The sequence below is a fragment of the Sulfurovum sp. genome (genome assembly GCA_020525365.1).
Classification (GTDB): Bacteria; Campylobacterota; Campylobacteria; order Campylobacterales; family Sulfurovaceae; genus Sulfurovum.
On record JAIZOF010000001.1, the window covers coordinates 447,066 to 504,736 of the forward strand.

Consider the following 57,671-nt stretch of genomic DNA (forward strand, 5'->3'; position numbering starts at 1 on the left):
TACTACGCACTTTTAAAAATAGAGGCAATTAACTACTTGCCGCCAGATAAATCTAAGCAGCGTCCACTCTTTGATAATCTCACACCACTTTATGCCTCTGAGCAGTTAAGGATGGAGTATCATCCTATGAAGATGACTGGACGTGTACTTGATCTCTTTGCACCTATTGGCAAAGGACAACGTGCACTCATTGTTGCACCACCACGTACTGGTAAAACTGAACTACTTAAAGAGCTTGCACATGGTGTAACCCATAACAATCCTGATGCTTCACTTATGGTATTGCTTGTTGATGAACGTCCTGAAGAGGTAACTGATATGCAACGCTCAGTTAAAGGAGAAGTGTATGCTTCGACTTTCGATCTTCCTGCACAAAATCATGTTAGAACAGCTGAGATGGTTATTGAAAAAGCCAAAAGGCGTGTTGAGATGGGTAAAGATGTTATTATTTTACTTGATTCCATTACCCGTTTGGCACGTGCTTACAACACAGTAACACCAAGTTCTGGGAAAGTACTCTCTGGTGGTGTTGATGCCAATGCTCTACACAAGCCCAAGCGTTTTTTTGGTGCAGCACGTAATATTGAAGAAGGTGGAAGTCTTACTATCATTGCCACTGCACTTATTGAAACTGGAAGTCGCATGGATGAGGTAATTTTTGAAGAATTTAAAGGAACGGGGAACTCAGAGGTAGTTCTTAGTCGTTATGTGGCAGAACGCCGTATCTATCCTGCTATTGATGTGACTAAGTCTGGTACTCGTAAAGAGGAGCTTATGGTTGATCCTGAAACCCTTCAAAAAGTTTGGGCACTTCGAAATGCAATGCAGAATATGGAAGAAGTTGAAGGACTTAAATTCCTTTACTCTAAGATGATGAAGACTAAAAGCAATAAAGAGTTTTTGATAATGATGAATGAATAGTATAGTGAAAGGAAAAATCACTTTTGCTAAGTGGAGGAGTGAGGAGTGAGGAGTGAGGAGCTAAGGGTTGGAGTTTTTGACTCTGGTTTGGGTGGCTTAACGGTAGTTAAGGCTATTCAAGAACTTATTAAGGGTGCCAAACTCTTTTATATTGCCGATACGATACATGCTCCCTATGGTGAAAAAACAGAGGAAGAGATACGACAATATACTATTGATATTACTGACTTTCTTATTGAGCATCATCAGATTGATGTGTTGGTGGTTGCCTGCAATACCGCAACTTCCGCAGCTATAGAAGTGCTTCGTAAGTGCTATACAGATTTTATTATTATTGGTACAGAACCTGCAGTTAAACCTGCAATCGAACAGACTAAAACAGGAAAAATTGGCATATTAGCAACACCAGCAACGCTCAAAGGTGATAAGTACCGGAAGCTTGTTGATAATCTTTTCTTGCAGAAAGATATTACCCTTTTTGAGCAAGCATGCCCTGGGCTTGTGAAACAGATTGAGGCAGGAAAAATAGACCATCCGAAGACTCAAAAGATGTTAGAGTCATGGTTGCGCCCAATGCGTGATGAAGATGTAGATACAATTGTCTTAGGATGTACACACTACCCACTTGTAGGAGATATGATTGTTAAGATTATGGGAAATCAGCCAAACCTTATTCATACAGGAGAGCCGATAGCAAGGCGATTGCTTTCCTTGTTGGTACAACAAGGGTATAAGAATAAAGGAGATTTTGATGTAAAGCTCTACACGACTGGGAAGATAGATCGTAGTGTTGTCTCAACACTGCTTGGATTCTCGTCACATATCACATCTATTTGTATCTAGTATAGCAATACTGGGTTATTAAAAATATCTGCATTAACTTGAAAAAACTATCATGTATACAATACCATGATTAGAATAGCCCAATTGCCTCTTTGACTACCTCTATTTTTTTATTGGCAATTTCACTAGCTTTTTTTGCCCCCATGGTAAGAATATCATGTACTTCATCCATATGTTTTAGATAGTAGGCACGTTTTTCACGTGCTTCTTCCAGCTCTTCCCAGATTAGATCTTTGAGATATTTTTTGAAGTGACCATATCCCTCTTTACCACTTCTGTAGCGTGCTTGAAGTTCCTTTTTTTCTTCTCCATCAAGGAAGAGGGTAGCAAGGTTGTAAATATGACAGTTCTCCCATTCCAATGGTTCGCCCAATGGCATAGAAGAGGAGATAATTTTTTTACAACGATTTTGTAATAGCTTTTCATCCATAAAAAGGTCGATAGCATTACCATAGCTCTTGCTCATTTTTTGCCCATCAATACCAGGAATGGTTGCAACTTCTTTTTGTACCATATGTTCCGGAAGTATAAAAATATCTCCATATTCGTTATTGAATTTTATGGCAATATCGCGTGTTATCTCCACATGCTGGATTTGATCTTTTCCTACGGGAACCTTCTTGGTGTCATAAAGTAAAATATCTGCTGCCATTAACACAGGGTAACTAAAGAGTGCGTGTGATGCAGGAATACCTTTGGAGACCTTATCCTTGTAGCTATGAGCACGTTCAAGTAGACCCATAGGAGTAAACTTTGAGAGAATCCAGTAGAGTTCAAGAACCTGTGGCACATGACTTTGTACCCAAAAAGTGGTTTTTTCAGGATCAATGCCTACAGAGAGGTAATCTACCGCTGCATCAAGTGTATACTGTCCAAGTATTTCAGCATCCTTGGAGGTAGTCAGCGAATGATAATTGGCAATAAAAGTGAAGAGCTCATGCTCTTTTTGTAGTTCAATCATTGGTTTCATTGCACCAAAGTAATTACCAATATGAAGTTTCCCTGAAGCCTGTATTCCTGTGAGTACTCGCATATTACTCCCTAATTAAAATTTTCAAAATTATAGCAGGAAATTGGTATATTTTTCTATATCCTCTTTTGTTTAGTTATGCTACTATCTATTTTAACTAAATAGATTGTGCTGAAGTAAAATTGCTATATAATCATATTTCTTTCTTTTACAAAAAGGAGTTTATAATGAAAAACCAAATAGCAGGATTGTTGCTTCTAGTAACCACTCTTTTTATATATATTGGGTGTGCAAATAGTTCAGAAAAAAATTTACCTTTTTCAGTAGATGATGCTATTGCATCTGAAAGGTCTACACTCAACCAAGAGCTTACCAATACATTGTCATATATGGGGAATGAAGAGCGTCTAGCTTATGATGTTTACAACAAACTTTATGAAAAATATGGCATAAGACAGTTTACTAACATTGCCAATAACTCAGAGTACAAACATATTGAAGCTGTTCAGGGTTTAGTCAAGAAATATTTTTCAAATAGTCAGCCAAACTTTACTAATGTTGATGCCCCACCACTTAACTACAAAAATACGGCTATTGAAGATATGGAGGCTGGGGTTTATGATATTGCTGATATTCAATATCTTTATGACTTGCTTATCTCGAAGGGTTCAGCTTCTGAAATTGATGCACTGAAGGTAGGGTGCATAGTAGAAGTTGTTGATATTAATGATTTGGATAATTTTATAAAAGTTGCAGAAAACATAAATGCTTCTGATATTGTAGCAGTTTTTAATTTTTTGCGTAACGGTAGCTACCATCATTACTGGGCATTTGACCGCGGGTTAAAGGATAAAGGAGTACCCAATGGTTGCTGTTCTCTTGGTGTAGTAGATGATGTAAACTATTGCCACCCTGAATATCCTAATTCTTCTAATGAAAATAAAAACAGTCATAAAGAAGGCAGAAGAGGCAACAGAAGAGGCAATAGAAGAGGCAATTAAAGCCTCTTTTTTTATTCTCTTGCTATATTATTATGGTAAGCTTACGATCCGTACCTTTTGAAATTCTTATTCTTATTGGCATATAAATAATATTTTGCTTATACTTCTTCTTCCAAACTTAAAGTATTACTCTTGACTCTTGTCTACTGGTTTACTCAAACATATGCACTATTCCTCTTCTAGTCTTTCTCCACGCTTGCGTGCTACAATATCTAAGGGTACACCTTCAAAGTCATATTTACTTCTAATATAGTTAGCAAGATAGCGCTTATAGCTAAAGTGTAACCCATCAGGACGATTGGTGATAAGCGCAATCTTTGGTGGTTTTGTCTCATATTGTGTTGCGAACTTTATCTTAACCACTGCACCATTATAGCTTGGCACATGATGGCGATTCATTGCTTCACGTAGGGTGTCGTTAAGTTTTGAAGTTGAGATACGCTGTTTGTATCGCTCATAGATAGCTATAGTTTGATCAAGTATTTTATGAACCCGCATACCAGTTTTTGCAGAGATAGTAATGAGTGGTGCATAGTGAAGAAATTTTAGTTCATCACGGATATTATTGACCACTTCTTCATAGGTTTTTTCTTCACGTATATCCCATTTATTAATAACAATAAGTGCACCTAGACGGTATTTTTCTATAAGTCCTGCAATACGTTCGTCTAGTTCTAGTACTCCTTCGGTTGCATCGATTACCAATAGAGCAATGTCAGCTTTTTCAAGCATTGCTTCAGTGCGCCCAAGTGCATACTTTTCAATACCTACAATTTTCCCACGTCGGCGTATACCCGCTGTGTCAACAAAGGTGATTTTGTAGCTATTATACTCAATACTTTCATTAATAGGGTCAATGGTTGTTCCTGCTATACTGGAGACCACAGAGCGCTCTTCACCGAGTAGCGCGTTAAGTAATGAGCTTTTACCGGTATTGACTCGTCCGATGATAGCGATACTAATCTCTTTATCTTCTTCTCTCTCTTCTTTGGTAAAATAGATATCTGAGATACACTTCTCAAAAGGATCCTTCTCCTCAGTTGCCTCAAGATGAAGTTCAGGTTTCTCTTCATGTTGAGGAATATAATTTTCCAACCAGTTATAAAAATTATTAAAATAACGATTATGACTAACAGACATAGGGAAAGTAGCATCTGCACCAAACTCTAAAAATTCCCAGTAACGTTCTTCTTCTTTGTCATTGTCAATTTTGTTAACTATAAGTGCTAGTGGTTTGTGCAGTTTCTGAAGATTGTAGAAGAGCTTTTTATCTTCTTCATTTGGAATACTCTTACCATCGACCATGTAAATGATTACATCAGACTCTTTTGCTGCTTTTAATGAGAAATCAGCAACCTTGGAGAAGAGTTCAGAAGTGTAGTCTATCCCTCCTGTATCAAGTACTTCAAAGTTACGATTATCTGAGATAGTTACAATACGTTTTTTAATATCGCGAGTTGTGCCACTTACATCAGAGGTGATAGCATCACGCTGACGTGCAAGACGATTAAAAAGAGAAGATTTTCCTACATTGGGTCGTCCAAGTATGGCAACTTTTTTAAGTGGTTGTTTTTGCATATAGATAATTCTTTCAAATCTTCTTCAAATTATTGGAAGAGATATTAAAATTTTTTTATGGTTAATAAATCCATTATGATATCCACTTTCTGTAACAAAGTATTAAACTTTTCTCAAAATATATGGGTGGAAAAATCTATGATTTCTTGTGACAGTGTAGCATAGGTTTGATTATCTTCCTCCTATCATGGGTCTTTTAATTAAATGGTAAAAAATTTTAGTCAAAGATCTACTATTTATATTAAGTTATTTAAAGATTTTTTTCACAATAATATAAAAGTATTGATGTTGATTAATGAGTATTTTAACTCTGCCTTGCTACAATGCACTATGCATACTAAAGTTTATAATTTAGAAAATAATAGATTTTGCTAAAGGATAATATTTGCGATACCTTCTATTTCTATTTATTGCATTAAGTCTCCATGCAAAATTTGATGCAACATTGACTATTGAAAAAGATGTAGAGCATAGAACTAAAATAGCGTTAGAAGATAGTTCTGTGCTTCCAAATAAGCAACTCTTTAAAATGCTTGTCTCTGACTTGAAAATCTCTGGTCATTTTTTAGTAGATGAAATAGTCTATCAGGGAAGCTTTAAGGGAAATGTAATTAATCCTGCACTTAAATCACAGGAATATGTACTCAAGTATACGATGCAGGAAGGATCAGGGGTTAGGCTTTCTGTAAGACTTCTTAAAGCATCAACAGGTAGAGAGATTTTTAAGAAAAGCTATACGATTTCATTGTCTTCCAAGATGCCTTTTCTTGCGCATAAAGCAGTTTGGGATATTAATAATATACTAAAATATCCAAATATAGACTGGATTAATCGTTATGTAGTTTTTGCTCAATATACGACTTCCAAACATAGTAAAATTATATTGGCAGATTATACATTTACTTACAAGAAGCCAATTATTAGTGGTGGACTAAATCTTTTTCCAAGATGGGCAGATAAAAATCAGAGAAGTTTCTATTATACTTCATTGCGAGGAACAATACCAACTCTCTATCGCTTAAATATTTATACTGGAGCAAAAACAAAAATTGCTTCATCTGAGGGCATGATAGTCTGTTCAGATGTGAGCAAAAATACAAAAAAAATACTTTTAACTATGGCACCATCAGGGCAGCCTGATATCTATGAGCTCAATCTTTTAACTGGCAGAAAGATACGCATAACTCGCTTTAATGGTATCGATGTTAATGGTAAGTATATTAATGATGAGCGTCGTATAGTTTTTGTATCTAATCGTCTAGGATATGCCAATATCTTTAGGAAAGATATTCATGGCTCTGCTATTTCTCAGATAGTGTACCATGGACGAAATAATGATACTGTTGACGCATATGGTAGTCGTATTGTTTATGCAAGTAGAGAGAGTAATAATGTGTTTAGAGGTAATACATTCAATATCTATCTAGCATCAATGAACGATGCTACAACTAGACCATTAACAGTATTAGGCAGTAATCAGTTTCCTCATTTTTCATCTAATGGAAGTATTGTGCAATATATTAAACAGACGCAGAATGGTTTCTCTGTAGGATATATCAATCTTCAGAGTAAACAAAGCTTACTTATTCCCCTTGGCGGACATAAAATACAGGCACTGGATTGGTAAACAAAATAAAGAATAAACAAAGTAAAGGATAAATAAAATGATAAAATGTAATAGAAAATGTTTAACTATTATAACATTGCTCATCTTCTTTTTGGCAGGATGTACTAAAGATCCTGAGCTTCAAGGAGGTGACAATGAAAGTAATGTATATAATGCTGATACAATAAATATCGACGAGAGTGGATATAGTAGCAAACCCTATAATAGTAGTGGTAATAGTTTTCAGAGTCTCTATTTTAATTTTGACTCTTATGTCATCAATGGGAAAATGGATAATGTAATTACTAAAAATGTTACCATAATACGAGAAGCAAATGGTAAAAAGATTAAAATTGAAGGGAACTGTGATGAGTTTGGTACTGACGAGTATAACTACGCATTAGGACTTAAACGTGCCAAAGTAGTTAAAGATGCACTTATTGCTCAGGGCATATCTGCCTCACAGATACTTATGGTTAGTTATGGAGAAAGCAATCCTGCGTGCACAGAACAGACAAATGCATGTTATGCCCAAAATCGTAGAGTTGATTTTCGTTTTGTGAAGTAGTGTAGTATGATGCCTCTAAAACTTCTTTTATTTTTTAGCATGATACTATCATCAGAGCTATTTGCTATTTTCGGAAGTGATTTAGCAGAACAGAACCATCAGAGGATTCTTGCTATGCAACGTATTATTGCGGAGCAGAATGAGCGTATTGATGGGCTAATTTCACTTATCGAAGGGTTGAATTCTCAGATAGCTAAGAGGAAAGTGGTAAAAAAACAGATACCACAACATGGGGAGAGTGATGAGACACTGAAGCTGATTAAAGATCTTGGAAACATGATTGATGAAATCAATAACAATTACGTAAGCAAGTCAGATCTTGAGAAGATAGTTAATTTAGGAAAGTTTACCATAAGGAAAAAGAAGAAAATAGCTACATCACAAAAGGATTTTAACAGAAGGCCTGCTTCAGCTCTCTATAGTGAAGGAGTGAGGCTTTTTGTCAAAAAGCGATACGATGAAGCTAGACGCCATTTTTACTTAACGGTAAAAAAAGGCTACAAATCTGCTGCCTCTAATTATTATCTAGGGGAGATTGCTTATTATACCAAACAGTACAGTAGTGCAATTTTCTACTATAAGAAAAGTGCGAGTTTACACGATAAAGCAGGATATATGGATGTCCTGTTGCTTCATACGGCTATCTCATTAGATAAAACAGGAGAAAAAGAGCAGGCACGTATTTTTTATGAGAATGTGATTGAGAATTACCCAGGTAGAAAATCTACTACTATAGCAAAGAAAAGGCTAATGAAGATTTAGAAAAAAGCCCCCATTTTTTTTATGTATTGTGTAGTAGACTACAAATACACTAATACATGGGATTGCTATTATGAAAGATCACATGCTTTCTGGTAAGCCTTCTCTATAGCCCCCATACACGAAGCACGCACATTTCCTTTTTCTAGCATGCCGTACCCTGCAGCCGTTGTACCTCCTGGTGACATAACACTATCCTTCAGAAGTGCAGGGTGCATTTTTGTTATAAGTTTTCCAAATCCAGCAAAAAGTCCTTGCATTACTTTTATGGCATCTTCACGCTTGAGTCCCTGATTAACTGCACCATCAGTAAATGCTTCAGCAATAAGTGCTAAATAGGCAGGACCAGAACCTGAAAGTGCTGTTGCAATATTGATCTCTTTTTCGCTCTCTAGCCATAAAACTTCTCCCATGCTACGCATCAGTTTTTCTGCCTCTTTGCGATGATATATGTCACCAGTGAGTGTGGTCATAGATGCTCCTTCACTAGCAGCAAGATTGGGCATGGCGCGGATAACCGATTTGCTTTTAATCTCTTTTTTGAGTTTATCTATAGAGGTACCAGCAAGTACAGAAAGAAGAAGTTTTGCCTCTCCTTTTAGTAACTTTGATACATTTTCAAGATTACCTGGCTTAATACAGAGAAGAATGGTCTTGTCGGTAATATTGAATTCCTCAAGTAGGAATTTTTTAATCTTTGTTCCTAGCGCAGTCTCAAATGCATTGAGTCTCTCCATGTTGCGTCCAACCACTTCGATACTGTATTGCTCTTTTAGCCCTTTGGCAATACTTAATGCCATAGCACCATTTCCTATAAATGTGATGGTTTGCATAAAATCTCACTTTTGATAAAATTATATGAAAGATTATAGCACAGATTGTTGAGGAAGGTGGGTAAATCTGTTATAATGACGCCACTACTATTGTTTGAGGATAATAAGATGGAAAATTTTTTACAGCAGGCTAAAGCATCAACACGTATATTGGCAACACTGAGTGGAAAAGAGAAGAATCATATTCTTAAAAATATGGCACAGGCACTACGTGATCAGGAATCTGAAATACTCAAAGCCAATAAGCTTGATATGACACAAGCCCATGTAAATGGGCTCTCTTCCGCGCTTCAAGATAGACTTTTTCTTGATGAAAAACGTCTTGAGGCAATAGCAGCAGCCATTGAAGAGATTGCCACACTAAAAGAACCTGTAGGTCGAGTACTTGATGGTTGGTTTGCTGATGCGGGGTTTAAGATAGAAAAAGTAACAGTACCTATTGGTGTTGTTGGTGTTATTTATGAGTCTCGTCCTAACGTAACTGCCGATGTAGGTGCACTCTGTTTTAAGAGTGGTAATGTTGCTATTTTAAAGGGAGGAAAAGAGGCAGAGAATTCTAACCATGCTATTGCCAGTGTGCTTCAGGGAGTCCTAGAAAAAAATGGACTACCCAAAGCTGCTATTGCGCTTTTGCCCGATAGCTCCAGAGAGGGGGTAGCAAAGCTTATTAAACAGGATAAATATGTTGACCTGATTATTCCTAGAGGAGGAGAATCTCTTATTCGTTATGTGAGCGAGAATGCAACTGTGCCCGTAGTCAAACATGACAAAGGACTTTGCCACACCTATATAGACAAAGATGCCGATATAGATAAGGCACTTAAGATTATTGTCAATGCTAAATGTCGTCGTACAGGAATTTGTGGCGCAGTAGAAACATTACTGATTGATGCACAAGTTGCCCAAGAGGTGGTTCCAAAAATTGTTGAAACCTTCAGTCCTCATGAAACAATCTTAAGAGGATGCGAAAAGACATGTAAAATTATGAATATGGAAGTAGCAACACAGAAAGATTGGGAGACAGAGTATCTTGATAATATCTTAAGTATTAAGGTTGTTGATGGTGTTCATGGTGCAATCTTGCATATTGAAACATATGGATCACAACACTCTGAAGCAATTATTACTGAGAACTATAGGATAGCTGAAAAATTTCTTAATGAAGTGGATGCAGCTTGTGTATACTTGAATGCTTCGACACAGTTTACAGATGGTGGCGAGTTTGGTTTTGGAGCAGAAGTGGGTATTAGTACCAACAAACTTCATGCGAGAGGACCAATGGGTGTGAGTGAATTGACTACTTATAAGTACAAGATTTATGGATATGGCGAAACACGTTAAGTTTTGTTAGATAGAATACCGTAAACTCAATAAATTAGGAAATATAATGGCAATCAAAAAAGAAAATAGTGTTGTAGGCATCGAGTACGAAGTAAAAGAGGCAGGCACTACAGAGGTTGTAGATACAAACAAGGGCGCACAGCCACTTGAATTTGTTACAGGAAAAGGACAAATTGTCCCAGGTCTTGAAAAAGTACTTATTGGTATGCAAGAGGGTGAAAACACAGATATTCTTGTTAAGGCAGCAGATGCATATGGTGAAGTAATGTCTGAAGCGATACAGGTGCTTCCTTCCGAGCAGTTTGAAGGTGTGGAACTCAAAGAAGGCATGACACTCTACGGACAGGGCGAGGATGGACAGACTGTACAGGTGACTGTCAAGTCATTTAATGATAAAGAGGTTACTGTAGACTTTAACCATCCATTAGCAGGTAAAGATTTGATGTTCTCAGTTACAATTCTTTCTGCAAGAGAAGCAACAGCAGAAGAGGCAGCCACAGGACAAGTGGGTGGCGGAAGCTGTGGCTCAGGATGTGGTTGTCATTAATCATATTTTTATAACCCTCTTTGGTAGAAGACCGTATTGTTTAAATACTAATATGGTCTCACAGTATTCAGTTCATAAGCCTGCATATGAGCTTTTCTACTCCTTTTTATCTACATTTTGCTACCCTTACAAAAATCAATAGAATCGGATAATTATGCTAATAGATGGACACGGTAGAACCGTTAATTATTTAAGAGTGTCAGTGACTGAACGTTGTAATTTTAGGTGTCAGTATTGTATGCCAGAGAAACCTTTTTCATGGGTACCCAAAGAGAATCTTCTTAGTTTTGAGGAACTTTTTTTATTTATTAAAGTAGCAATGGATGAGGGAATAAGCAAGATTCGTATTACTGGCGGAGAGCCATTGTTACGTGAAGATCTTGATGTCTTTATTAAAATGATTAATACCCATAATCCAGATGTTGATCTTGCTATGACAACCAATGGTTTTCTTTTGCCAGAAGCAGCACAAAGGCTTAAAGATGCGGGGCTAAAGAGACTCAATATCTCTTTGGACTCATTGAAGACTGACACAGCAAAAAAAATTGCTCAAAAAGATGTACTCTCTCATGTACTTCTAGGAATCAATAAAGCACTAGAAGTGGGCTTGAAGATTAAGATAAATATGGTGCCACTTAAAGGAATGAATGATGATGAGATAGTGGATATTCTTGATTACTGCCGTAAGCATAATATGAAAGTACGTTTTATTGAGTATATGGAGAACCGCTATGCCGATGAGAGTCTCAAGGGAATGCATGGAAAAGAGATTTTAAAGAAGATTAAAGAGAAATATACTATTCGTGCACTTGGACGTGAAGGGGCGAGCCCATCATTTAATTATGTGATTGAAGAGAATGGTTACGAGTTTGGATTGATTGACCCACATAAGCATGATTTTTGTGAAAGTTGTAATCGTATTAGATTAACAGCAGAAGGGTATCTTATACCATGTCTCTATTTTGATGAAGCAATGAGTATTGCTAATGCAATTAAAAAAGGTAATATTGAGAGTGCATCACAAATACTTTCGCAAGTTCTCAAAGACAAACCTAAAGAGAACCGGTGGACAGAAAATAAGTTAGAGGAAGTACAAGAGGTTTCTTCACGTGCTTTTTATGAGACAGGAGGATAATTGTGTATTTATGTAACCAAATTGAGAGGAAAGGGTTAAGCATAAAAAGTGAATGCATACAGATTTTTATCAATCAATATACCACAAAACAAAAGGTCACTTTTTGTTTTACCTAACTGAACAATTTTTTTCTATCCAAGGTGAAGGTAAGTATGCAGGTGTGCCTTCTTATTTTCTTCGTACTGGTGGGTGCAATCTCTCTTGTAAAGGCTTTGGGGCAAAATATGAGATTGATGGTGAGGTACGTTTGGGATGTGATACCTATTTTTCTGTTGATAGTACTTTTGCTAAACAGTGGCAGAAGATAGAGAAGAGTAGTATACTCATAGATAAACTTCAAAAGGAGTTTAAAACCATAGGGTACACACCCGATGTAGTGATTACTGGTGGTGAACCGTTAATATATCATAGTGATATGGCTTTTTATGAAACAATTGAATGGTTAATACAAAAAAAGACACGTATTACTTTTGAGACCAATGGTACCATTGAGATAGACTTTGAAAAGTACCCTGCCTATAAGTTCTGTGTCTTTGCTCTTTCACTTAAGCTTACCAATTCTGGTGAGCCAAAAGAGAAACGTATATGTTTGCAGGCACTTAGAAATATATATGTTCATGCCCAAGAATCTTTCTTGAAATTCACTATTGATGCAAAGCTTGTTAGAATGACTGCATTCGATGAGATTGATAAGATACGTGATATCCTTCCTGAACTTGATATTTTTTGTATGCCTGTAGGTGAGAGTAGAGATGTTATTTGGCAAAATGATAAAGAGGTATTTGAGTTTTGCATGAAGCATAATTTCCACTATAGTGATAGATTACATATTAGAGTATTTGATACGACACAAGGTGTATAATATTGTATTGGCTATCTTGCCTTATACCTTAAGCTAGCTTGGTTACAATCGGGTTTGAAAATAGAGTAAGAGGTAATAATGCTTATACGAAAACTTTTTAAGTTTGAGAATGCACATATTGTTAGAGGATGTTCTACCCGTCGCTGTAGTGAAAATATTCATGGACATTCCTATAAAATAGAAGTACTATTAGAATCAAATTATCTTGATCATGGGCAGATGGTCTATGATTTTGGATTAATGAAACTCTATATTAAAGAGCTTATTGATGCATTTGATCATAGTATTACGCTTTGGAATGGTGATGACTCTATGTATCTTAAGGCGATGAAAAAATACTCCAGCCGTTGGATAGAGCTACCAGTTTCCCCTTCTGCAGAGCAGTTCTCTCGTGTGATATACTTAATGGTTGAGCGGATTTTGGTATGTACGCAGATGCGTAACGGGGAACAGGAAGTAAAAGTCCATAGTATTATTGTTCATGAAACCGATACCGGGTATGCACAAGCGTTTGAAAAAGATGCTTATAGTGATTTAATGGGTACAATAGAACTCAATCAGATTATCTTTTCCGAACAAATTAAATGCGAATGGACAGACAGTAACCTGTGGACAAAACTATTGAAGAGAGAATCGATAATGAATCCAGATAAAGTTTAATTGACAAGTAAAATTCAATAAGGAGATAAGATAACAAGAAGCAGTTATTGGACAGCAGTGATGTGTGAAAGATGATGATCTTTCAGGTCTTTTATTAAAAAGTGATATTTGGTATTAGCCATTTATCTCTCTATATTATAAACGGTAAGGTAAATTCATGATAGCAGAAATTGTAGTTTCACATAGTATTTTAATAAAGGTCTTTTTGGGCTTTTTGGTTGTAGGATTTTTTATTCCTTTTGTAACGAAAAAAAACTCAGCAGGGTTCAAAAAAGCAAGTTTTATTTATACAATGATTTTTCAGGCAATTGTAACAATGATTGCTTTTACAGGGATTCTTTTGTTTGTTATGGGTAATTTTGATATATCATTAAGTGTAATAATGATGACTATTATTTGGGTACTGTTAATGTTTGTTGAGATTAAGAAGTATAAACTAATTAAAATGACCAATATTGATAATGAAGAGATACATATACTTTTAAAAAGTGCTTTTTTGAAAGTATCTTCTGTACAAGTGATTTTAGTAATAGCAATGGTTGCGCTCAAGATAATGGAAGTCAAAGGTGTTGTATCTTTATCATAAAGAGGCAAGTGCTTCTACTTTGACATTAACAGGAGATAGTCACCGCTATATTTTTAAAGTTAGGCGTCATAAATCTGGTGAAATACTCCATCTTCGAAATCTTGAAGATGGATACCTCTATACCTATGAGGTGGTTTCTATCGACAAGAATTCAGCATTTCTCTCTTTGAAAAGACAGGAGATATTTGAAGTTAAGGCATCTCGTACGTTGCATATTGGCTGGTGTATTATTGACCCCAAGAATATCGAAAAAGTACTTCCCTCTCTTAATGAAATAGGGGTAGAAAAGATTACTTTTATTTATTGCAAGCGTTCCCAAAAAAGCTTTAAACCTGACTTTGAACGTTTTAAAAAGATACTTCTTAACTCTTCACAGCAGTGCGGTCGTAGTGTTATGATGAAGCTAGAGATGGTTGAGAGTCTTGAAGTATTTTTGAAGACATATCCTAAAAGCTATCTACTTAATTTCTCAGAACATACTTTTAATACAGAAGCAGAGTCTATTTCAACCATTGTTGTTGGATGTGAGGGTGGGTTTTCAGAAGAAGAGCTGACATACTTTCACTCAAATAAAATTATTGGATTTAAGACACCATTAGTACTGAAAAGTGAAAGTGCTATTTGTGCTATTGCTGCAAAACTTATAGTGTGATTATGGTAAAATATCTTTAAAAAGGTACTCCATTATGCCACAATTACTTTTAGAGGCAAAAGGAATTTCTCATCGTTTTGATACCTTGTTGTTTGAAGAGGTAAATTTTTCTCTTGCAGCAACACAAAGTATGGCAATTATCGGACGTAGTGGTTCGGGAAAATCAACATTGTTGCACATCTGCTCAACTTTTATTCGACCCGATTATGGAAAAATCTCTCTTTTGAATAGAGAACTTTATATGCAAACTACCCATACCATTGAAAATATGCGTCGCTATGAGATAGGTATCATTTTTCAGTTTCATCATCTTTTCAAGGGAATGAATGCCATAGAGAATATTGAGATTGCAACTATTCTTGCTAAAGAGAAGATTGACCCTGTATTGTTGGAACAACTTGAGATTACTGATGTGATAACACAAAAGGTTGGTGAGCTTTCAGGAGGACAACAACAGCGTGTCTCTATTGCTAGAGTCTTGAGTAAAAAACCACGTATTATTTTTGCAGATGAACCCACAGGGAATCTTGATGATGAAACCGCAACACTGGTAATGGATGTGCTTATAGATTATACAAAACATAATAATGCATCATTGTTGCTTGTAACGCACGACCATCTATTGGCAAATCGGTGTAATCAAATATATCGATTGCACAATCAGTCACTTCATGCAGTTTGAACTAAATAGTACACACTCTAATTAGATATTTTAAAGCAAGCAAGAAAAGTATTGGCATTGTTCTGAGATTATGGCTTATATGTTGCAAGATATTACCCCATAAAAGGAGCAATACTGAAAAGGCTATAATATAAAAATATTATACTAGACACTATCGTACTTGTGCAATCAGTATGCCTTCAAGTAGCTTGTCAATATCACCATCTAAAACGGCATCAACATTAGTAAATGCCTGTCCACTTCGAGTGTCTTTAACTTGTTGGTAGGGTTGAAGAACATAGGAACGGATTTGATGCCCCCAGCCAATGTCACTCTTTTCTACCCCATCTATTTTTGCTTGCTTCTTCTCCATTTCATATTCATAAAGACGCGATTTAAGCATTTTTATTGCTGATGCCTTGTTTTTGTGCTGACTTCGATCATTTTGACATTGCACTACAATTCCAGTAGGAATATGGGTAATACGGATAGCAGAATCAGTGGTATTGACATGCTGTCCACCCGCGCCACTGGAGCGATAGGTGTCGATACGAATATCTTTTTCTTCTATTTTAATATCAATATCATCATCGATTTCAGGTGAAACCATTACAGAAGTAAAGGAGGTATGGCGTTTAGCGTTAGAATCAAATGGACTAATACGTACTAGACGATGGATGCCATTTTCAACTTTGAGATAACCATAAGCATTTTCTCCTTTAATAATAAAACTCACATCTTTAATGCCTGCCTCTTCACCAGGCTGATAGTCAAGTACTTCAGTTTTGAAATTGTGACGTTCTGCCCAGCGCAGATACATACGATAGAGTATACTTGCCCAATCTTGACTCTCGGTACCACCAGCCCCTGGATGAATAGAGATAATAGCATTGCTACTATCATGCTCCCCACTTAGCATCATTTGTACTTCGAGTATCTTAATGTGTGATTCAAGATTCTCAGCATCTTCTAAGAGCACCTCAAGTGTCTCTTCATCTTTTTCTGACTTTGCCAATTCAAAGTACTCCTGTGCATCAACAAGAGTATCGTTAGCGGTATTATAGGTCTTGAGTATACGTTCAGTTTTGGTCTTTTCCTGTGAGATTTTTCCTGCCTTGGAAGCATTGTTCCAGAAGTCAGGATCTTGCTGCATTTGTTCTATTTCAGTGAGACGCTTTTGGAGTTCATCAGGTTTAACAATATTAGTAATATTCTCCATTTTAGTTTTAAGTAATTTGAGTAGTTCGCTGTATTCGTAAGTATCCATGATGAAAAAAATCCTTTTTCGGGTTAACAATATTAGAATCATTAATCATTAATTATTTACTAATAAGATATGATTTTACCAAAAAATAACAAAGCAGAGGGTTAGAGATGATTATTGCGCGAACAATTGAAGCATTACAGAAAGCAAAATCTAGTATGCATGGTACTATTGGGTTTGTACCAACAATGGGAGCACTGCATCAGGGTCACCTGTCACTTATTCAACGTGCACGTAAAGAGAATGATGTAGTGATTGTTTCAGTCTTTGTTAATCCGACACAGTTTTTAAAAGGAGAAGACTTTGATACCTATCCCCGCAAAGAAGAGACTGATACTAAGATATGTGAATTAGCAGGAGTAGATATTCTTTTTATGCCAACAATTGATCAAATGTATACAATAGACGAACCCTACATTGGGGCACCAGCAATACTTGGATATATCTTAGAGGGGGAGAAGCGTCCAGGACATTTTGATGGAATGCTTCAAGTAGTAATGAAATTACTCAATCTCTCTTCAGCAACCCATGCCTACTTTGGTAAAAAGGATGCCCAGCAATTAGCACTTATTACTCAGATGGTGAGGCATTATTTTATGTCTGTACAGATTGTTCCATGTGAGATTATACGGGATGAGAAAGGGCTAGCATTGAGCTCTCGTAATACCTATATGAGTACAGAAGAGAAAAAACGGGCTTTGATGTTATCATGTTCTCTCAATCGAGCAACTAAAATGGTGATGTCCAAAGAGCTTGATGTTGAAATAATTAAAACTCAGATGCTAAAAGTACTTGCAGGAACTGACAAGATTGAATATGTTACTATTGTTGATCGGGAATTTCATACATTGAAAAAAATAGAGATTGGTAATACCATTATTTTAGTTGCTGCTTGGATTGGAAAACTGAGACTTATTGATAATATTTGGATATGACCTCAAGAGATATATAATAAATTATTTCCTATTTCCTAAAACATATTTGCTGCTTCTTCTGCCATATCAATAATAGATGTTTTATGTGGTTTGAGCTTTATTTTTTTTGGAATTAGAATAGTCTTTTGTGGTTTGGGTTTAAAGATTTTAGGCAAAGTCTTCTCCTTTGGTAATGGAGGAAGGATTGGTTCAGAAACTTTAATATAGGACCCTCTGTCTTCATATAGTGGAGTGTCTTGTTTTGCTTCTATCTCTGCAGTCGAATCTGGTTTTAGATACCCTTGATCGACTAAAATACGTACTACATTTTTAAAGGTTGGTACTGCCGATTGAGAAGCAAAATATTTATAGCGACCTTTAGCACGAATAACCAATATGCCTATTGTGTATTTGTGTCCCTTCTTGTCGTTTGCAAAACCATAAAAGCTACTGTGATACTCATGTGTATAGTGTCCATGTTTAGCAATATGTGATGTTCCAGTCTTTCCTCCAATTTCTAGACCAAGGTATTGGGTTTTAAGCCCTGTTCCACGCTTAACAACCTCCTTGAGAATTTCATGAATCTGTTGTGCTGTTTTTTTACTTATAGGATGAAGGTTTCCTTCTGATGGAGAAAGGATAAAGTGTCTTCCTATGCTATCTTGAAGATAGTTTACAATGCGAGGAGTCACCGCTATACCACCATTATTGAAAGCAGAGTAAGCTTTCCAAAGTTGTGCAAAAGTGACTAGCATACCATAGCCGTAGGCACTATTGGCACGGTGCATTTTATTGTTGAGAAGGTGTAGCGATTTGATACGACCTGAAAGTTCACGAGAGAGGTCTATACCTGATGGTCTAGAGAAGCCAAATGCAAGGAGTCCGTCTCGAAACTCTTTACCTGTTAGCCTCCAAGATATCTGTGAAATTCCAACATTAGAAGAGTGTACAATAATATCAGTAGCGGTTAAAGAATCAAACTTCTCATCATCAGTAACGGTATATTGTTTACCTATTTTCATGCGCCCATTGTAAGTTTTAAACCATGTTTGTGGAGTGACTACTTTGTGATCAATGGCAACCGCAAGTGTAATAGGCTTGAGTACCGAACCTGCTTCATAAGGATATTCAGTAAATTTCAAATTAAGTTTTGGGATATCTTTTTGTGTAATATGGTCTGGGTCATAGCGTTCAGTTGTCGCAAGTGAAAGTACCTTTCCGGTACGGCTCTCCATAACCCCTATGAGTATCTCCTCTGCATCAATACGTTTTTTCATGGTATCAATCATTTTTTCGATATGGCGTTGAAATGCAAGAGATATATTGAGGTGAAGATCCATCCCATTTACACGTTTTTGCTTGATACTATTTTTATCATAAATAATATTTCCACCTACATCACGTTTTCCTCTAAGATAGCCATCCTTTTTAGATATGATATATTTTTCATATTTACGTTCAAGTCCCTTTTTTCCTTGAGGACGTGTATAGTGCTCATCATTTTTTTTATGAACATAGCCAAGAACAGGGCTGAGAGTATCATGCAGTGGGAATTGACGACTCTCCCCTATTTCAATAATATCTAGACCATAAAGTACCTCGATGCCTGAATGTATTTTAACTGAACGGAAAATTTTGAGCCGACGAAATTTATAAGCAAGAGATTTAAGTTGCATAGCCTGTTTAGCATTGAGGGTTTTAGAGAGGACAATATTGCCTTTGATTTGTCTGCCTTTTTGGTCCTTGAAACGTTTGCGAATCTCATTTTTTGGAATACCACTATAGATACTAAAAAGAGTAATAAATATCTCTTTTTTCTTGGGGTCAATACTCTCCCCACGTATAACAGCTTGATAGGTTTTGTAGGAGTGACTTAAAGTATAATTGTCTGCAGAGATAATGGATCCTCTAAAAGAGCGATTATGGATTGTAGTATGTTGACTAGGAATATGGCGATCAGATAAGATTATATTGAAAACTGAAAAAAGAAGGAAAACCATAGCAAGTGTGATGAGCATGAAGAGCCATGTAATCTTATTGGTGCGTTGTTGCATTGCTGTATTTTTGATCTCTTGGTTCATCTTTTCCTCATTTGAGTAGAATTTTATCGAAGTTATCTATTAAATTTGATAAAATACACTCAATTGATATTCTATACTATGGACACAAAATGATTGATAAACCCTTACTTATTGCTGTTGTCATGCTTTTAACGCTCTCACTTGTGATGGACTACTCTCTTTCTGTCTATACGGTACAGCATTTTGGTTATGGTGACTTTCATTTTTTAATGAGGCAAGGAGCGGCAGTTTTTCTTAGCCTTACAGTAATAGTTTTTTTGAGTAAATTTAATCCAGATACATGGTTTGTATGGATTGGCTGGGCACTTTTTATTGTATTTTTCCTTTTGATGGCGATAATGCAGGCTCTTCCTGCATCACTAGTAAGTGAAGTGGGGGGAGCCAAACGTTGGATACATATAGGATCAATATCCATTGCACCTGTTGAATTTTTTAAAGTCGGTTTTATTTTTTTTCTCTCTTGGAGTTTTACTCGCAAATTCAAACAAAAAGAGAAGATGGGTTTTCAGGAAGAGATAATGATGTTCGCACCTTATCTGTTTGTTTTCTTTTTTGCGGTAGTACTTATTGCAATTTTTCAAAAGGATCTTGGTCAGGTCATTGTATTGGGTGCAGCTCTCTTAACACTTTTTCTTTTTGTAGGCAGCTCCTATAAGTTTTTTTTCATGCTGCTCTCTTCAGCTTTTTTGGGAGCTGTGGCACTGATTTTTCTTGCACCACACCGTATGGCACGTATCAAAAGCTGGTGGATAGGAGTACAAGATACAATACTTTCTCTTTTTCCTTTTGAATCGATACAGAATCTCAGAGTAGAATCAAATGTCAAAGAGCCTTGGCAGATCTCTAATTCCCTCAATGCAATTCATAATGGGGGTCTTTGGGGACAGGGGCTTGGAAATGGTCAATTTAAGCTAGGGTATCTTTCCGAGGTACATACAGACTTTATTTTGGCAGGCATAACAGAGGAGTTTGGGTTTCTTGGTATGAGTGTTGTAGTGCTGACTATACTTTTTATAATTTTTCGGATTTTTAAGATTGCTTCAAGGGTTAAAAATCCTATGTACTATCTCTTTTGTATAGGAATAGGCTTGCTTATTACTTTTGCATTTCTTCTTAATGCATACGGTATTGCAGGAATCACCCCTATAAAAGGGATTGCAGTACCTTTCTTGAGTTATGGAGGTTCACATATACTGGCAACCTCTATTGCTATTGGGATAGTGCTAATGATTTCAAAAAAAATACCACGTGATATGCATGGTAATATGTTATAGTTTTTAGGAAGACAAGTATGAGTATAGTGATGACAGGTGGCGGTACTGGTGGACATTTGGCAATTGTTCAGGCGGTTAAAGAGCAGCTTGCTGACAATATTAGAAAGGGTATTCAGTATGAGGTGCCTCAGGGAGACAAAGCGCTTTTCTCTCCTTTTTCTCCACTTATTTATATTGGCTCTACTAAAGGACAGGATAAGCAGTGGTTTGAAGATGATGAAGACTTTGATATTAAATATTTTTTTGAAACAGAAGGAGTGGTTAATCAAAGGGGCATTAGAAAACTGAAATCACTTTGGAAAATGTTTCATGCTGTATATCAGGCACGAAGACTACTTAAAAAACATGATGTTAAAGTAGTTTTTTCTGTAGGTGGATTTTCTGCTGCAGCAACAGCAATAGCAGCAAAAACACTACGTATTCCATTGGTAATCCATGAACAGAATGCAGCACTTGGATCCCTAAACAGATTACTCAAGCCCTATGCCAATGTGTTTATCTCCTCCTATCTTAAGGAGAGTCCTATTAAAGCTTATCCAGTCAAAAAGGTATTTTTTGATAATGCCCGTATTAGGAAGACAATTAAAACAATTATTTTTCTTGGTGGCTCACAGGGAGCACGTGCTATTAATACACTAGCACTCTCTATTGCTCCTGAACTTAAAAAACACAATATAAAGATTATCCATCAAGCAGGAGTAAATCATATTGATTCTATTCAGAATGCGTATGTTGATCTTGATATTGAAGCAGAAGTTTTTGGATTTACAACCAAACTTTCTGACTATATGAAAGAGGCAGATTTTGCCATTGCAAGAGCTGGAGCTTCAACACTTTGGGAGTTGGTATCAACCGCATTACCGACACTTTTTATTCCTTACCCTTATGCTGTCAGTGATCATCAGTATCACAATGCAAAGTTCCTTGTAGAGAAAAAACTTGCTTGGATGATGCGTGAGAATGAGATAAGCAAAGAGAAGATACTTTCACTACTTCATGAAAATATTTCAGATAGAAGTAAAGAGTTAATGAAGATTGTTGAGTGTAATGGAAGCCAAAAGATTGCCACATTGCTACAAACATATACTACAAGATAAAGTAATATAATTTTTTACCACCCACACCTCTTTTTATGTTTTCTTCACCTCTAAGTAACCACAATTTGGTTAAAATATCCTAATTTTGTATACAGGATACTTTTCCATGGATATTAGAAAAACTTTTTTAGATTACTTTGAGAGTAAAGGGCATCAGGTTGTAGAGAGTTCTCCTTTGGTCCCTGATGACCCAACACTTCTCTTTGTCAATGCAGGAATGGTACAGTTTAAGAATATTTTCACTGGTGAAGCACCCATTCCTGATTTTCCACGTGCCACCTCTTCACAGACTTGTATTAGGGCAGGTGGAAAACACAATGATCTTGATAATGTCGGTTATACTGCACGTCATCATACCTTCTTTGAAATGTTAGGAAATTTTAGTTTTGGTAATTACTTTAAAAAAGAGGCAATTGCTTATGCATGGGAGTTTATAACAGGAAAAGAGTACCTTGCATTGCCTATTGAAAAAATTTGGGTAACCGTTCATGACAGTGATGATGAAGCATATGAGATATGGAAAGAGCATATTGCCAAAGAGCATATTGTCCGTTTTGGTAACAAGGATAATTTTTGGCAAATGGGTGATACCGGTCCATGTGGTCCGTGTTCCGAAATATTCTATGATCAAGGAGAAGAGCACTTTAGTTCTCCTGAAGATGTAATGGGTGGAGAAGGTGACCGTTTTCTTGAGATATGGAATCTTGTCTTTATGCAATATGAGCGTGATGAGAAAGGGAAACTACATCCATTGCCAAGACCAAGTATTGATACTGGAATGGGATTGGAGCGCGTGGTTGCTATTAAGGAGGGGGTGACTAATAACTATCACTCATCTCTTTTTAAACCATTGCTTGACGCTATTGGTGATTTAATAGGAGAACCTTACAACTATGAGTTATCAAATTCAGCAAGTTACCGTGTCATTGCTGACCATCTTCGCTCGGTTAGTTTTTTGCTTGCACAGGGTATAAATTTTGACAAAGAGGGACGCGGGTATGTGCTTCGTCGTGTCATGCGACGTGCTATTCGTCATGGATATCTTCTGGGATTACGTAAGCCATTCATGTATAAGCTTGTCGATACACTTATTGAAGTAATAGGTGGACATTATGCCTATCTTAAGACCAAAAAGGAGGCTATTGAGACCTCAATGAAACTTGAAGAAGAGCACTTTTTTGATACCATTGAAGCAGGAATTAAACTCTTTAATCAAGAACTTAAGAAAACTACCAACACTTTCAGTGGCGAAGTAGCATTTAAGCTTTATGATACCTTTGGTTTTCCGCTTGACTTAACAAAAGATATGCTTAGAGAAAAGGGGATTATGCTTGATATCAATACCTTTAATGCGAAGATGGAAGCACAGAAATTGCAATCTAAAGTGAATTGGAAAGGTACCGGTGATGTAGCAACAATAGGTGATTTCAAGCAGATTAAGGAGAAATTTGGTGTTAATGAATTTGTTGGTTATGAAAAAACTGCAATAGCTACAAAAATACTTGTGCTACTCGATAAAAATTTCAAACAGGTTAATACCCTTGATGGTAAAGGTTGGGTAATGCTGGAACAAACACCATTCTATGCAGAGTCTGGTGGTCAGGTTGGTGACCATGGGGTCATTAATGTAGTAAACAGTAATGAGCAGGTAGCAGTGAAAGATACCAAGAAGTTTTTAGACATAAATTTCTCTGAAGTGGAAGGGAAACTTTCTGTGGAAGATGAGGTACTCGCTACCATTGATCAATCTCGTGTAGAGGTTGAAAAACACCATTCGGCAACACATTTGTTGCATGCAGCACTTAGAGTGGTATTGGGAGATCATATTTCGCAGGCAGGATCTTTTAATGATGACAAACGTCTACGTTTTGATTTTTCTCATCCTAAAGCAGTGACAGTTGAGGAGCTACAGAAAGTAGAAGATTGGGTTAATAGCAAAATACAATGTGCCATCCCCCGTAAAACAGAAATTATGAATATTGATGAAGCAAAAAACTCCAATGCATTGGCACTTTTTGGAGAGAAGTATGGAGAGAAAGTACGTGTAGTTAGTATGGGTGATGCCTCTATAGAACTATGTGGAGGGACACACGTCAATAACACTTCCCATATTGGGCTTTTCATGATTACCAAAGAGAGTGGCGTAAGTGCAGGAGTTAGGCGTATCGAGGCAATTTGTGGTTATGCAGCAATTCAAAAGGTTAAAGAGCTTCGTGTAGAGATTGCAGAGATTAAGAAGGCAGTGAAGAATCAACAACCAATTATTGGTATTAGTAAACTTAAAGAGGAGATTAAGACACTTAAAGGTGAGCTCAAGGCGGCACTTAGTTCTTCTAAAAAAGCATTAATACCAGTTGAGTTGAATGGCATCAATACCATTGTTGATGAGGTAGAAACAGGAGATATCAAGGAGATGATTGATGAAGCTAAGAACAAGTATGACAATATTGCCATTATGCTTTTTCAGAAAAAAGGTGAGAAGGTATTGCTTGCAGCAGGCTCCAAAGAGACATCAGTGAAGGCAGGTGATTGGATCAAGTCTATAGCGCCAGTTGTTGGCGGCGGCGGTGGTGGTCGTTCTGACTTTGCACAGGCGGGTGGAAAGAAACCTGAAAATATTACTAAAGCAATCAAAGAGGCGAAAACCTATCTAGCTGAATTACTTGAGAGTGGAAATGAATGAATCATACGACTGTTTTTTACATATTCTCTCTGCATTTGTCTGGGTAGGTGGAATGATTACTATCCGTGTGGCAGCACATCCAGTCATTTTGCGTGGACTGTAATCAATGATTGTTCTCTGTTCTCAGTCTGAGTCGCGTGCACTACTTTTGCAAGAAGCAGGTATTGATTTCATACAGAAACCCACTGATTTTGATGAAAATCAAATTAAAACTACTGTAGCCAAAGACTTCGTTTATGCTGCGAGCAAAGGGAAACTGGAAATGGCAGAACGTCTCTATGGGCTTGATGTACCACTACTAACAGCAGACAGCATTATTGCCACTCAAAGTGGAGAAATACTTCGTAAACCCAAAAATAGTGAAGATGCTAGAAGAGTCCTTCTCAAACAGAGTGCTGCATCTATCAGTATCATCTCTTCTGTACACTACAAGACGAAAACCATGCTTTTTATCAATATTTCTGCTGCCCACTACTGTTTTGCTTCGTTTGACAAAGATGATCTTGAAGCCTATATTCAAAGTGGTGAGTGGCAAGGGAAGGCTGGTGGTTGCATGGTTGAAGGATTCTGTAAGAAATATATTACTGAAACAAATGGTCATGAGAGTACGGCAAGAGGGCTTCAGGTTGAGGTATTGAAACCATGGCTTAACTTTGGTAAAAGTATCTCAAACAATGCGAAGGAAAACTATGTACGAAAAAGAACTTGAAGCATTGAAAAAGGCAGGACGTTTTAGGGAAAGAATACTCTACTCTGATATGTTAGATGATTTTGCTTCCAATGATTACCTTGGACTGTCTAAACGTAAAAAATCTTTCAAAAGAGCAGTCAAAATGGTGAAAGAATATAGCACCTTTTCGCCACGTGCAAGCCAGTTGGTTAATGGTTATCATTCTATTCACTACTTACTTGAATTAGAGATGGCAAAGATAAATGGATTTGAAAAAGGAATGATTATTGGTAGTGGATTTTTGGCAAATCTTGCACTTATTGAAGCACTTGTACGTAAAGGAGATATGCTTTTTCTTGATGAAGCATATCATGCTTCTGGCCAACTTGCTGCGCAGTTGCATCCTGGACAGGTGGTGACTTTTAAGCACAACGATGTAGAAAATCTCAAAGAAAAACTACTAAAGCATACTGCAAAACGTCGTATTATTGCTGTTGAGGGGGTCTACTCAATGGAAGGAGATCTTTGTGTACGTGAGATCTTTGAAGTAGCAGAAGAGTTTGAAGCCTTGCTGATTGTCGATGAAGCCCATAGTTCAGGTATATTGGGAGAAAATTTATTGGGAATATTTGAACACTATGGTATTATCCCTAATGAGCATCATATTAAAATGGGAACTTTAGGAAAAGCTTATGGTAGCTATGGCGCTTATATCCTTGCCTCTAAGACAATCATCAGTTTTTTGGAGAACCGTGCTAAATCGGTTATTTACACTACTGCCCCTTCGGTTTTTGATACAGCATTAGCTTATGTTAACATGCAACATATCCAGAAAAATGTTAAAAAGTTCCATAAGAAAATATTTGAACGACAAGCAATTGTCAAGCAAGAGAGTGGTGCAGTATGCGAGAGTCTCATTTTTCCCATTGAGGTTCCTGACAATGCATTTGCACTTTTTATGCAAAAAGGATTAATGAAACAGAACTATCTTGTAGGCGCTATCCGCCAGCCAACAGTCACCAAGCCAATCTTACGTATTATCCTCAATATTACAGAATCTACAAAGAAGCTTCATCATCTATTGAAGCTCATTAGAATTAACTTGGTACAATAGGTTTAAAAAAGAAAGGGTTGCGTGTTTGGCTTAATCAAAGGATCCATTATTTTGCTAATGATTTTTGCTGCAGCATTTACTGCAGCTTTTATCTATGCGTATGAAGAAGTCTCGCTTGATGCAGACAAGCTAATCAATTACAGACCAGAGATATCTTCAGTCGTACTTGATAGAAATGGTAAAAAGCTTGCTTATATCTTTAAAAAACACCATCGTCTTTATGCCCGTTACGATGAGCTTCCTAGTTATTTTATTGAGGGGCTTGTTGCAATGGAAGATACCAAGTTCTTTGAGCATAATGGTATTGACATGGATGCAATCCTGCGTGCACTTATCAAAGATATTCAGGTAGGGAATTTTGCTGAAGGAGGGAGCACGCTCACACAGCAGCTTATCAAAAACAAAATTCTTACCAATGAAAAAAAACTGGCACGAAAAATCAGAGAAGTGATACTCGCAATTAAAATAGAGCATGTATTAAGTAAAGAGGATATCATTGAGCGTTATTTAAATGAAATATCCTATGGGAATAACTATTTTGGGGTGAAGACTGCCGCAGATGGATACTTTCATAAGGAATTAGATGAACTAACCCTTAAGGAGATAGCTATTTTGATAGCACTCCCTAATGCACCAAGCTACTATAACCCACTTAAGCACTATAAGCGTGTACTCAATCGTGCTAACAATGTACTTTATCGTATGAAGGGTCTGGGATGGATTTCAGACAAGAAATATCTTGAGGCAGTTAAGGAATCTCCAAAGGTCTATAAAACTTCTCTAAGACAGAATATTGCACCCTATGTGGTAGATGAAGTAGTTAGGCGTTTTAAGAATAGACTCGGAGATGTTCGTACAGGTGGATACAAGATCTATACAACAATTGATATGAAGCAACAAAATATTGCTAGAAAGTCAATTAAATATGCCTATAAGCGTGTACTCAAGAGGTACAAAGAGAAACCAAGAACCTCTACAATTAATGCAGCTCTCATATCGGTTGAAAGCAATACGGGAGATATTCTGAGTATGGTGGGAGGAGTAGACTACAAAAAATCTACATTCAATCGTGTGACACAGGCACTTCGACAGCCTGGGTCAGCTTTTAAACCTTTTATTTATCAAACAGCACTTGATATAGGTTACAATCCTGCAAGTCCTTTGACAGACATTGCAAGAACCTTTCAGTATTATCAAGATGGTGAGCCAAAGATATGGTCTCCAAGGAACTATGAGAAGAATTTTAGAGGGTTTATGCCATTAAGAGAGGCGCTAGTACATTCACGTAATCTCGCAACAATCAATTTGGTATCTGATATTGGTGTCAGCACAATTAGAAAGCGTTTAGCATTTCTTGATATACCTCATATTCCCCGTGACATGTCGATTGCACTAGGAAATCTTGGTACCAGTCCTTTAAAAATGGCACAAATATATACGGTCTTCTCCAATAAAGGACACATGATTGAGCCACGACTAGTTAGTAAAATTGTCTCTAGAGAAGGTGCGGTTATTTACGAAACGCGCCCCAAAGAGATTGCTGATTTTACTACCCCAGAACAAGCATACTTGATGACTGATATTCTTAAAGATGTGATTAAACGAGGTACTGGATGGAATGCGCAGGTAGAGGGGATAGAGTTAGCAGGGAAGACCGGAACAACTAATAATAATATTGATGCATGGTTCTGTGGCTATTCCCCTACAATCGAGACAATTGTCTGGTTTGGGCGCGATAACAATAAACCTATTGGAAGAAATGCAACGGGTGGTTCAATTGCAGCACCAGCATTTGCTTATTATTATAAACATTTATTGGAGATTTATCCTTATATCAAGAAGACATTTAATGTTCCAGAAAGGGTTTTTATAGGTAAATATAAGGACAAAGAAGAGATATATACAGAGATATCACATCTACCAAAAACAAAAAAACAGATTGATGCTCTTAACGAAGAAGATCAGATAGATGATGGTGGGTATATGATTGGGAATGAGTTTGATGATGAAGATATTGCACCAGAAGAGGAGACGGTTATTCGAGAAAAGGATAATATTGAATATGCAAAACCCATCAATATTAACAAGAACCTGACAGAGAAAAAAAAGAAAAGTAATTCACTACATCCATCGTACAAGATACCAGAAGTACCAGTAGCAGAAGATAGTGGAACACTATTTTAGGTACCATAATCACTAAATTTTTTCCTTGGTAGGTAAAATTCCATGTACTTGTGACGACAGTGCAGTAGTTGTTGCCTTTTTCTGTAGTTATTTCAGACAGAGAAAGGGATATATCACCAAAGATTATAGATCTAAAAGTGAAAGTATGAAAGAGGTATACCAATGGATTATCAGGTTATATTAGATGAGATATATGAAGAGATAGCACCTGAGTTATATGATGGAAAGGTGGCAGACTATATTCCGGCATTAGCCTCTGTGCCTAGAGGCTCTTTTGCTATGACGGTGACACTTGAGGATGGTACTTCATTCTCTGTTGGTAAAAGTCAAAAGAAGTTTTCTATTCAGAGTATCTCTAAAGTCTTTACTTTTTCCCATGCACTCAATCTTTATAGTAAAGAGCTCTATAAACGTATTGGAGTAGAGCCCTCTGGAAACTCTTTCAACTCTTTGGTACAGTTAGAGTATGAGAATGGTATCCCCAGAAACCCCTTTATTAATGCGGGAGCATTGGTTATTACTGATGTATTGGTGAGCCACTACCAAGATGAGTTTCATGCCCTAGAGATGATCCTTTCTTTTGTACGAGAGATTGCCAATAATAATACAATTACTTTTGATGCAGAAGTAGCAAGATCAGAAATGGAGCATGGTAACCGTAATATTGCATTGGCACACTTAATGAAAAGTTTTGGAAACTTCAAGAATGATATTCATCAATCAGTGATGACTTATTTTAAACATTGTGCCATTACCATGAATACCGAAGAGCTTTCGCGCGCTATGCTTTTTTTGGCGTTTGGAGGGCGTGATCCTGTGACAGAAAAAGTCTTCACTACACCATCACAGGCTAAGCGGATTAATGCGGTGATGCTCACCTGTGGACACTATGATGCAAGCGGTGAGTTTGCTTATCATGTGGGACTACCTGCCAAGAGTGGTGTGGGCGGAGGTATTGTTGCGACGGTTCCAGGAAAGATGTCTATTTCTGTTTGGTCTCCAGCACTCAATAAATATGGCAATTCACATGCAGGTACACTCGCACTACAAATGTTTACAGATAAAAGTGGACTTTCAATTTTTTAGACTTAAGGGGTAATAAAAGCATGAGAGATTACGCATCCGTACTATAGACGGATGCAGGAGGTTTAGCAAGAGTATGTAGAGACATACTCATATGCAGTTGGTCTTCCTTCTACAGGAATGACGTGTCTTTCGAATTGATAATCGACATAAGTTTTGATAAATTCTTCATCCATAACAGGCGCAAGGAAGTTATAATCTTTTTCAAGTCCTTCAAGTGCATCTCTAAAGCTATTTGGAAGTTCGGGAATCTTTCTCTCTTTAAGTTCATCTCTTGTTAACTCAAAAAGGTCTTCATTGAATGGTCCAACAAGATCATACCCACCTTTTTCGATACCATCAAGACCTGCCATCATAAGAACAGTAAAGGCAAGATATGGGCATGAAGTAGAGTCTGGGAAACGTGTTTCAATACGTGTTGCTTTTTCGCCCGCACCATAAGGGATACGACATGCAGCTGATCTATTTTGGCTTGAATATGTCAAAATACGTGGTGCTTCAAATCCTGGAAGGAGTCTTTTGTAAGAGTTGGTAGAAGCATTTGTAAATGCTGCAACCGCCTCTTTATGTGCAAAGATACCACTAAGGTAATCAAGTGCTGTTTTGGAGAGATTTGCATACTCACCCTCTTTGTAAAAGAGATTTTTGCCATTTTTCCAAAGAGACTGATGTACATGCATACCATTTCCATTATCATTGTAAATAGGTTTAGGCATGAATGTGGCTGTTTTCCCATTAAGGTGTGCAACCATCTTAACAACATATTTATACTTTTGTACATTATCAGCAGCGGTAATGATGTCAGAGAATACAATACCAATTTCACCCTGTCCCTGTGCCACTTCGTGGTGTCCAAGCACAACTTCAAGACCTACTTCTTCAAGAAGCAACATCATCTCCGCACGGAGATCTACCATGGAGTCTGTAGGCATAACTGGGAAATAGCCACCTTTGATTCTTGGTCTATGACCCATATTTCCAATCTCATCATAATCAGCCCCATCAGCCCAGTGACCTTCATCTGTTTCAACTCTAAAGGATTGGTGGTTGTCTTTGTCTTCAATTTTGACATCATCAAAAATAAAGAACTCATTTTCAGGACCAAAGTATGCTGCATCAGCCACGCCTTTTTCTTCAAGCACTTTCAGTGCTTTTTTAGCAATAGACCTTGGACATTTTGCATAAAGCTCATTTTTATAGATATCGTAAACATCACAGATAACAATCACTGTACTGTCTGCAGTAAATGGATCGAGAAATGCAGTGGGAACATCAGGCTTAAGAAGCATATCTGACTGGTTAATTGGTTGCCAGTTCTCAATAGAGGATCCATCGAATGGAAGACCAGCTTCAAGCATACCGTCATCGACAGCACTTCTTTTGTATGTAATGTGGTGCCATGCTCCTTTAATGTCTGTAAACCTAAAGTCAATGAACTCTACCTCGTTCTCCTTACAGAATGTATTAAATTCTGTTATATTGTTAACAAATTTACCCATTTATAATCCTCCTGATTAAAATTTTTCCCTACATTATAGCCACAATATTTTTAATCTTCTCCATAAGATTTGATTAAAAAGTAATCAATTCTCTCTCCCTCTTTTTGAAAGTAACAGCTTTAGTGTAACCTACCTCTTTTGCAATCATTGTTGCAGTTTCATATCCAAACCCAACTTGTTTCACAGCGTGTGCATCAGAAGAAAAGGTAATAGGAATATCCATATCATACGCCTCTTCAAGAAGTGCTTTTGAAGGGTAGAGTTCTCCAATAGGCTTACGTAGCCCAGCAGTATTGATTTCGAGTACCATATTATTTTTTTTAATAGTCTTGAGTGTATTTTTTGCAAGCAGGCGTACATCTTTTTTGGGCAGATATTTAAAAACTTTAATAAGATCAAGATGTCCAGCAATATCAAATTTACCTGATCTTGCCATCATCTCATTTGCCTCAAAATAGGCTTCCCATATCTCATCAATATCTCTATTTTTCCATCCACCAATAAATTCTGGATTATCAAAACCCCATTTATTAATAAAATGAACCGATCCAATGAGATAGTCCACATCAGCATTAAGTACCTGTTCATTCATGTGTTCAGGCAACCAGTCAACTTCATAGCCAAGCAATATGTCTATCTGCTCTTTGTATCTCTCTTTTGCACAGAGAATATCATGAACATAAGCATCCATTTCATCCAATGAGAGGCGGTACCCTTCGTCAAAATCCATTGGAGCATGTTCAGAAAAACCATAAATATCAATACCAAGATCTATCGCTTTTTGTATATATTCATCAACAGTACCTGTGGCATGGTTGCAACGTGTAGTGTGGTTATGTAGATCAATTCGTATTGTTTTCATGGGTACGATTCTAGCATAAAATCTCTCTTTTACTACTATTAGGATAAAATAGGAGTCAAATGTATCGTTTGATCTAACGCAAAAATTAGGACAAAAATGATAGAGAAAAATCAAGTAGAGCTCCTCGCTCCAGCAGGTAACCTTGAGAAGATGAAGATTGCTCTAAACTATGGGGCAGATGCTGTCTATGGGGGCACAAGTACTTTTTCACTTCGTATTCGCTCGGGTAAAGAGTTTGACATGGACTCTTTTGAGGAGGGAATTAACTATGCACACAAGAGAGGAAAAAAGGTCTATGCGACAGTCAACTCTTTTCCATTCAATTCCCAAATCAAGCTCTATGAAAACCATATTGCCAAGATTGCAACGCTCAAACCTGATGCACTTATTGTCTCCTCTCCAGGTGTCGTAAAAGTTGCCCACCATATAGCACCTGATATTCCTATCCACCTCTCTACACAGGCAAATGTAATGAATGCAATAGATGCAGAAGTCTACTATGATTTAGGCGTTAAGCGTATTATTGTGGCACGTGAGATTAGCCTCAAAGATTGCGAAGCTATCAAAAATCACTTACCTGATCTTGAATTAGAAGTGTTTGTGCATGGCTCAATGTGTTTTGCCTACAGTGGACGTTGCCTCATCTCTGCACTTCAGACAGGGCGTGTGCCTAATCGTGGAAGTTGTGCAAATGATTGTCGATTTCCATATGAGATTTATGCACACAACCCCCAAAGTGGTACAACCTTCCGCCTTGACGAAAAGGAGGGTGTTGGTACCTACATTATGAATGCTAAAGATATGAATATGGCTTCACATATTGATGAGATATTAAACAGTGGTGTAATCGATTCACTGAAGATCGAAGGTCGTACCAAATCACCTTACTATGCAGGGGTTGTCACCAAGGCTTACCGTCATGCTATTGATGATTATTGTGCTGGAGAGTATAATCCAGCATGTTACCAAAGAGAGTTGGGAACCACACAGAACCGTGGTTTTACTGATGCCTACCTCATTAGCCGTCCATTCGAACGAAATGATGCAGAGTCTCATACATTTTCTATTCAGTATGGTACACATCAGGTAGCAGGTCTTGTGAGCGAGGATGGGCTTAGTTGGAAATGTAAGGACAAGACTTGTGTAGGCGATAGTGTAGAGATTGTGCTTCCAATGGGTGCGACGGTAAAATTGGTTGACAATGAGATTGGCAAAATTAGTGAAGTAGCAGGGCAGTATTGGTTGACCTTTAAAAAGATTGAAACAGTTGACAATAAAGTACATGAGTGTGTCCACAGTGGATATCTTGAGCCAATGAAATTGCCAACACGACTTCCAAGCTATACGATTTTACGACGAAAGATTAGTGAAGCACTAGAGAAGAAAGGACTCAAAGAAGATTCTACTCCAATGAGCATGGAGCCTTGTTGTAGTGGATGATACCCTTTGTTTGTATGAATATAGACGTGAATGCAGGTGTTTGGATTGATGTATATATTTTCTCATTTAATTTAAAGGATAAATTATGAAATTTGTATCGATTGTCATGGGAAGTAAGAGTGATTATGCAATTATGCAAGAGTGTGCAAAAACATTAGAGAAGTTTGGTGTACCCTATGAGCTAATCATCTCTTCTGCACACAGAAGTCCAGAGAGAACCAAAACCTATATTAAGACTGCAGAAGAGAAGGGTGCACAGGTGTTCATTGCCGCAGCAGGTATGGCAGCACACCTTGCGGGTGCGGTTGCAGCAAGTACAACCAAGCCAGTATTGGGTGTACCCATGGAGAGTGGCCCACTCAAGGGGGAAGATGCACTTCTTTCAACAGTAATGATGCCTTCAGGTATGCCAGTAGGCACACTTGCCATTGGTAAAGCAGGTGCGGTCAATGCTGCCTACCTTGCCATCCAAATTATGGCACTACAGAATGATGAATTAAGGGTAAAACTTCAAGAAGACCGTATCTCCAAGGCAAAGAAGGTAGAGTTGGATTCTTTAGAAATTGAAGTCATTCTTTGATAGAATGAAGAGAGAAAAGTGAAGAATAAATAGTAAGATGGCTTAGCTATATTGTGCAGAAGAGTCAAAGTGATTGTAGTATAACTTATTGATTAATGTTGTTTTGGTATTATACCGTTAGAGAATAGCAGTAGATGAAGAAGGGGTAATAATGAGCGATGGGATAAAACTTTTTCTAAATGGTATCGCAAATAGTTTAAATACTAATGGCTATTATCATATAGTAACGCCTCCAAAAAAAATGGGTGTAACTACCAAAAAAATAAATGCTGAAAGATCAAAAATCCACAAAATAAAAGAACGGAAAATAAATGAAAGACTCGCAGAAATCACCACCTGATTTAATCGATGAAACTGAAGTTTTAGATGAGAAACCAAATCCCTCTCGAGAATCAAAGATTACTGCCACCTTTCATCAACAAAACAATTATCATCTATCACAAACAATTGACTTAGACCAACTATCAATACTCTCACGCAACTCACCAGAAATAGCATCAAGAGTAATGGATCTTTATGAAAAACAGCAGCAACACAATATTGAATGTGATGAAAAAATTATTGCTCTTGAAGAAAAAGAGCAAAAGGCACGGCTTACAGAAGTCCCATATCAGCGAAAATTTGCATTTAGGGCTTTGAGGTTTGCAAAACTTCTCGCTCTTGGCGGCCTTATATCTGCTGTATATTTTGCATTTCTTAGATATCCAATCTTGGGAGGTGTTGCCATAACAATTCCTATAGGTATCGGTGTAGCCAATATACTGGGATTCAAATCAACAATTGGTAATATGAAACAAGATAAAGAACAATAAATTACTTTTAATACTTTGCGGGTCATAAAGAGCTACTTTAAATAGATATATAGAAAAATGTAAAGCTAGAAAAATTAGAGAAAATAGCTTTATTGTAAAGATTTATACAGAGCCTATATTTTTTAAAGTAACTTAATGAATACTATAAAAGGACATTAGCATGCTAACCTTCAGTGAACTACTACTAAAACTACAACAATTCTGGGCAGAACAAGGGTGCAACATCGTACAACCTTACGACATCCCATCAGGTGCAGGGACATTTCATCCTGCGACACTGCTTAGAAGTCTAGACTCTAAGCCTTGGTCTGTTGCGTATGTAGCACCATGTAGGAGACCTACTGATGGACGCTATGGAGAGAACCCTAACCGTCTTGGGTCTTACTATCAGTTTCAAGCACTCATTAAACCTAGTCCTGACAATATTCAAGAGCTTTACTTGAAATCTTTGGAGTATTTGGGACTGAACTTACAAGAGCATGACATTCGTTTTGTAGAAGACAACTGGGAGTCACCAACACTTGGTGCGTGGGGGCTTGGCTGGGAAGTATGGCTTGATGGTATGGAGGTAACGCAATTTACCTACTTTCAACAAGTAGGGGGCATCGCGTGTGACCCTGTGGCCGTAGAGATTACCTATGGGACAGAGCGTTTGGCAATGTACTTACAAGGGGTCGATAGCATCTTTGACATTGTATGGAATAAAAACGGTGACGAGGTAACCACTTATGCTGATGTACATAAAGAGAGTGAGTATGAGTTCTCCAAATACCACTTTGAAGTAGCAACGGTGGAAAAGCTTTTTACTCACTTCGATGATGCAAGCAAAGAGTGTAAACTCTGTCTTGAAAAAGGGCTACCACTCCCTGCCTATGACGAATGCATGAAAGCATCACATGCCTTCAATGTGCTTGATGCCCGCAAAGCAATCTCGCAGACACAAAGACAAAATTATATTCTCAAAGTTAGAGAGCTTGCCATTGGGTGTGCACAGTTGTACAAAGCTCAGGAAGAGGAGCGTAATGTACGCATACAGCAAGGAAAGCAGAATAGGTAATAAGATATGCTATTGCAAGATATATATACTTTTTTAGACAACATAAGCCCTTTTGGGTTACAGGAGAAGTGGGATAATTCTGGGCTTATTGTTGGTGACATGAAGCGCAAGGTCTCACAGATTGCTATCTCTCTCGATATTAATGAAGAGATGATAGAAACAGCAGAAGAGGGGACACTTTTTGTAGTGCATCACCCATTGATATTTGACAAACTCACACAGCTTGATTTTGCCAAATATCCTGCCAATCTTCTTGAGAGACTTATCTTAAAAAAACAGTCGCTTATTGCAATGCATACTAACTTTGATCAGACCCATTTAAATCGTTATGTTTTTGAAAAAGTACTGGGATTCACGCTTAAAGAAGAGGTGCCATTTGTCTGCAAGACAGAAGGCAATTGGATGTATGATGGGTTGCTTATGTTACTCAAAGAGAAGTTAAATCTCTCAACATTAAAAGTTGTTGGCAAAAAGGAATGCATTGGCTCCATTGCTATGACAACAGGAGCGGGAGCTTCGCTTATCGATATGGTTAATGTAGACTGCTTTCTCACTGGAGACATTAAGTATCACGATGCTATGAAGGCAATGAGTGAGGGATTAATGATGGTGGAGATAGGGCACTACGAGAGTGAACGTTTTTTTGCCGAAATACTGTTGGAAGAATTGAAAGTTTTACCTATTTTGGCTATAATTGCGAATTCTAAAAATCCGTTTCACTTTGAAACACTATAATCCTAAAGGATAAAGATTGAACAAGCATCTACAAGAACTGATAGAACTTTCACAGATTGATAAATCAGTCGATAACTACAACTTACAACTTGAAGTGGTAGACAAAAAGATAGCAAAAGTACAAAAAAAGATTACTGCAATACAAGAAGAGTTTGATGATCTAAATAAAGAGAGTGAAGAGAATGAGGAGAAAATCAAGGCATTTGAAGAGCAGTTAATACTACTCAAAGAGCAGCTTGAAAGCAATACAAAAAAAGCCAGAGAAATCTCTACAGAGAAAGAGATGAAGGCACTCTCTCTTGAAGAAGATATTGCTAAAGAGAAGATGACCTTTGCCAATGAGGAGATTGAGAGACTTCAGAAGATTAATGAAACCAAAGAAGCACTTACTAAAGAACTTGAGGAGAAGCTTGCTGAGCTTCAAGAGAATTTCAACAAGGTAAACAGTGAGGTCTCTGCAGAAAAAATAGAAATTGAAACAACTAAAGCAGAATATTTTGCAAAGCGTCAGAAGCTTAGCAAGAGTATCGAACAGAAAGTTCTCTCTTTCTATGAAAAGATTCGTGTGTGGGCAGGCAATACAGCAGTTGTTTCAGTGAAGAAGCAGGCATGCTACGGTTGTTATATGAAGCTTAATGACAAGACTTATGCAGAAGTAATCAAAGCAGAAGAAATTGTAAACTGTCCCCACTGTGGTCGTATTCTCCATTTAGAGAGTGTAACCAAAGAAAAGTAATAGAAGTATTTAGCACTAAGTACTCCAAAAGAGTACTTCTTTTAGTCAAGTATGCTAAGTGTTAAAAAAGCAAAGCACTGACTTTGCTAAAATATGAAGGTAGTAAATGTTTTTTTTTATCTACTCAATATGCACCACCTTTATGTATCTTCTCTTGCTTCCTCTTTTTTCTCTTTTTTCCTTCAAATCCAAATACAAAGAGTCCATTCCAGCACGTTTTTTTCTATGGAAAAATCGACCCCTGAAACCTAATGGGATATGGTTCCACTCTTGTAGTTTTGGAGAAGCTAAAGCAATTAAACCATTAGTAGATGCGTTGCCAAAAGAGGTATTGCGCATGACAACCACAACGCAGACAGGTAGGGGTGTTGTCGATTGTTATACACGGCAGAGCTGTTATCTTCCTTTTGAACCGTTACTTTTGGGTTGGCTAAGGCCACAAAAAGTACTGGTGGTTATGGAGGCAGAGTTTTGGTATCTGCTTTTTATGCTAGCAAAACGACGTGGTGCTAGAACCTTCCTTATTAATGCACGTATGAGTGACCACTCTTTTTTAAAGTACCAAAAGATGGCATGGCTCTATCGGCAGATATTTAAACATATTGATGTAGTCTATGCCCAAACACGAACCGATAAAATACGCTTAGAATCCTTAGGTGCGCACCATGTAGTGGTCATGGGAAACATCAAACTTGCCTCCTTACCAAAACCAACAAAACAATTACCAAAACCAAAAACATTGGTTGTATGTGCAGCAAGTACCCATGAAGGGGAAGAGAGGTTGATACTTGAGGCTTTTGCCGCACTCAAAAAAGAACAAAGTGATGCAAAGCTGATTATTGTGCCACGCCACCCTGAACGATTCAAGAAGGTAGTACAGCTTGTAGATAGTTTTGTAGAACAATATGGATTGTTATACCACTGTTATACAGAGAAAGAGAGTGTTGAAAGCGATATTACTGTCATTGATATGCTTGGTGAACTTGTGAATATCTATGCTATTAGTGACGTGGTTATTCTTGGTGGCGCATTCGAACCTATTGGGGGACACAATGCAGCAGAGGCAGCACAGTTTGGTTGTCGTATCATCTCTGGACCACACTATTTTAACCAGAAAGATATTTTTGAAGCAGTAGAGGGAATTGCGATTGTGGAGCCTACCAATCTTTCAAAAAGACTGGTACAATACAAGTTGCTTAAACCAGCCAAAGTACGTACAAATGTAGATGTACTCCCACTTGTAGAGGAACTTAAAAGTGTTCTATCATATGAATAACGATCAAATAACACTACACATTAAAGCACAACCTGCGGCAAGCAAAAATGAATTTTGCGAAGTGTATGGAGATAATGCAATTAAAGTACGCATTAAGGCACCTGCTGTAGAAGGTGCAGCCAACAAAGAACTCATTAAATTTCTCTCTAAAAGTTTTAAAGTACCTAAAAATCAGATTATTTTTAAGTCGGGAGAAACAAGTAAAATTAAGGTATTAAAGTTTCCTGCAACAGAACAGTTTTTTGCATGGATAGCCCAATATCACAATGGTTAAAGTGGTACGATAAAAAGAGAAGGTAACACAAATGGCACAAGAGAAAGCATACAAAGTACTTGCCCAACAGAAAAAGATTTCAAACAAGAAAGCCAAGGAACTCATAGATAGAGGATTGGTTTTTGTTGGTGACAAGCAGATAAAGATTGCACGGGCAGAATTAAGTACTGATACAAAGTTTCGCATTGAGTACCCTAGTGATATTGAGATTATCTATGAAGATGAAGAGATGGTTGCAGTTAATAAGCCTGCACAGGTAGACAGCTATGATATTCAAGACGCCATAGAGGGAGCAGAGTTACTTCATAGGCTTGACCGCGATACTTCAGGAGTATTATTACTTGGACGTAGTGAGGCTTTTATCAAAAAAGCGGTCAATGCATTCAAGAACAGACGGGTAGAAAAAGAGTATGTCGCATGGGTTGAAGGGGTGGTGTGTGAGACCATGGTGATTGATGATCCTATCTATACTATTAAAAAAGGAAAAGCTTTTTCACGTATTGACCCAGTACGTGGCAAAAAAGCTCATACCGTTGTCAAGCCTGAAGAGGTGCAGGGCAAGAAATCTAAAGTGTATGTTGAGATTACAACAGGGCGTACACATCAAATACGAGTGCACCTAGCACATGCAGGATACCCCATCGTGGGTGACATGCAGTATGGTAGCCGTACACAATCTAAGCGTATTTTGCTCCACTCGGCAAGAATGGTACTTCTTGGGATGACCTTTGAAGCACCAGAACCCCAAGATATTGTTCGATACAAATAGGTTAAGTCCAAATAGGATAAAATCGCAACAATCATATTGTAAAGATAATAAGGCAAAAAAATGTTCGATACGTTAACCGATAGTTTTAAAAATGCTGTAGGAAAGATTCGTTTTCATGATGATGAAAAGGCACTCAAAAAAGCAACAGCAGAACTAAAAAAATCACTACTTAAAGCCGATGTGCATCACAAGGTGGTTAAAGACCTAACCTCCTTTGTGGAACTAGAGACGAAAAAACATGGAGTAGGGAAGGACAACTTCCTTGTAGCTCTACAAAAGAAACTAACTGACATTCTTACCATTGAAGGGGCACCAAAAGGCTTTACTTTTGCTTCAAAGCCACCAACAGTTGTACTCATGATTGGTCTGCAAGGTTCGGGTAAAACGACCACTACCGGAAAGCTATCCTATTTCTTAAAAGAGCAGAAAAAGAAAAAAGTATTAATTATTGCAGCAGACCTTCAGCGTCTTGCAGCAGTAGAGCAGTTACGCCAGATTACTTCACAGATTGAGGTTGATCTGGTTGCTGAGGAAGATACGAGTCCTGAAGAGATCATCAAAAAAGGACTCAAAAAGGCCAAAGATGGGCTTTACGATGTTGTGCTCATTGATACCGCTGGTCGTTTAGCCATTGATGAAGAGCTCATGGAGGAGTTGGCACATATCAAAGAGGTGGCACAACCAGACGAGCTCTTCTATGTTGCCGATGCAATGACGGGACAGGATGCTGTGCGTACTGCACAGACTTTCAAAGAGAAAATTGGTATTACGGGTGTTATTTTAACCAAGTTTGATGGTGATTCCAGAGGTGGTGTGGCACTTGGACTGACGCAGCAGGTGGGCGTACCATTACGTTTTATTGGGGCAGGCGAAAAGATGCCAGACCTTGAGCAGTTTATTTCTGACCGTATTGTTAGCCGTCTGATGGGTGCGGGAGATGTTGAGTCATTGGCAGAAAAAGCTGCAGCTGCCATTGACCCTAAAGAAGCCAAGCGGATGACACAGAAGATTAAGAAGGGACAATTCAATTTTAATGATTTCCTCAATCAGATGGAGCAGATGAAAAAGCTTGGTTCAATGAAGTCTATTATGGGAATGATTCCTGGTATGGGAAATATGGCAAAACAGATTGGTGATATGGATTTAGAAAACTCCAAAGAGATTAAAATGATTAAGGCAATGGTTGCCTCCATGACCCCCAAAGAGCGTGAAAATCCTGATTTGCTTAACAATATGCGAAAACGTCGTATTGCTATGGGTGCTGGACTTGACCAAATGCAGGTCAACCGTATACTTAAACAGTTTAAATCTGCTGCAAAGATGACAAAGAAACTTGCGGGCAAGGGAGGCATGAAGCAGATGCAGGATATGATGAATCAGATGCAAAATGGTGGTGGATTTCCAGGTATGCCAAGATAGTGCAGGTATGCTTTTATACAATTTTAAAAATGTTTGGGTATAATCGCTTTCCAAATAGTCTTGATGAGTGTATTGAGTCATTAAAAGACAGTTGTCAGGACTTGCAGTGTGCTAGGTGCCAATCCTCCGGTGCTGCCCTGTATTATAGAAGCAAGAGAAAAACTAAGAACAACAAAAGGACGACACATGACAATGATTAGAATGACAAGAATGGGTAGAAAAAAGAAACCATTTTATAGAATCGTCGTAACAGACAGCAGAAAGAGAAGAGATGGTGGATGGATTGAAGCAATTGGTCACTACAATCCTGTATCTGCAGATAAAGAACTTACACTTGATGAAGAGAGACTTAACTATTGGCTTTCAGTTGGTGCACAAATGAGCCCAACGGTTAAAAGACTTGCAGGGAAAAAATAGTCTCAATGGTTAGAGAATTCCTTCAAACCTACACCATGATGCTAGTCAATCATCCTGATGATATCTCCATAGAGATCCAAGAGATAAATGAAGGGTTTGATGAGATTACCATCTTTTCCAATAAAGAAGATGTAGGAAAACTAATTGGCAAAGATGGACGAATGATTAATGCAATTAAAGCAGTGATTTCTGGTTGTAAAGCCAAAGGTGGTAAAAATTACCGTGTTAATGTTGAAGTAGCGATCTAAGACACCTCTTATGCCTTCAGAAAAATTCTTCATCGCCCAAATAGGGCGTACAGTTGGACTTTGGGGCGACCTCAAATTTCATCTTCATACTGATTTTCCAGAACAGTTTCAAAAAGGCATAACGTTTCAAAGTTCCTATGGTGACTTGACCATTGCCGATATTAACATGAAACGTGAGCTAGTGCGTTTTCAAGGCTTTGAAAACATTGATACAGCAAAAAAGTTGACCAATGTCAAGCTTTATGCCGACAAGACACAGACCAAAGCCAGCTGCATACTTGAAAAAGGGCAACACTTTTGGTTTGATATGATAGGATGTGATGTGGTCGAAAATGATGAAGTATTGGGAAAGATAGATGAAATTCAACGCCTTGCCGATATTGATTATCTCTCCATTGAGACCAATGAAAAACTGGTAAATGAGGGTATGCCCAATCGGTTTCTGCTTCCCTATATCAACCGTTATATTATTGATGCCAATACAGATGTGAGAGTGGTTTGGGTTAAGGATGGCAAAGATGTGCTAGAGGCCAGCTAGTGATGCATTTTACGTTTGTAACCCTTTTCCCAGAACTGGTACGTGGCTATTTCTCCAGTAGTATCCTTGGTCGTGCTATTGATGAGAAAAAAATTTCTATGCATTACCAGAACCCAAGAGACTTTACGCACAATAGGCATAAAAAAGTTGATGCTCCAATGATTGGTGGTGGTGCTGGTATGCTTATGACCCCTCAGCCACTTATCGATACACTTAAACACATTAAAGCAGACTCACCCTATGCACACACTATTTTTTTGACCCCTGTTGCCAAACGTTTTACACAAAATGATGCAAAACGTTTGGCAAAAAAAGCACATATTGTATTGGTAAGTGGTCGCTATGAAGGGATTGATGAGCGGGTTATAGAGCACTATGCCGATGAAGTTTTTTCTATTGGAGATTACATTTTAACTGGTGGTGAACTGGCAAGTATGGTACTGTGTGATGCTATTAGCCGAAATGTTGAAGGGGTACTTGGAAACAGCAACTCTTTACAGATGGAGAGCTTTGAGTCATCTTTTTTAGAAGCACCTTCGTTTACGAAGCCAACAATTTATGAAAATAGTGAAGTGATTTCAGAGTTTTTAAAGGGTAATCATAGTAAAATCACGGACTTAAAAAGAGGGTTGGCTTTATATAAAACGAAGTATTTCCGACCAGATTTATACAAAAAAGGTATAGCAAATGAGAAATAAATACATTGAGAATTTTGAAAAAATACAGACGGAAAGTAAAAATATTCCCGATTTTAGAGCAGGCGATACAGTTAAAGTCGCAGTAAGAATCAAAGAGGGTGACAAGACAAGAGTGCAAAACTTTGAAGGTCTCTGTATTGCCATTAGAGGACAAGGGACAGGAAGAACTTTCATGGTAAGAAAGATTGGTGCAAACTCTGTTGGTGTTGAGAGAATCTTTCCTCTCTACTCAGAATCTATCGAGAGTATTGAAGTAGTTAGAAAAGGTAGAGTCAGACGTGCGAAGTTGTTCTACTTGAGAGACCTTAAGGGAAAAGCTGCTCGTATTAAAGAGCTTCGTAGAAAATAGCCCCCTCTGTTTTATATACTTTATTTCCAAGGTACCCATTTTAGCTATTTGTCAAAATGGATGCTACCTCTTTATACAGTTTTTAACCATAAAAGAAAACCATCGTAATATTATCTTTTTAAAAATATTTTAATCATCAATAATGAATGACTAATCTACTATAATACACTCTGATAAATTTAAAAGGGAGAAAAGTATGTTCAACAGACTTAAGCAAAAATTGATTACTTTATGGCAGTTAATTTTAGTCATTGCCTTCATTCTTTTAGAAGAGATTATTTGGGAGACAGTTGCCAAGCCTATCTATGAGGATATTCGTTCACACAAGGTACTTCAGGAGGTGAAGGCATGGCTTCATAATATCAATAATACAACAGTTATATTGGTTATTTTTATACTCATGTTGGGTACTGCAGAGATACTAAGTATCTACACAATCATACTCTTTTTAAGTGGACATCTACTTCAGGCACTGATGTACTATCTGTTTAAAATACCCATTGCAGTACTTACGCTTTGGATGTTCCATACAACCGAAGATAAACTAATGGATTCTGAACAATTTGTATGGTTATATGGGAAGATTGCACAGGCAATTGACTGGTTGAAGTCTTTAGAGAGCTACCAATAATAAGAGTCTAACAAGATCGGTTCTTCATGGCAGCCTGTGCTTCACGCTTGAGTGTCTTCTCTTTAAGGTCTGCACGTTTGTCGTGTAACTTCTTACCTTTGGCAACGGCAATGCTAACCTTGGCAAAATTATGTTCGTTAAAGTAGAGCATTAGCGGTACGACGGTTAACCCATCCTTATGTATATTATTATGAATCCTAAGAAGCTCTTTTTTATGCAGAAGTAGTTTTCGTGGGGTTCTGCTATCTCTTGAAAAATATCGGTTGGTAGTCTCAAGCTCTGCAATATGGGTATTCATGAGGTAAAGTTCCCCTTTAATAAACCGACAGAATGCATCATTAAGGTTGGCACGTTTAGCACGTAATGCCTTGACTTCACTACCTTGCAGTACGATTCCTGCTTCAATTTTTTCACGTATCTCATAATTGTGTCTGGCTTTTTTGTTTTGTGCTACAATATTGATTGCCAATATATCTTCCTAATTTATAAGATTAATATATAGTTAAGTAACCATCATTTATACCATTATAACACAAAATATACCTCAAAACCAAACAAGAAACACTACTCTTTTCTGGTTATTTTGATTTTATTTAATTTAAAAGTAATATGATATAAATAGTTTAAATAACCATCATTTATACCGTTGATAGCGCGAGATATGCCTTAAAACCAAACAAAAAACACTACTCTTCTCTGGTTATTTTAATTTTATTATAAGTTAAAAATAATATAATATGACATCCGAAATATTAAGATTTTTGGCTGTTGCACTATGTATCGTTCCATGGCATGAGCTTTTGCATAAAGCCATGGGCAACCTAACGGGTGTATCCAATTGCGCAAAAGTTCATTAGCGAGCATAGCAATATCTAGACTCTTGATATTCGAGATCTCGGATAATAAAACATAAATTACAAGGAGAAGAATATGAAGAGATATTCACAATGGTTAGCAGTCGCAACAGCAGCAGTAGTGCTTAGTGCATGTGGTGGTGGCGATGATGATAAGGCTGATGATATTAATACAACACCAATTGTTTTGGGTCAACTTAAAAAGACAGGTCAGACTGTGAGTTATGATATTAATGGTTCAGTAGTATCAGATGGTACGCTTAAAGATGATGGTTACTATAGGGCTGGTGTAGCAGTTTCATATACCAGAAATGATGATACTGGTATCGTAGTTGACCAAGATACTTTCGGGATGATGTGGCAAGATAATAATGATTCTAGTAGAAATTCTGGAAAAACATATGCACAGGCAGAAGAGTACTGTAGAAACCTTAGTTTGGGTGGATATGATGACTGGAGACTTCCTACTATAACGGAACTGTTACGCATCATGAACTACGGTACTACTCCAAAAATACCATCTGCTTTTGCGAATTTTTCTAATGTAGGTGGCATTGTAGCTGCTTGGTCACAGACACAAGCAGAGGATGGTAACACATGGGATATAAACTTCAATACTGGAACTTTTGGTAGAAATGAGGCAAGCAATGTAAGTGGTGTAACTTGTGCGAGAGATACAAACAAGTCATTAGCAGCAAAAGCAAAAGCACAACTACTGTAAGTAGTTGTTTTTAGGCTATAGAGAATAAGCCCATTTTATGCCACTTATACTAAAGTGGATAAATGGTGCCGTAATATATTTAAAAATTAGGAGTAATAAGACATGAAAACAATCCTTTTAATAATGGTAGGACTTACTGTTAGCACTTGGGCTAGCTTGAGTAGAGATGCTAGTACATCAGTAGTAACTGATTCCATTACTGGACTTCAGTGGCAAGACAACAACACAACATCGAATGATTTTCCAGGCGCAATACAGTATTGTGAAGATTTAACGCTTGCTGGAAAGAGTGACTGGAGATTACCTAATATCAATGAACTTAACTCTATCTTTGATTTTTCAAAAGCAACAGAAAACAATGTTACTGGTTTACTTGTAGCACCATTTACTCAAGGTGCAGTTATACAAAGTGATCCAAATCCTGCTGGAAGAGTCATTAACATGTTCGGTACAATTTCATCTACAACAGATGAGAGCAATACATCAAGAGCATGGTTGGTTAATTTCTATACAGTTTCCACAAGTGATACTATGATATCAGTTCCTAAGTATGATAGTACCAGCCTTGTACGTTGTGTAAGAAGCAATTAATCAAAACTAAAAATAGAGCCAAATTTTTGGTCTATTTATGACGTTAGGCGTATAACTCAATGTTATGCGCCTACATGCTCCATATCCTCTTTTTTACCCTAGTCAATTTTTCATATATAATACCTAATTTAATCAAAATCAGATGACATATAGATATATTCAATATTACAGTATCAATTTCCCCAATACAATATCGTACTTAACTTTTTTTAATTCTTTTTATGTTACTCTACCCCATGTAGATTTGGTGTGACTCTATATATTTTGTAGAATATAGATAAAATGTAAAGTACAACAGATGTCCTTTGCAGTAGTTTTAGCTTCTGTGAGAGCTTACATGTATGCACTGTGTGTATCTGGCGCTGTGAACACGCAAGGTTTGTGTGGAAGTTTTTATGCGCTATATATAAATTTCATTCATTCATTGCACTTTACAAGAACAAAGCTGCATGGCAAAATCTCACCAGTCTCTCAAAATCTCACCAGTGAGCCTCCTCTCACTAGTCTCAGTCCTTTCCATTTTGAAGGTCATGTACAATTCTTTGTATTTCATATGATGTGACTCATTCTCCCAACCTTTAGTCTTATGCTTTAAGTGCTGCTGCAATTCATAATGAATGGAAGATGAATTCTCTTCAACCAGCTGGCACATATTTACAAAGCACACCTGATATGGGCACTTTATGTTATTGACAAAGTCCTTAATTCTAATCTCAAGTAGTGAACCTCACCAAAAGTTTGTTTCTTCCTATACTTGTACATGCGCTACTACAGTTGTCTGTCCTAAGCTTTCCAGCTTTTCATTCTCGTGCCATAGAGAAAAAAATACCCCCATATCCCAACCAAAACAACAGCTGCTGTTCATGACAAAGAACAAGATAAACAATACAAACACACAGAAAACAGACAAATAAAAGTGAGGAGTTTGGCCACAGCAGATCTCTTTCTCTCTCTTGGCAGTATAATAAGACAGAAGAAAGTATATATATATATAAATGTTAGAGCATAAACTATGTCTAAAAAATGTTTAGGGATCTGAGTTAGAAATGATGAAGAAACAGACACAAATAAATCAATTCAAACCACGTACCAACAAACTACGTGAGTCCCCAAGCTGTAAATGTTAAGTTTTCATCAGCCACTGATGATGTGGCGGATGACAACACATAATCCACTACGCACTCAGGTACGTAGCAGAGTCCAGCACAGCAGGGAGCACCACATTGCCGGGTCAGCCCCAGGGAAGTGTTGGATGCGTCTGTGAACTCATGCTGAATGCTTGTCACTCCTGTAAAGAAAAAGAACTTGGCAGTAGTTTCGATGGCACTAAAAGTATGGGATTTAAGGTTTAGTGATATCAAAAAGAATAAAAATAATGATATATTGCTATTAAGGTTTATTGAGGGTAAATAGTATTGAGCATACAAATGCTTTATATAAAAAATCTTAAATATAGATTATGTTAAGTATGTAAGTTATTTTGATAGATGAAGGAAGAATATCTATGAATTTTAACTCATTCTCAATAATAATGATATTTGTATCATTAATTTTAGTAGGCTGTAAATCTGTATGCGATGCTAATTTTTCAACTACATACAATGGCAATAAATATGGATGTGTTATTAATAACACAACACATAAAGTATGGTTAGATAGAAATCTGGGTGCTACAAGAGTAGCCAGATCTATTACAGATACACTGTCTTATGGTGATTATTTTCAGTGGGGCAGAAAAGCTGATGGCCATGAAGACAAGACATCAAAAACAACATCAGTTCTAGCAACAACGCTAGAAAACCCAAATAGTAATTTTATTGTAAGAGCAGTAGATAGTGATTGGGTAGCTGATGGAGTGGATGATAATGGATCAAAAAGAACAGCTTTTCTATTGAAAACTGATGGAAAAGGTATATGCCCTAATGGATTTAGGGTACCAACTAGGCAGGAGTGGGAAAATGAATATCATACTTGGAAAAGTAACGATACCGAAGGTGCCTATACTTCGGTATTAAAATTACCAACATCAGGTATTCGTGTTGCAGAAGCCCAAGGTGCACGTCTAACAGAAATGGGTGAACGTGGTTACTATTGGACATCTGAGTTTGATGAAACAAGGAGACTTGCTCGGTATTTTCGTACCACAAGTGGTAAAGGTGTAAATTTTCGTCCAGGTTTTCCTATATATGGATTATCTATCCGCTGCATTAGAAAAAATAGTGCTACAGCATATGAAATTGCTAAAAATAAATATTTAGAATAAAAACTAGAAGGTAGATAGTAATATAATCTACTTTTCTACCTCCCCTTTTTTCTTCATCAATAGACAATATTCAAGTATTCTATAAATAGTCATTTCATGCACTTTAAATGATCTGCCTAAAGAGAAGACCTATTATAAATACTTAAGAATATTATTTATTTTATTGATTATAATCAATTTATCTATTCTCACATTATGTTATAAATTTAATTCGTAGTTCTTATCTATAACAATACTACGTTAAATAATCGTACTAACCAAAGGAGACCACATGAACAAAATTATTACAATCTTAGCTTTAGCTTTATTTTCATCTTCCCTATTTGCAGGAGACTTTGCTGACTTGCATGCTAAAGTAATGAAAGCAAGAGATACACTTGTAACACTTGTAAAGCATAAAGATAAAAGAGGTGCCGCACAACAAAAACTAGTTAAAGACACAGCAAATGCTGTTAGTGCTAAAATTGCTACCATGAAAGCACCTGCAGGAAAAGAGGCAGAATTTAAAGAGATGGTAAAAAACTGGGCTGCTTTTAAAAAGACACGTGAAGAAGAATTGGTTCCACTTATCTTGGCAGGGAAAGAAGCAGAAGGTAAAAAAATTGCTATGGGCATACAAAAAGTAAGATTAAAAAAAGTAATCGAACTTTGTAAAGTACTTGATAAATAATATCAACATTTTCATAACTATAAACCCTTAATGTATTTCCACCACTTTGGTGGAAATTAGTAAGCTAAGACTTTCTATTGCCTCATCTTAATAGGTATTATTTAATAATTTGTACTCCCGCACCTATCAGTCCTACAATACCCTCTTTAATGTTTATTGGTATAAAACCATGCTTTTCCAAAATACGTGAAGCTGTTATGCTACGACTGCCACTTCTACAGTACACCAATATTTTTTTATTTTTGTAGAGTACCAATTTATTTAGGTTTTTTTCAAGCTTTGAAAGAGGGATGAGTATAGCATTGTGAAGGTGACCACCTTTGTACTCTTGGATGGTTCTGACATCAAGAAGCATAATATTGTTATCTTTTTCAAGTAGTGTAATTGCTTGTTTGGGAGTGATGCTTTCAAAGTTTGCAAATATCCATCCTTTTGTGTAGGCAAACCACACTATCAGTACAATCATTGCAATATAATAAGAGTAGTCGATTGCTTTTTTCATTTTATTCTCTTTTTTAATACTATTATATCATTTTTATTTTGTTTCACATAGTTACAGTTGTAATTGATATTATTTTATGATATCAAAGTAGTACAAATAGTTTAATCATCTTTTAGTTAAGATAGAAGTACTATTCTGAGAATACTTTACCAATACCGGTAAAGGGGAATGAAACTTAGCTAAGGGATTACTATGACTCATGTAATTACACAACATCCATACTACGGTGTTTTTATCCTATTTGCATTAACATCAATTGCATTTACGGCAACACTATTTTTGGCTCGTCTCATTAGTCGAAAACTTGCCAAACTCGATACTGAGAAGCTTAAACTTACTATCTACGAGTGTGGACCTGAAGTTACCAAACAACCAAATACTATATCAGCACAGTTCTACTTGATTGCACTTTTGTTTATTTTATTTGATGTGGAGATCATTTTTATGTTTCCATGGGCGATTGATTTTAAGTTACTTGGATGGTTTGGTTTTGCAGAAATGATTCTATTTATTTTACTACTTGCAATTGGTTTTGTATATGCATGGAAGAAAGGAGCACTTGAATGGCACAGCATCAAGTAAATTATACCAGTACAGCTGGATTACCAATAGCACTAACTTCGGTAGACAAACTCGTCAACTGGGGACGTTCAAACTCACTTTGGCCATTAACCTATGGACTCGCATGTTGTGCGATTGAGATGATGGCATCAGGAGCTTCCCGTTATGACTTTGACCGTATGGGTACAATTTTTAGGGCTTCTCCAAGGCAAGCAGATGTAATGATTCTTGCAGGGACACTCTCAAAGAAGCATGCGGAATTTGCAAGACGTCTTTATGATCAGATGACAGAGCCAAAATGGGTTATTTCCATGGGATCGTGTGCCAACACGGGTGGTATGTTTAATACTTATGCAACCGTACAAGGTGTTGATCGTATTGTACCAGTTGATATTTACCTACCTGGATGTGCGCCTAGACCAGAGACACTTCAGTATGCACTTATGATGCTTCAGAAGAAAATTAGACGTGAGTCTGCAAATATGAAAAAAAATATCAAACAAAACTTGAGGTTAGTATAATGAGAAAATATGTACCAAAAGATAATGTACAAGCAAAATCCTACTATACCGATAGATATTGGGTTGCACCAAGAGTCCCTAGAGAGGCAGTAGAAAAAGGTACACACTTTGAGACAGTAATGAAGGCTATGAAAACTTTTGCTAAAGAGTCATATGTTGAAGCAGAACAACTGGTGATTCACATCGATGCCAAAGAGAATTTTAAAGCCATCAAGACACTTAAAAAACAGTGTGGTTATACGCAATGTTCAGAACAGAGTGCAGTAGATTATCTTGCACAGAATAATGAATTTGAGCTCTTCTACCAGTTCCTTAATATTGATGAAGCAAAGCGTGTACGTATTGTCTGTCGTATTAAACAAGGTGAAGCAATAGAGTCAATTGTACCACTGTTTAACTCAGCAAATTTTGCAGAACGTGAGATGTATGATATGTTTGGTATTAAAGTTAATAATCACCCACTTCTTAAGCGTATTATTATGCCTGATGATTGGGAAGGGCATCCACTTCTTAAGACTTACCCACTACACGGAGATGAGTTTGCTTCATGGTATGAGGTTGATAAAATTTTTGGAAAAGAGTACCGTAATATTATTGGGCCTGAAAACCGTGATCCTGCACATATTGATCATTATGATACTAAGCGTTTTTCAAGAGTTGGCTATGAAGTACCGTTTGGTGAGGATATATCCAAGGGCGAGAAAGAGCAACAGATTGAGTACAGCAAAACCATCCTTGTCGATTATAGTAAAAAGTCTGGCAAACAACTCAATGAGAGAAAGTAAGAGGGAGTAGAGTATGCAACAACCAAATAAATTAACACCATTCTTTGAAAATCTCAATTTTGAGCGTGATGACAATACGATGGTAATCAACTTCGGTCCTCAGCACCCTTCTGCTCATGGACAGCTGAGATTGGTTCTTGAGCTTGATGGTGAACAGGTGGTCAAAGCTTATCCAGATATTGGGTATCTTCATAGAGGTATTGAAAAGATGGCCGAGAATATGACCTATAATGAGTTTCTACCAACAACAGATCGTTTGGATTATATTGCGGCAACTTCTAATAACTATGCGTATGCATTGGCAGTGGAAAAGCTACTTGGCATTGAAGCACCACGTCGTGCACAGGCAATTCGTACAATACTGTTGGAGATTAATCGTATTATCTCCCATCTTTTCTTTATTGCAACACATGCACTTGATGTTGGTGCCATGTCAGTCTTTCTTTATGCCTTTCGTGAAAGAGAGTTTGCCATGGATCTCATGGAAGACTACTGTGGTGCACGCTTAACACATTCTGCGGTACGTATTGGGGGTGTACCTCTTGACCTTCCTGAAGGTTTTATTGAGAATATGATTGCATGGTGTGACAAGGTTGACCATGAAGTGAAGAATACTTACGAGGCACTTCTAACGGAGAACCGTATTTGGAAGATGCGTCTGGAGAATGTCGGGGTAATCTCTGCAGAAGATGCACTCAATTGGGGATGTACCGGTCCAATGCTTAGAGGCTCCGGGGTTAAGTATGATATCCGTAAAGAAGAGCCGTATGAACTCTATGGTGAGCTTGATTTTGATATTCCCGTTTCTGATAGATGTGATTCTTATGGGCGATATAAGCTTTATATGGAAGAGATTTGTCAATCTACCCGTATCCTTAGACAGCTTGTATCAATATACAAAGATAGTCCCTCTGAACTGATGGCACATGCACCACAGTATATCTCTGCACCAAAAGAAGAGATTATGACTCAGAACTATGCACTAATGCAACACTTTGTTTTGGTTACGCAAGGGATGAGACCACCTAAAGGCGAGGTTTATGTACCAACCGAATCGCCCAAAGGAGAACTAGGTTTTTATATAAAATCAGAGGGTGAGCCATATGCCTATCGCCTAAAGTGTAGGGCACCAAGCTTTTTCCATACGGGATTACTTCAAAATATTCTTGTAGGTACATATATTGCAGATGTCGTTACGATTATTGGTTCTACCAATATCGTATTCGGTGAAGTTGATAGATAGGAGTAACGATGAAAAGATATGATTTAAGACATTTACATGATAACTTCTATAATAGAATGGCAGAACTAATTGATCAGGGTCTTAAGGTTGGTGAGGTTGGTATCTTTCTTTTTGAAGTTGGTGATTTTTCCCATATTCAGAAGTCTGCAGATTTTATTAAAGAATTAGGTCATGATTTAATGAATTCCTTAAAGTTTAATGAAGTAGACTGGACAATTGTTGTCAAAAAGGTTGATGAAGAGATACGTAGAGAAAGAGCCAAAAAAGTGGAAGAAGCATGCATTGAAGCAGAAAGAAAAGTAACCGAAAAGATTGCTTTGGCAGAAGAAAAGGCTAAATAAAATGTCACGTATAATATTCTCTACTTGGAGGGATGAATTTATTGATAATCGTAGTAAATCACCCAATGAGTGGAGTGAATCTAAATTTAAATTACCTGAAACTTATGATGGTGATATAAAGTCTAAGGCTTTTATCGGATGGGACGGTGTTGCAATCTTTAATGAAGATATTGATGCAGTTGAGCTTGCTTCACAATATGCGGCACAATATCAAGAGTACTCCGAAGCATGTGGACGCTGTGCACCTGGTCGGTGGGGTGGACGTATTTTATATGATTTGCTTGATAAAATTGCACGTGGTGAAGGAGCACATGACGATATTGCTCACCTCAAAGAGATATCTAAGACTATGATGACTACTTCTAAATGTGAGATTGGAAAGACGGTTCCAAAACCTATTCTTGACTTGATGGAGCATTATAAGGATCAATTTGATACTTGTATTAATATGCAGCAACCCTCTAGGCATTATGGTGGAGATACCTCCTATATTGCCAAGATAACAGCACCATGTACCGATATGTGTCCAGCACATGTAGATATTCCTGCTTATATTGAAGGTGTGCGTGATATGATTTTTACTGATTCACTTGTTGCAACACGCCAGACAATGCCTTTGGCACACACCTGTGGACGTGTTTGTCCGCACCCATGTGAAGATGCTTGTCGACGTACAAACCTTGATGAGCCAATTTCTATTATGGAACTTAAGCGTCTTGGGGCCGATTATGAAACAGATCATGCATTATCATGGCAACATCCATTTGAAGTGCAACCCCCAAGAAATGATGGGAAAAAAGTAGCAATTATTGGTGCAGGACCTGCAGGACTGACTGCAGCATATTATCTTGGTATTCAAGGTATTCACGTTGATATTTTTGAAGAGCTTCCGGTTAATGGAGGAGAAGTTGCAGTAGGTGTACCAGAGTACCGTATGCCTATTGACAAGTATAATAAAGATATTCAACTAGTACTTGATTTACCAACAGTCCATATTCACAATAATCATCGCGTTGATGCAAATCGTCTTAAAGAAATTGATACTGAATATGATGCAACACTACTTGCTTTTGGTACACGTTTATCTAAGAAAGTACGTGCAACAAATGAGAATCCAAAAATGAAAGGTTATTGGGGTGCAATTGCTATGCTTGATAAGGTTAACCTTTGGAGTAAGTATGGTATTGGTTCTTCTGTATCTAATGAACTTAAAGACAAAATTATTGTTTGTGTTGGTGGAGGGTTTACCTCTATGGATGTGGTACGCTGTGCCATTCGTGAAGGCGCAAAGAAAGTAATTATGCTCTATAGGCGTGATGAGAAGACAATTATTCGAAATACAACGTATGAAGAGTATCATGAAGCTGTTGAAGAAGGTGTTGAGTTCATCTTTCACTCTGCAATTGAAGAGATATTTGATGATGGTGAGAAAATTACTAAACTTAAGGTTAACCGCTTTGAACTTGTACCCGATCCTGATGGTGGCAGACCTCAGCTTATTAAGATGGAAGGGGAGGATTTTGAGATTGAGTGCGACTATCTGATTCCAGCAGTCTCACAAGCAGCAGATCTTCAGATTCTACCTGAAGAGTGGAATATTGAATTAACATCATGGAATACCATATTAACCAATGGACGTGATTTTATGAGTTCATATCCGGGTCTTTTTGCTGCAGGTGATTGTGAATATGGACCAATGACTATTGTGAATGCAGTTGGACAGGCACGACGCGCTGCATCAGTGATTAGTCGCTATATTTATGATAAAAAAGTTTCTTTGATGGATGATGAGATTATGGAAGATCACCTCAATAAGCTCAAGGTTTATGACAAGAATGAGAAGATTACAGGCTGGATGCCAGGATTACCACGTGCAGTTAGTGAAAAACTTGAAGTAGATGAGCGTAAGCATAATAATAAAGAGGTTAACCTTGGTTTCACTGGAGAAGAGGCAATTGCTGAAGCAGAGCGCTGTATGCGTTGTTACTATATCTCTATGGTAGCAGTGTGATAGGGAAGGGCGGTATAAGATGAGCAACAGTATACATAATTCGATGAATACGGGAAAACCAATTACTATTACGATTGATGGTAAAAAGTGTAAAAGTATTTTTGGTAAGACAATCCTTGAAATTGCACGAGAGAATGATATTTATATTCCAACAATGTGTTATTTGACTAAAGTACAGCCAATTGCATCATGCCGTATGTGTGTAGTTAATGTCAAAGATGTTGAGGGGATGATTCTTTCTTGTCAAGAGAAAGCAGTTGATGGTGCTGTGGTCACAACCAACAACAAAGAGCTCTATCAGGAGCGACAAAATATTATGAAACTCTATAATGTAAATCACCCTCTTGAGTGTGGTGTATGCGATAAGAGTGGTGAATGTGATCTTCAGAACAAGACAATGGAGTTTGATGTTAATCAACAACATTTTACCACACGTGATCAGCACAGACCGGTTGAGGATTGGGGGCATGTCTCTTATGACCCAGCACTTTGTATTATGTGTGAGAAGTGTGTACGGGTCTCTACAGAAATTACAGGTGATGAAGCTCTTAAGGTAAAATTTGGTGGTTACTCTTCAGAAATTATCAATGTTAAAAAAGAGAAACACTATGCTTCTTTAGGTGAAGCAGCAGCAGTTTGTCCAGTTGGTGCATTAACACAAACACACTTTAAGTACACAGCAAATGCATGGGAAATGAATAAAATTCCAAGTGCTTGCCCACATTGTGGTAGTGGTTGTCAAATGTATTATGAGGTACGTAATGACAAGATATATCGTGTGACAAATGAGTATGAATTTAGTAATCTATGTGGTGCAGGGCGTTTTGGTTTTGATTATGCTAATGAGGATGTTATAAAAGACAAAAAAGCCTTTGCAAAAGCTATCGAGGCATTTAAAAAGGCTAGAAGTATTATATTTGGTAGTCAGATTAGCAATGAAGAGGCACTAATTCTTCAGAAACTTAAAGAGAAGTATGGTTTCAAGCTTATTTCGCATGAGGCAAGAGCTTACCAGAAGTTTATGGCTTCTTATGCCAAGATGACAGGAAAGCATCTTTATGGTGGTAGCCTTAAGGAGCTTTCTAGTTCACAGGGAATTATTGTGCTTGGGAGTCGTATTAATAGTGACTCTCCAGTGGTCAAATATCATATCAATATGGCAAGTAAATGGCACCAAGCAAGAGTAGTCTACATGCATTCTATGGAAGACAGTGAGATTCAAAATATTGTTACACAATTTATTAAGTATGAAGTAGGCAGCGAAGAGGGAGTAGTAGCATTACTATTACATACACTATTAAGTGATATAGAATTAACCAAGACACTTAGTACTACATTAAATGCTCTTGATATTGGAAACCTTTCTGCAGAGAGTAATATTGGAGAAGAGGAGTTTGAGACACTCAAAAAATCACTACTTAACAAACATAGTTTTTCACTGGTGGTCGGAAATGATCTCTATACTCATCCTAGAGCAGAGCAGATTGCCAAATGGATTGCATTACTTGAGCAATATGCAGGCTTTAATGTAATTTGTGTACCACCCCCAAGTAATGCAATGGGTATCTCTCTTATCTGTGATCTTGATGATACGACAGAGGGGTACACGGTTGGCTACAATGTTAGAGGTGACTTTACACTCTCTGCTTTGGGAAATGGTGATCTTGATATGCCTGCACTTAACCAGCAGGAGGGAACACTGGTAACAGTGGACAAGTGTGTCGTACCAATGAATGTGGCACTTCCTTATGGTGGATATGTTCTGAATGATATTGCCAATGCACTAGGATTGCATGCAGAATATACAATTGATTATACACCACAACTTCCCGAAGAGAAAGGATTTAGTGGTATTGACTTTGATGCATTACCAGATTACTTTGATGCTGTGGGAATGGAACATCGTGGTTATCTTCTCAAGCCTCAGGAGGTGTCGGTAAAGTGTACACTTGAAGAGGTTAAGGAACTTGAGGCTTATGATGGTGCGGTAATCTATAGGTGTGACCCAGTTAACCAATTTTCTCCGTTTACAGCAAAGTCACCACTTTTAATGGATGAGCCAGTCCTCTCTGGATCACCACAGTTTGCAACTATAACTAAGTTGCATGATGGTGATCTTATCACCTTTGAGGTGGATGGTATACAATTTAAACGTATGTTTAAGATCGATACATCCATGAAGGGAACTATTGCACTCAATCCGACATTTGATATGGAATTAAGTGCATCTTTGCTATCCTCTTACAGGTTTAGTCGGCTGATTTTTGAAAAAGTCAATAACGAGAATATAGGAAATGATCATGAGTGAAGTAAAAACAGTAGAGAGTATGGTTACCATTACTATTGATGGTAAGATATATCAGGCAAAAGAGGGCGAATAT

Annotated in this window: 60 protein-coding genes (2 of these 60 cut by a window edge); 51 read left to right on the plus strand and 9 right to left on the minus strand. The window is 37.4% G+C overall.

Annotated features, from left to right (window positions below; genetic code table 11):
• Both rho and murI read left to right on the plus strand, forming a co-directional pair.
• Window positions 1-921, plus strand: partial view of a transcription termination factor Rho gene (gene rho / locus LGB01_02270; GenBank protein MCB4753040.1) — the 3' portion only. 399 nt of this gene lie to the left of the window's left edge; only the last 921 of its 1,320 coding nucleotides appear in the window; its start codon lies beyond the left edge, outside the window; its stop codon occupies window positions 919-921.
• 45 nt (window positions 922-966) lie between these two features.
• Window positions 967-1,764 carry a glutamate racemase gene (gene murI, locus LGB01_02275; GenBank protein ID MCB4753041.1) on the plus strand — a complete coding sequence of 266 codons (798 nt, stop codon included), beginning with the start codon at window positions 967-969 and terminating at the stop codon, window positions 1,762-1,764.
• Window positions 1,765-1,834: 70 nt separating this feature from the next.
• Here murI and trpS read toward each other — a convergent pair whose 3' ends face one another.
• Window positions 1,835-2,797, minus strand: coding sequence for a tryptophan--tRNA ligase (trpS, locus tag LGB01_02280; protein ID MCB4753042.1), 963 nt, complete (start codon window positions 2,795-2,797; stop codon window positions 1,835-1,837).
• Window positions 2,798-2,961: 164 nt separating this feature from the next.
• Here trpS and LGB01_02285 point away from each other — a divergent pair, with 164 nt between their 5' ends.
• Entirely contained in the window at window positions 2,962-3,735 is a 774-nt protein-coding gene (locus LGB01_02285; GenBank protein ID MCB4753043.1) for a DUF2202 domain-containing protein, read from the plus strand.
• Window positions 3,736-3,903: 168 nt separating this feature from the next.
• Here LGB01_02285 and der read toward each other — a convergent pair whose 3' ends face one another.
• Entirely contained in the window at window positions 3,904-5,313 is a 1,410-nt protein-coding gene (der, locus tag LGB01_02290) for a ribosome biogenesis GTPase Der (GenBank protein ID MCB4753044.1), read from the minus strand.
• A 385-nt stretch (window positions 5,314-5,698) separates the two neighbouring features.
• Between der and tolB the strand changes: the two genes are divergently transcribed.
• From tolB to LGB01_02305, 3 genes are read left to right on the plus strand one after another with little or no spacing between them, the layout of a single operon-like run.
• Complete coding sequence (tolB, locus tag LGB01_02295) at window positions 5,699-6,940, plus strand: Tol-Pal system protein TolB (GenBank protein MCB4753045.1); 1,242 nt, start codon at window positions 5,699-5,701, stop codon at window positions 6,938-6,940.
• 37 nt (window positions 6,941-6,977) lie between these two features.
• Window positions 6,978-7,487 carry an OmpA family protein gene (locus LGB01_02300; protein MCB4753046.1) on the plus strand — a complete coding sequence of 170 codons (510 nt, stop codon included), beginning with the start codon at window positions 6,978-6,980 and terminating at the stop codon, window positions 7,485-7,487.
• Window positions 7,488-7,493: 6 nt separating this feature from the next.
• Entirely contained in the window at window positions 7,494-8,249 is a 756-nt protein-coding gene (locus LGB01_02305) for a tetratricopeptide repeat protein (protein ID MCB4753047.1), read from the plus strand.
• A 68-nt stretch (window positions 8,250-8,317) separates the two neighbouring features.
• On the opposite strand, the gene LGB01_02310 is transcribed toward LGB01_02305, so the two are convergent.
• Window positions 8,318-9,079 (minus strand): pyrroline-5-carboxylate reductase, encoded by a 762-nt coding sequence (locus LGB01_02310; protein ID MCB4753048.1) that lies wholly within the window; start codon window positions 9,077-9,079, stop codon window positions 8,318-8,320.
• Window positions 9,080-9,187: 108 nt separating this feature from the next.
• Here LGB01_02310 and LGB01_02315 point away from each other — a divergent pair, with 108 nt between their 5' ends.
• The 8 genes from LGB01_02315 (at window position 9,188) to LGB01_02350 (ending at window position 15,544) form a co-directional block, all read left to right on the plus strand.
• Complete coding sequence (locus LGB01_02315) at window positions 9,188-10,420, plus strand: glutamate-5-semialdehyde dehydrogenase (protein MCB4753049.1); 1,233 nt, start codon at window positions 9,188-9,190, stop codon at window positions 10,418-10,420.
• A 46-nt stretch (window positions 10,421-10,466) separates the two neighbouring features.
• Window positions 10,467-10,967, plus strand: coding sequence for a peptidylprolyl isomerase (locus LGB01_02320; protein ID MCB4753050.1), 501 nt, complete (start codon window positions 10,467-10,469; stop codon window positions 10,965-10,967).
• A gap of 154 nt (window positions 10,968-11,121) precedes the next feature.
• Window positions 11,122-12,102, plus strand: a complete 981-nt coding sequence (gene moaA / locus LGB01_02325) for a GTP 3',8-cyclase MoaA (GenBank protein ID MCB4753051.1) — start codon at window positions 11,122-11,124, stop codon at window positions 12,100-12,102.
• A gap of 103 nt (window positions 12,103-12,205) precedes the next feature.
• Window positions 12,206-12,964, plus strand: a complete 759-nt coding sequence (locus tag LGB01_02330; GenBank protein ID MCB4753052.1) for a 7-carboxy-7-deazaguanine synthase QueE — start codon at window positions 12,206-12,208, stop codon at window positions 12,962-12,964.
• A 78-nt stretch (window positions 12,965-13,042) separates the two neighbouring features.
• On the plus strand, window positions 13,043-13,624 hold the full coding sequence (locus LGB01_02335; protein ID MCB4753053.1) for a 6-carboxytetrahydropterin synthase: 582 nt from the start codon (window positions 13,043-13,045) through the stop codon (window positions 13,622-13,624).
• A 157-nt stretch (window positions 13,625-13,781) separates the two neighbouring features.
• On the plus strand, window positions 13,782-14,210 hold the full coding sequence (locus LGB01_02340) for a hypothetical protein (GenBank protein ID MCB4753054.1): 429 nt from the start codon (window positions 13,782-13,784) through the stop codon (window positions 14,208-14,210).
• Window positions 14,191-14,862, plus strand: a complete 672-nt coding sequence (locus LGB01_02345; protein MCB4753055.1) for a 16S rRNA (uracil(1498)-N(3))-methyltransferase — start codon at window positions 14,191-14,193, stop codon at window positions 14,860-14,862. Before LGB01_02340 ends, LGB01_02345 begins: the two co-directional genes overlap by 20 nt.
• A gap of 34 nt (window positions 14,863-14,896) precedes the next feature.
• On the plus strand, window positions 14,897-15,544 hold the full coding sequence (locus tag LGB01_02350; GenBank protein ID MCB4753056.1) for an ABC transporter ATP-binding protein: 648 nt from the start codon (window positions 14,897-14,899) through the stop codon (window positions 15,542-15,544).
• Window positions 15,545-15,695: 151 nt separating this feature from the next.
• On the opposite strand, the gene prfB is transcribed toward LGB01_02350, so the two are convergent.
• On the minus strand, window positions 15,696-16,790 hold the full coding sequence (gene prfB, locus LGB01_02355) for a peptide chain release factor 2 (GenBank protein MCB4753057.1): 1,095 nt from the start codon (window positions 16,788-16,790) through the stop codon (window positions 15,696-15,698).
• Between the two features lie 107 nt (window positions 16,791-16,897).
• Here prfB and panC point away from each other — a divergent pair, with 107 nt between their 5' ends.
• Window positions 16,898-17,722 carry a pantoate--beta-alanine ligase gene (panC, locus tag LGB01_02360; GenBank protein ID MCB4753058.1) on the plus strand — a complete coding sequence of 275 codons (825 nt, stop codon included), beginning with the start codon at window positions 16,898-16,900 and terminating at the stop codon, window positions 17,720-17,722.
• Between the two features lie 35 nt (window positions 17,723-17,757).
• Here the strand turns inward: panC and LGB01_02365 are convergent, their stop codons facing one another.
• Window positions 17,758-19,782: a penicillin-binding protein 2 gene (locus tag LGB01_02365; protein MCB4753059.1), complete on the minus strand. Its 2,025-nt coding sequence runs from the start codon at window positions 19,780-19,782 to the stop codon at window positions 17,758-17,760.
• Between the two features lie 89 nt (window positions 19,783-19,871).
• Between LGB01_02365 and LGB01_02370 the strand changes: the two genes are divergently transcribed.
• From LGB01_02370 to LGB01_02400, 7 genes are all read left to right on the plus strand, one after another.
• A complete protein-coding gene (locus tag LGB01_02370) occupies window positions 19,872-21,056 on the plus strand; it encodes an FtsW/RodA/SpoVE family cell cycle protein (protein MCB4753060.1) in 1,185 nt (394 codons plus the stop codon).
• A 17-nt stretch (window positions 21,057-21,073) separates the two neighbouring features.
• Window positions 21,074-22,153: a UDP-N-acetylglucosamine--N-acetylmuramyl-(pentapeptide) pyrophosphoryl-undecaprenol N-acetylglucosamine transferase gene (locus tag LGB01_02375; protein MCB4753061.1), complete on the plus strand. Its 1,080-nt coding sequence runs from the start codon at window positions 21,074-21,076 to the stop codon at window positions 22,151-22,153.
• A gap of 106 nt (window positions 22,154-22,259) precedes the next feature.
• Window positions 22,260-24,836 (plus strand): alanine--tRNA ligase, encoded by a 2,577-nt coding sequence (alaS, locus tag LGB01_02380; GenBank protein MCB4753062.1) that lies wholly within the window; start codon window positions 22,260-22,262, stop codon window positions 24,834-24,836.
• A gap of 106 nt (window positions 24,837-24,942) precedes the next feature.
• Window positions 24,943-25,545 (plus strand): septum formation inhibitor Maf, encoded by a 603-nt coding sequence (gene maf, locus LGB01_02385; protein ID MCB4753063.1) that lies wholly within the window; start codon window positions 24,943-24,945, stop codon window positions 25,543-25,545.
• Entirely contained in the window at window positions 25,526-26,620 is a 1,095-nt protein-coding gene (locus tag LGB01_02390; GenBank protein MCB4753064.1) for a pyridoxal phosphate-dependent aminotransferase family protein, read from the plus strand. Before maf ends, LGB01_02390 begins: the two co-directional genes overlap by 20 nt.
• A 57-nt stretch (window positions 26,621-26,677) precedes the next feature.
• Window positions 26,678-28,804, plus strand: a complete 2,127-nt coding sequence (locus LGB01_02395) for a PBP1A family penicillin-binding protein (GenBank protein MCB4753065.1) — start codon at window positions 26,678-26,680, stop codon at window positions 28,802-28,804.
• A 162-nt stretch (window positions 28,805-28,966) separates the two neighbouring features.
• Window positions 28,967-29,890 carry a glutaminase gene (locus LGB01_02400; protein MCB4753066.1) on the plus strand — a complete coding sequence of 308 codons (924 nt, stop codon included), beginning with the start codon at window positions 28,967-28,969 and terminating at the stop codon, window positions 29,888-29,890.
• A 62-nt stretch (window positions 29,891-29,952) separates the two neighbouring features.
• Here the strand turns inward: LGB01_02400 and glnA are convergent, their stop codons facing one another.
• Window positions 29,953-31,386: a type I glutamate--ammonia ligase gene (gene glnA / locus LGB01_02405; GenBank protein ID MCB4753067.1), complete on the minus strand. Its 1,434-nt coding sequence runs from the start codon at window positions 31,384-31,386 to the stop codon at window positions 29,953-29,955.
• 73 nt (window positions 31,387-31,459) lie between these two features.
• Window positions 31,460-32,239 carry a histidinol-phosphatase gene (locus tag LGB01_02410; protein MCB4753068.1) on the minus strand — a complete coding sequence of 260 codons (780 nt, stop codon included), beginning with the start codon at window positions 32,237-32,239 and terminating at the stop codon, window positions 31,460-31,462.
• Window positions 32,240-32,344: 105 nt separating this feature from the next.
• Here LGB01_02410 and LGB01_02415 point away from each other — a divergent pair, with 105 nt between their 5' ends.
• The 17 genes from LGB01_02415 (at window position 32,345) to LGB01_02495 (ending at window position 44,227) form a co-directional block, all read left to right on the plus strand.
• Window positions 32,345-33,688, plus strand: coding sequence for a U32 family peptidase (locus LGB01_02415; GenBank protein ID MCB4753069.1), 1,344 nt, complete (start codon window positions 32,345-32,347; stop codon window positions 33,686-33,688).
• 85 nt (window positions 33,689-33,773) lie between these two features.
• Window positions 33,774-34,268, plus strand: a complete 495-nt coding sequence (gene purE / locus LGB01_02420; GenBank protein ID MCB4753070.1) for a 5-(carboxyamino)imidazole ribonucleotide mutase — start codon at window positions 33,774-33,776, stop codon at window positions 34,266-34,268.
• Window positions 34,269-34,419: 151 nt separating this feature from the next.
• On the plus strand, window positions 34,420-34,608 hold the full coding sequence (locus LGB01_02425; protein ID MCB4753071.1) for a hypothetical protein: 189 nt from the start codon (window positions 34,420-34,422) through the stop codon (window positions 34,606-34,608).
• On the plus strand, window positions 34,580-35,080 hold the full coding sequence (locus LGB01_02430; protein ID MCB4753072.1) for a hypothetical protein: 501 nt from the start codon (window positions 34,580-34,582) through the stop codon (window positions 35,078-35,080). The genes LGB01_02425 and LGB01_02430 overlap by 29 nt, the downstream gene beginning before the upstream one ends.
• A 160-nt stretch (window positions 35,081-35,240) precedes the next feature.
• Window positions 35,241-36,137, plus strand: a complete 897-nt coding sequence (gene glyQ, locus LGB01_02435) for a glycine--tRNA ligase subunit alpha (protein MCB4753073.1) — start codon at window positions 35,241-35,243, stop codon at window positions 36,135-36,137.
• Between the two features lie 6 nt (window positions 36,138-36,143).
• The gene (locus LGB01_02440; GenBank protein MCB4753074.1) at window positions 36,144-36,872 is read left to right on the plus strand and encodes a Nif3-like dinuclear metal center hexameric protein; all 729 of its coding nucleotides are present in this window, start codon (window positions 36,144-36,146) and stop codon (window positions 36,870-36,872) included.
• A 16-nt stretch (window positions 36,873-36,888) separates the two neighbouring features.
• The gene (locus LGB01_02445; protein ID MCB4753075.1) at window positions 36,889-37,608 is read left to right on the plus strand and encodes a C4-type zinc ribbon domain-containing protein; all 720 of its coding nucleotides are present in this window, start codon (window positions 36,889-36,891) and stop codon (window positions 37,606-37,608) included.
• A gap of 106 nt (window positions 37,609-37,714) precedes the next feature.
• Entirely contained in the window at window positions 37,715-38,884 is a 1,170-nt protein-coding gene (gene waaA / locus LGB01_02450; protein MCB4753076.1) for a lipid IV(A) 3-deoxy-D-manno-octulosonic acid transferase, read from the plus strand.
• Window positions 38,877-39,158 carry a DUF167 domain-containing protein gene (locus LGB01_02455; protein ID MCB4753077.1) on the plus strand — a complete coding sequence of 94 codons (282 nt, stop codon included), beginning with the start codon at window positions 38,877-38,879 and terminating at the stop codon, window positions 39,156-39,158. Before waaA ends, LGB01_02455 begins: the two co-directional genes overlap by 8 nt.
• A gap of 31 nt (window positions 39,159-39,189) precedes the next feature.
• Window positions 39,190-39,927 carry an RluA family pseudouridine synthase gene (locus tag LGB01_02460; protein MCB4753078.1) on the plus strand — a complete coding sequence of 246 codons (738 nt, stop codon included), beginning with the start codon at window positions 39,190-39,192 and terminating at the stop codon, window positions 39,925-39,927.
• Window positions 39,928-39,987: 60 nt separating this feature from the next.
• Entirely contained in the window at window positions 39,988-41,346 is a 1,359-nt protein-coding gene (ffh, locus tag LGB01_02465) for a signal recognition particle protein (GenBank protein MCB4753079.1), read from the plus strand.
• 186 nt (window positions 41,347-41,532) lie between these two features.
• Window positions 41,533-41,763, plus strand: a complete 231-nt coding sequence (gene rpsP, locus LGB01_02470) for a 30S ribosomal protein S16 (protein ID MCB4753080.1) — start codon at window positions 41,533-41,535, stop codon at window positions 41,761-41,763.
• 5 nt (window positions 41,764-41,768) lie between these two features.
• Window positions 41,769-42,011 carry a KH domain-containing protein gene (locus LGB01_02475; GenBank protein MCB4753081.1) on the plus strand — a complete coding sequence of 81 codons (243 nt, stop codon included), beginning with the start codon at window positions 41,769-41,771 and terminating at the stop codon, window positions 42,009-42,011.
• 10 nt (window positions 42,012-42,021) lie between these two features.
• Window positions 42,022-42,549 (plus strand): ribosome maturation factor RimM, encoded by a 528-nt coding sequence (gene rimM / locus LGB01_02480; protein ID MCB4753082.1) that lies wholly within the window; start codon window positions 42,022-42,024, stop codon window positions 42,547-42,549.
• A gap of 2 nt (window positions 42,550-42,551) precedes the next feature.
• Window positions 42,552-43,247: a tRNA (guanosine(37)-N1)-methyltransferase TrmD gene (gene trmD / locus LGB01_02485; GenBank protein ID MCB4753083.1), complete on the plus strand. Its 696-nt coding sequence runs from the start codon at window positions 42,552-42,554 to the stop codon at window positions 43,245-43,247.
• Complete coding sequence (gene rplS / locus LGB01_02490) at window positions 43,237-43,596, plus strand: 50S ribosomal protein L19 (GenBank protein MCB4753084.1); 360 nt, start codon at window positions 43,237-43,239, stop codon at window positions 43,594-43,596. Before trmD ends, rplS begins: the two co-directional genes overlap by 11 nt.
• A gap of 196 nt (window positions 43,597-43,792) precedes the next feature.
• The gene (locus LGB01_02495; GenBank protein MCB4753085.1) at window positions 43,793-44,227 is read left to right on the plus strand and encodes a hypothetical protein; all 435 of its coding nucleotides are present in this window, start codon (window positions 43,793-43,795) and stop codon (window positions 44,225-44,227) included.
• A 7-nt stretch (window positions 44,228-44,234) separates the two neighbouring features.
• Here LGB01_02495 and smpB read toward each other — a convergent pair whose 3' ends face one another.
• Entirely contained in the window at window positions 44,235-44,696 is a 462-nt protein-coding gene (gene smpB / locus LGB01_02500) for an SsrA-binding protein SmpB (GenBank protein MCB4753086.1), read from the minus strand.
• A 461-nt stretch (window positions 44,697-45,157) separates the two neighbouring features.
• On the opposite strand from smpB, the gene LGB01_02505 reads away from it, so the two are divergent.
• The 4 genes from LGB01_02505 to LGB01_02520 all read left to right on the plus strand — a co-directional run bounded on the left by LGB01_02505 (window position 45,158) and on the right by LGB01_02520 (window position 49,326).
• Window positions 45,158-45,802: a DUF1566 domain-containing protein gene (locus LGB01_02505; GenBank protein MCB4753087.1), complete on the plus strand. Its 645-nt coding sequence runs from the start codon at window positions 45,158-45,160 to the stop codon at window positions 45,800-45,802.
• 102 nt (window positions 45,803-45,904) lie between these two features.
• Window positions 45,905-46,393: a DUF1566 domain-containing protein gene (locus LGB01_02510; protein MCB4753088.1), complete on the plus strand. Its 489-nt coding sequence runs from the start codon at window positions 45,905-45,907 to the stop codon at window positions 46,391-46,393.
• A gap of 1,504 nt (window positions 46,394-47,897) precedes the next feature.
• On the plus strand, window positions 47,898-48,656 hold the full coding sequence (locus tag LGB01_02515; GenBank protein MCB4753089.1) for a fibrobacter succinogenes major paralogous domain-containing protein: 759 nt from the start codon (window positions 47,898-47,900) through the stop codon (window positions 48,654-48,656).
• Window positions 48,657-48,927: 271 nt separating this feature from the next.
• Window positions 48,928-49,326 carry a hypothetical protein gene (locus LGB01_02520; protein MCB4753090.1) on the plus strand — a complete coding sequence of 133 codons (399 nt, stop codon included), beginning with the start codon at window positions 48,928-48,930 and terminating at the stop codon, window positions 49,324-49,326.
• Between the two features lie 97 nt (window positions 49,327-49,423).
• On the opposite strand, the gene LGB01_02525 is transcribed toward LGB01_02520, so the two are convergent.
• The gene (locus tag LGB01_02525) at window positions 49,424-49,828 is read right to left on the minus strand and encodes a rhodanese-like domain-containing protein (GenBank protein ID MCB4753091.1); all 405 of its coding nucleotides are present in this window, start codon (window positions 49,826-49,828) and stop codon (window positions 49,424-49,426) included.
• Between the two features lie 192 nt (window positions 49,829-50,020).
• Between LGB01_02525 and LGB01_02530 the strand changes: the two genes are divergently transcribed.
• The 8 genes in view from LGB01_02530 to LGB01_02565 are tightly spaced (at most 19 nt apart) and all read left to right on the plus strand, a layout consistent with a single transcriptional unit that may run on beyond the window.
• Complete coding sequence (locus LGB01_02530) at window positions 50,021-50,410, plus strand: NAD(P)H-quinone oxidoreductase subunit 3 (protein ID MCB4753092.1); 390 nt, start codon at window positions 50,021-50,023, stop codon at window positions 50,408-50,410.
• The gene (locus LGB01_02535) at window positions 50,392-50,910 is read left to right on the plus strand and encodes an NADH-quinone oxidoreductase subunit B (GenBank protein MCB4753093.1); all 519 of its coding nucleotides are present in this window, start codon (window positions 50,392-50,394) and stop codon (window positions 50,908-50,910) included. Before LGB01_02530 ends, LGB01_02535 begins: the two co-directional genes overlap by 19 nt.
• Window positions 50,910-51,695: an NADH-quinone oxidoreductase subunit C gene (locus tag LGB01_02540; GenBank protein ID MCB4753094.1), complete on the plus strand. Its 786-nt coding sequence runs from the start codon at window positions 50,910-50,912 to the stop codon at window positions 51,693-51,695. The genes LGB01_02535 and LGB01_02540 overlap by 1 nt, the downstream gene beginning before the upstream one ends.
• A gap of 13 nt (window positions 51,696-51,708) precedes the next feature.
• Window positions 51,709-52,938: an NADH dehydrogenase (quinone) subunit D gene (gene nuoD, locus LGB01_02545; GenBank protein ID MCB4753095.1), complete on the plus strand. Its 1,230-nt coding sequence runs from the start codon at window positions 51,709-51,711 to the stop codon at window positions 52,936-52,938.
• Window positions 52,939-52,946: 8 nt separating this feature from the next.
• A complete protein-coding gene (locus tag LGB01_02550; protein ID MCB4753096.1) occupies window positions 52,947-53,279 on the plus strand; it encodes an NADH-ubiquinone oxidoreductase subunit E family protein in 333 nt (110 codons plus the stop codon).
• A gap of 1 nt (window position 53,280) precedes the next feature.
• Window positions 53,281-55,290, plus strand: coding sequence for an FAD-dependent oxidoreductase (locus tag LGB01_02555; protein ID MCB4753097.1), 2,010 nt, complete (start codon window positions 53,281-53,283; stop codon window positions 55,288-55,290).
• 19 nt (window positions 55,291-55,309) lie between these two features.
• A complete protein-coding gene (locus LGB01_02560) occupies window positions 55,310-57,598 on the plus strand; it encodes a (2Fe-2S)-binding protein (GenBank protein MCB4753098.1) in 2,289 nt (762 codons plus the stop codon).
• Window positions 57,591-57,671: the 5' end (the start) of an NADH-quinone oxidoreductase subunit G gene (locus LGB01_02565; GenBank protein MCB4753099.1), read on the plus strand. Its footprint extends 2,397 nt past the window's final position; only the first 81 of its 2,478 coding nucleotides appear in the window; its start codon is at window positions 57,591-57,593; its stop codon lies off the right edge, out of view. The genes LGB01_02560 and LGB01_02565 overlap by 8 nt, the downstream gene beginning before the upstream one ends.

Coding starts and splice junctions, on each gene's coding strand:
- waaA (MCB4753076.1), top strand. CDS start 37,715: ATGTTTTTTTTTATCTACTCAATATGCACCACCTTTATGTATCTTCTC.
- LGB01_02425 (MCB4753071.1), top strand. CDS start 34,420: ATGAGCGATGGGATAAAACTTTTTCTAAATGGTATCGCAAATAGTTTA.
- LGB01_02530 (MCB4753092.1), top strand. CDS start 50,021: ATGACTCATGTAATTACACAACATCCATACTACGGTGTTTTTATCCTA.
- LGB01_02300 (MCB4753046.1), top strand. CDS start 6,978: ATGATAAAATGTAATAGAAAATGTTTAACTATTATAACATTGCTCATC.
- purE (MCB4753070.1), top strand. CDS start 33,774: ATGAAATTTGTATCGATTGTCATGGGAAGTAAGAGTGATTATGCAATT.
- LGB01_02430 (MCB4753072.1), top strand. CDS start 34,580: ATGAAAGACTCGCAGAAATCACCACCTGATTTAATCGATGAAACTGAA.
- der (MCB4753044.1), bottom strand. CDS start 5,313: ATGCAAAAACAACCACTTAAAAAAGTTGCCATACTTGGACGACCCAAT.
- LGB01_02505 (MCB4753087.1), top strand. CDS start 45,158: ATGAAGAGATATTCACAATGGTTAGCAGTCGCAACAGCAGCAGTAGTG.
- LGB01_02560 (MCB4753098.1), top strand. CDS start 55,310: ATGAGCAACAGTATACATAATTCGATGAATACGGGAAAACCAATTACT.
- LGB01_02460 (MCB4753078.1), top strand. CDS start 39,190: ATGGCACAAGAGAAAGCATACAAAGTACTTGCCCAACAGAAAAAGATT.
- prfB (MCB4753057.1), bottom strand. CDS start 16,790: ATGGATACTTACGAATACAGCGAACTACTCAAATTACTTAAAACTAAA.
- rimM (MCB4753082.1), top strand. CDS start 42,022: ATGCCTTCAGAAAAATTCTTCATCGCCCAAATAGGGCGTACAGTTGGA.
- LGB01_02350 (MCB4753056.1), top strand. CDS start 14,897: ATGCCACAATTACTTTTAGAGGCAAAAGGAATTTCTCATCGTTTTGAT.
- nuoD (MCB4753095.1), top strand. CDS start 51,709: ATGCAACAACCAAATAAATTAACACCATTCTTTGAAAATCTCAATTTT.
- LGB01_02310 (MCB4753048.1), bottom strand. CDS start 9,079: ATGCAAACCATCACATTTATAGGAAATGGTGCTATGGCATTAAGTATT.
- LGB01_02415 (MCB4753069.1), top strand. CDS start 32,345: ATGATAGAGAAAAATCAAGTAGAGCTCCTCGCTCCAGCAGGTAACCTT.
- LGB01_02390 (MCB4753064.1), top strand. CDS start 25,526: ATGTACGAAAAAGAACTTGAAGCATTGAAAAAGGCAGGACGTTTTAGG.
- LGB01_02510 (MCB4753088.1), top strand. CDS start 45,905: ATGAAAACAATCCTTTTAATAATGGTAGGACTTACTGTTAGCACTTGG.
- panC (MCB4753058.1), top strand. CDS start 16,898: ATGATTATTGCGCGAACAATTGAAGCATTACAGAAAGCAAAATCTAGT.
- glnA (MCB4753067.1), bottom strand. CDS start 31,386: ATGGGTAAATTTGTTAACAATATAACAGAATTTAATACATTCTGTAAG.
- LGB01_02365 (MCB4753059.1), bottom strand. CDS start 19,782: ATGAACCAAGAGATCAAAAATACAGCAATGCAACAACGCACCAATAAG.
- trmD (MCB4753083.1), top strand. CDS start 42,552: ATGCATTTTACGTTTGTAACCCTTTTCCCAGAACTGGTACGTGGCTAT.
- rplS (MCB4753084.1), top strand. CDS start 43,237: ATGAGAAATAAATACATTGAGAATTTTGAAAAAATACAGACGGAAAGT.
- LGB01_02515 (MCB4753089.1), top strand. CDS start 47,898: ATGAATTTTAACTCATTCTCAATAATAATGATATTTGTATCATTAATT.
- LGB01_02305 (MCB4753047.1), top strand. CDS start 7,494: ATGATGCCTCTAAAACTTCTTTTATTTTTTAGCATGATACTATCATCA.
- LGB01_02315 (MCB4753049.1), top strand. CDS start 9,188: ATGGAAAATTTTTTACAGCAGGCTAAAGCATCAACACGTATATTGGCA.
- LGB01_02495 (MCB4753085.1), top strand. CDS start 43,793: ATGTTCAACAGACTTAAGCAAAAATTGATTACTTTATGGCAGTTAATT.
- LGB01_02335 (MCB4753053.1), top strand. CDS start 13,043: ATGCTTATACGAAAACTTTTTAAGTTTGAGAATGCACATATTGTTAGA.
- LGB01_02535 (MCB4753093.1), top strand. CDS start 50,392: ATGGCACAGCATCAAGTAAATTATACCAGTACAGCTGGATTACCAATA.
- LGB01_02520 (MCB4753090.1), top strand. CDS start 48,928: ATGAACAAAATTATTACAATCTTAGCTTTAGCTTTATTTTCATCTTCC.
- LGB01_02370 (MCB4753060.1), top strand. CDS start 19,872: ATGATTGATAAACCCTTACTTATTGCTGTTGTCATGCTTTTAACGCTC.
- glyQ (MCB4753073.1), top strand. CDS start 35,241: ATGCTAACCTTCAGTGAACTACTACTAAAACTACAACAATTCTGGGCA.
- ffh (MCB4753079.1), top strand. CDS start 39,988: ATGTTCGATACGTTAACCGATAGTTTTAAAAATGCTGTAGGAAAGATT.
- rpsP (MCB4753080.1), top strand. CDS start 41,533: ATGACAATGATTAGAATGACAAGAATGGGTAGAAAAAAGAAACCATTT.
- LGB01_02540 (MCB4753094.1), top strand. CDS start 50,910: ATGAGAAAATATGTACCAAAAGATAATGTACAAGCAAAATCCTACTAT.
- trpS (MCB4753042.1), bottom strand. CDS start 2,797: ATGCGAGTACTCACAGGAATACAGGCTTCAGGGAAACTTCATATTGGT.
- LGB01_02375 (MCB4753061.1), top strand. CDS start 21,074: ATGAGTATAGTGATGACAGGTGGCGGTACTGGTGGACATTTGGCAATT.
- LGB01_02320 (MCB4753050.1), top strand. CDS start 10,467: ATGGCAATCAAAAAAGAAAATAGTGTTGTAGGCATCGAGTACGAAGTA.
- LGB01_02525 (MCB4753091.1), bottom strand. CDS start 49,828: ATGAAAAAAGCAATCGACTACTCTTATTATATTGCAATGATTGTACTG.
- moaA (MCB4753051.1), top strand. CDS start 11,122: ATGCTAATAGATGGACACGGTAGAACCGTTAATTATTTAAGAGTGTCA.
- LGB01_02400 (MCB4753066.1), top strand. CDS start 28,967: ATGGATTATCAGGTTATATTAGATGAGATATATGAAGAGATAGCACCT.
- LGB01_02475 (MCB4753081.1), top strand. CDS start 41,769: ATGGTTAGAGAATTCCTTCAAACCTACACCATGATGCTAGTCAATCAT.
- LGB01_02340 (MCB4753054.1), top strand. CDS start 13,782: ATGATAGCAGAAATTGTAGTTTCACATAGTATTTTAATAAAGGTCTTT.
- LGB01_02455 (MCB4753077.1), top strand. CDS start 38,877: ATGAATAACGATCAAATAACACTACACATTAAAGCACAACCTGCGGCA.
- LGB01_02555 (MCB4753097.1), top strand. CDS start 53,281: ATGTCACGTATAATATTCTCTACTTGGAGGGATGAATTTATTGATAAT.
- LGB01_02285 (MCB4753043.1), top strand. CDS start 2,962: ATGAAAAACCAAATAGCAGGATTGTTGCTTCTAGTAACCACTCTTTTT.
- maf (MCB4753063.1), top strand. CDS start 24,943: ATGATTGTTCTCTGTTCTCAGTCTGAGTCGCGTGCACTACTTTTGCAA.
- LGB01_02550 (MCB4753096.1), top strand. CDS start 52,947: ATGAAAAGATATGATTTAAGACATTTACATGATAACTTCTATAATAGA.
- LGB01_02395 (MCB4753065.1), top strand. CDS start 26,678: ATGATTTTTGCTGCAGCATTTACTGCAGCTTTTATCTATGCGTATGAA.
- alaS (MCB4753062.1), top strand. CDS start 22,260: ATGGATATTAGAAAAACTTTTTTAGATTACTTTGAGAGTAAAGGGCAT.
- LGB01_02440 (MCB4753074.1), top strand. CDS start 36,144: ATGCTATTGCAAGATATATATACTTTTTTAGACAACATAAGCCCTTTT.